The following is a 57,671-nucleotide window of genomic DNA, read 5'->3' as shown; positions in this document are numbered from 1 at the left end:
TTCTTCATCGCTTTCAGTAAATTTAAACTTAAGTCCTAATTCTTCAGCAATTTCAAAAGAACGAGGCAATCTCTCGTCATCAGGATCAAATCCCAATATCCCTGCAAGTAACGCCCTGTCTGTGCCATGGCCTTTATAGGTTCTGGCAAAAGATTCGTATAAAATAAATTCCACCTCTTTTATCTCATCGTCCGCAATCTTTCTAGCAATTTTAGCAAGCCTGGCTGCCCCCGCAGTATGGGAGCTGCTCGGGCCAATCATTATAGGCCCCATAATATCAAAAACAGAAAATTCCCTCATATCAATCCCCTTTACTCTTTCCCTATTTTCCTTACCCTAATCTTTTTTACTTTGCTTTCCTCTATCAATACCTCTTTAAAAGCCTGGTCAATAGAAAGGCCCTGTTGATGTTTTAAATACACCTTTTTGAAAAAATCTTCTCCGTACTTTTCAAATAATAGGCTTATGTATTCATTTTCACTTTCTTTATCATGCAGTACTTCGCCAAAAATGAAATTTTTAAAACGAGATAATCTTAATCTCATAGTCATTCTTCCTTTATTAAAACCGCTCTGGTAGGAGCTGCTTCTGCTCCTTTTATTTTGAGAGGAGCAGCAAATAAGAAGTACTCCCCCTCTTCGACTTCTTTTAGCCTCAACCCTTCTAAAATTACTACTCCAGCCCCCAAAAGGATTTTATGGGTTTCATGTTCCGGCTGATCCCTTTCAATCCCGAGAGCATCAATTCCTACTCCAACTACGCCTTTTTCTTTTAAAAACTCGGCACCGCTTTTTTCAAGGTAGACAAATTGAAAATCAAAATCTTCCCTGAAAGAATTTCGAGTTTTAAAAATCACAAAATCGCCCTTTTCAATATTTTTGTCCTTTAAGTCTTCTCTTGTTATTTTATCAGATATATGTGTGAAATCAAACACTTTGCATCTCGTTATAACCTTACTAAGGTCCAAATTTTCTATGGTATCTCCGCCATTAATCATGTGCAAAGGGGCATCAATATGAGCCCCTGTGTGCATGTCCATGCATATACGTGATTCTGTTACATCCCCTTTTTGGACTGTAATAGTATGCTGAGGCCTTTTTTCCTCCTTGTTTTTGTAGACAGTCATATTTTCATGAATTTCCATAGAAATATCGTATATCTTCACTTTCCATCCCCCTATCCTATACATTCCACCACATTCTTCCATCTCTTCTCAAAAGCTCTTCTGCCTCACTAGGACCCCAGGTCCCTGGATAGTAATTAGGAAAATCGGGTGTTTTTTCTGCCCATGCTTTAGCAATAGCATCTACAAACCTCCAAGAATATTCTACCTCATCCCAGCGAGTAAATAAAGTAGAATCTCCTCTCATCACATCAAAAAGAAGTCTTTCATATGCCTCTGGAGAATTATTGGATATCTGGCAGTTCTGACAAAAATCCATATTTACAGGCTCTATAGTTATATCTCCTGCTCCCGGCACTTTGGCATTAAACTGAAGTTTTACTCCTTCCTCCGGCTGAATTTTTATTACAAGCAAATTGGGAAGCAAATTTTTATACTCTTTGAAATACAAAATACCTGGCAGAGGCTTAAATTGGATGACAATCTGTGTGGATTTTTCCGGCATCCTTTTTCCAGTCCTGATGTAAAAAGGAACTCCTGCCCATCTGAAATTTTCTATGTGCACTTTTAATGCCACAAAAGTCTCTGTATTGGAAGTTGGAGATACTTTTTCCTCCTGCCTATATCCCACATACTGCCCTCTCACCACATTTTTCTCTACAAGCTCAGGAGTCATAATCTCTAAGGATTTTAAAACCTTCACCTTCTCATCCCTTATAGATTCTGTATCCAAATTTACAGGTGGTTCCATCGCCGTCAAGGTCAGAAGCTGCATCATGTGGTTTTGAACCATGTCCCTCAAAGCTCCTGCTTTCTCGTAGTATCCTCCTCTATTTTCTATCCCTACCGTCTCATTAGAAGAAATTTGCACATTGTCTATATATCTTCTGTTCCAAACTGGCTCAAAAAACACATTGGCAAATCTGATGACCATTATATTCTGTAGCATCTCTTTTCCTAAATAGTGATCAATTCTATAAGTATTTCTTTCTGTAAAGACATCTGTTATCATTTTATTTAGTTTCCGGGCAGATTCTAAATTTTCTCCAAAAGGCTTTTCTATAACTACTCTCTGCCATGAAGTTTCATTACTTACCATTCCGTGTCTGTATAACTTTTCCACAATGATGCCAAAATATTCCGGTGCAACTGCAAGATAATATACCCTGTTGCCCTGTGTATTGTATTTCCTATCCAGTTCATCTAAAAAGTAACTAAGTTCCATATATCCGTTGTCATAGTTAAAATCAAATCTTTTGTAGAATATCCTGCTACTTAAATCTTGCCAGATTTTTTCGTCAATGTCAAATCTAGAATAAGTTTTAACAGACTCCAGCATCTCATTTCTATATTCCTCTTCAGTCTTGTCTCTTCTCCCTATAGCAACTACAGCAAAATTTTCAGGCAGGATATTTTGATATCTTAAGTTGTAAAGGGCCGGCATCAATTTTTTATGGGTTAAATCTCCTGTTCCACCGAATATGACCATCACGTTTGAAAGGTCTTTATCTTTCATGTTGATCACCTCACGAAAATGTTGTTAAACGATTCCGTGCAACTATTTATTGTCAATTAATACTTTTTATCTTGAGTAGTTATATTATTATACCACATATTTTAAAATTTTAAAGCAGGGTTAATCCCTGCTAAATCGCTTCAATATTATTTTATCCCCATTTTTATATACTATATAATCCCTAGTAATTTCTATAATTTTTCCTTTAGCTTCAGAGATTACATTTCCCCGCAAATCCTCAAGCCTATTATTTCCAGTTATAATCCCAACACTTTTTTCATTAAATAATACAACCAGATCCTTTAAAACTTGTCCTCTTTTTAGTGAAATTTTATGCCACATGCCTATAGGCTTATCTACACTGTCATAATATATCTCCTCTATTCCTTCTGTACCCATCTTTCCAATATAGACATTATCATCTCTATCTATTCCCAAAAGAGCGTATTTATTCTTAGCACTGAGCAAAACCTGCTTTCTTCCATCTTTTAGTAAATACAGTCTTCCATCATCAGACTGATAAATTAAATTGTCCTTTCTTTGGGTTTCTACCATTTTCTCTATCCTCTTTACAGGAAGGTAAATTCGCCTTACCTCTCCCATTATATTCACCTGATAGAGCCTGTCTCCATACGGAGTAGTAGCTTTCAAATAGATCACGTTTGTGAGAGGAGATAAAGTTACATAACTAATGGCGCTCTTAGAGGGCAAATATATCTTTATATACACAGTATTGTATAAGTCATTGTCTACATCGTAGGACTTCAGTTCCACTTTTGTACCAGTTAGAGAGTCCATTCGAGAAAAATACAAAATTCTATTTCTGTCTGGAAGCCATGTATAATAATCTCCTTCTTTTGTAGCCTTCTCAATTACCTTTACAGTCTTTCCTGTTTTGGCATCAGCTATAATTAAATTACCTCCTTCGTCATATGAGATGTATTTCCCATCATAAGAGACATGAACATCTTTAGCATAAGATGGAATTTTTATCTCTATGAGAGGAGGCAGAGAAATACTTCCAAAAACTTCTTCACTTTTTATAAAAGTTGAATCTACTAAAAATACATTGTTTAAATAGTAAAGAAATGCCAGTTCTAATGCCAGAGTAGCAAATGCCCATTTTAAGACCTTCTTAATCTTCACCTCAAAAATCCTCCTCATCTTACAAAGAATATGGTAGGAACGGCTCTTTCTCCCAGAGCATCAGAAGGGTGATTTATCACTTTCCCCTTAAAGTACATCGTTGTAGAAGAACCCCCATCGAGGTTAGCTGCATTATAAGCTCCGTATTTGAGCATTATATCTTGCACATCCTTTAAAGTAGCACCTATGCTCTTTAAAGTTCTGCCATCTATCACCAAAAAAATCACTGTTCCATCTTTCCTCTGACCTATGGCAGTTCGAGGAGCTATCCCCCAACCTCCATCTCCTTTTTTTATCATGGCTTGTCCGTTAATGACAAGGGCTGGCCCAAAGCTTACCGCCTCTTTTATGCCCATATTGAGTACTTCTTTGTACCTGTACTTTCCAACCATCAACTTACCATCATTTGTAAAACCAATTAAATCCACTTTTTCATCCGGATTTTTAATCTCTGTATACAGTAGTTTCCCTCTGTGTATCACAAACCCCTGAGGAGCCCCACCTATACCTTTCATACTGCTGTCTCCAAAGCCTCCAGCATTTATAGCCGCTAGAGCATTATAGTGTTTCGCAATTACACTTGTGGTCTCCCCTTCATATGGGAATTTACTAGATGTCCCTACTTCTACTCTAGTAGGGTCATGAATCAAAATCACTTTTCCTTCAAAATGCTTGCCGTACACATTATAAAGTTCAATCCTTCTATCCTTTCCCCCGTTCACATGTATTAAATTTTTATCAGTTCTACCACTTTCTATTTTGCTTTCAGACATTATTTTATCTATCACCTTTTTGGGCAAAAACAGAGTAGCCAGGTATTGGTGGGTAAAAGTAGTCATGGCAGTAGCGACAAAAGTATCTCTCACCCTTGTAAAAGGACCGTAAAACATCAAAACGGGCATGGTAATAGAAACAAAAAGTACCTCAAAAATTATAAAAGCAATCGCTCTTTTTAGCATGTTCCACCCCATTCACATATGATTTGCCACAAATATTATAACTTTATTAGATTAAAAATTTGTTAAAAATGTGTAAAAAATTTAGAAAGGGACTGCATCGTCCCTTTTATCGAATCCTCAGGTACACTTTTAAATAGTCTACCATATCCTTTTCCCTTTCATCGTAAGTCTCAATGTAAATATTTTTCCCTTCCACCGTATAACTAAAATCAGTAAATCCCTGATTCAAAAGATAATCTTTTACCGCTTTTTCCCCCAAATCTCCCTGCGCTACGAGAATTTTTTCTCCTACATATCTTCCGTTTACGTATATACTAAAAGAGTCTGTCGGAACTTTAAGATTGTTCCTATCTGCCTCTGAAGGTAAAACTATGCCTGGAGCTATCGAATTTTGCCCGTAAGGATAATTTATCATTTTGCATCACCTCTTTATTCTATTTTACTCAAAACGCTTTAACATATTCTTAACAAAAAAATACATTGTTTTTCGATTGACAAGCTTTTATAATATAGCTAAGCAGGAATATGAGGAGGAGGAGTTACGATGGCAAAGAAGATTTTGTACTTTATATGCACTGGAAATTCCTGTAGAAGTCAGATGGCAGAAGGATTTGGCAAATTTTACGGTGGAGATGATTTTGAAGTATATAGTGGCGGTGTAGAAGCTCACGGATTAAACTCTAAAGCCGTCGAAGTCATGAAAGAAATAGGTATCGACATAAGCAACCAAACTTCAGACTTAATAGACGAAAATATCCTCTTTAAAGCAGATTATGTTATAACGCTGTGCGGAGATGCTAGAGACAAATGTCCTGCTCTGCCTCCTTCTGTAAAAAGCCTCCACTGGGAATTAGAAGACCCTGCAAGAGCGGAAGGCACAGAAGAAGAGATAATGAACAAGTTTAGAGAAGTAAGGGACATAATAAAAGAAAAAGTCAAAGCCTTAATAGAGGAGATAAGAGAAAAATCCCTGGCATAAAAAGCCAGGGATTTTTTACATAATTCCTGCTTCTTTGTGCCTTTTTACAATTTCCTCAGCAAGTGCATCAAGAGCTTTAAAGTCTTCTTCTTTTGGATAGCCTTTTATATATACTGAAGGAATAAATTCTACTTTTAAGTTACCAAACATCTGAGTAATCTGGTCTACAGCCTTGCTCCCCCAGTTGTAGGAGCCAATCACTGAAATGAATTTAACTTTAGGTTTCAAAGCATTTGTGAGATAAGCGGCGTAAACAGCCATTGGGTGTGGCCCTACCAGCACAGTAGGAGTGGCCATGACGACTGTGGCAGCATCCACTAAAGCCATTGCAAATTCTCCTATATCAGTTACAGAGAGGTCAAAAGGCTTTACAATAACTCCCCTCTCTACTAAAGCAGCCTCTAGATATTCTACCATTTTCTTTACACTGCCGTGCATTGTCACATAAGGGATTAACACAATGTTTTTAGGCTTGTCTAAAACCCATTCTCTGTACGCATTTAATATAAACTCGGGGTTGTTATAAACAGGCCCATGGCTTGGAGCTATTATTTCTATATCTAAATCCTTTATTTTCTCAAGGTGCTTTTCTATAAAGTTCCTAAAAGGCATCATTATTTCTGCATAGTACCTTTTAGCTGAATCATATACTTTACATTCATCTGTAGCATAAAGCTCAGAAGTCGCAAGGTGTGAACCTAAAAAGTCGCATGTAAAAAGTATCTTGTCTTCCACCAAGTAAGTGAACATCGTCTCAGGCCAGTGAACCCATGGGGCATGTATGAACTTGAGGGTTTTACCTCCAAGGTCTAAAGTATCTCCATCTTCCACAGTGATAAATTTGTCTTCAGGTATGGGAAGGAGATCTATTAGGAAAGTCTTAGCCTTTGGAGTGCACACCACCTTCGCCTCTTTATACTTTTCCAAAACTGCAGGGATACTGCCTGAATGGTCCTGCTCTGCGTGATGAGCTATTATATAATCAATCTTTTTCACATCTTTCAGTTGTTCCATCAAAATATATTCTGTCATCGGGTCAACAGTGTCCAAAAGCGCAACTTTCTCCTTGCCTTCTACCAGATAAGCGTTATAGCTAGTACCATCTGGCAGGGGAATTAACGAGTCAAACAACCTTCTCTCCCAGTGAACTGCTCCTATCTTGCTTACTCCCGGTTTTATGACCATTGCTTTCATACTATCCTCTCCTGTTTTTTATTCTCAAGTATATTATAACAAATGACAAAAAATAAATAAACACTTTTTCTTGAAAATTTTTATTATGTGCTTTATATTGCCATAATTTCAATTTAAAACCTAAATACTCCAGTATAAAAATGCAGAAAATTAGCTACCATATAAACTGTAAAAAAGAAAGGGAGTGAAAAAGTGTGGAGCTTACAGCATCTCAAATAGCTTACTTTATTGCAATTTTAGTTATACTTATACTTCTTTTAATGAGAAAAGATATAATCCTGCCTGTTATCATAGCAATTTTTGCAATTGGGCTTTTGGCTACAAAGGATGTGATAAAAGCAATACAAATAATTTACACTGCCATATTGGTTTCAGGAATACGCCTGTGGCACATAATAGTGATAATTTCCCTCATAATAGCTATGTCAAAAGCTCTGGACGACATAGGAGCAGACGTAATATTGACAAAACCTTTTATAAGGCATCTAAAAAGCCCCACGTATTCTTTCTGGATAATAGGTCTGTTTATGATGCTACTTTCTTTTTTCATGTGGCCTGCCCCTGCTGTAGGCCTCATAGGTACAGTATTGATAATTCCTTCATTAAAATCAGGCATTGACAAAGTTTCTTTAGCTTCCATAGTGTCCGTTTTTGGATTTGGCATAGCGCTTTCAGGAGATTTCTTTATACAGGGTGCTCCTTCAATAACAGCAAAAGCAGCGGGAATAAATACGCATCAGCTGGTTCAGAATATTCTGCCAATTTGGGCAGTATCTTCTGTCGTAGCTAGTGTATCTTTATATTTTTGTGTTCTTTATACATCAAAACACCATCCACCTTCAGAATACGTAGAGACAAAACCGATCCACGGGAGACCAGTTTCATTTAAAAGTTATACAGTATCAGTAATAGCAGTAGTGCTCTTTTTGATAGACGTTCTCATAATGATACTTTTTAAAATCCATTCCAGCGGAGCCACTGCCTTAATAGGTGGAACAGCCATAATTGTTTTAATAGCTTCTGCAGCAATTCAAGAAAATTTTCTGGATAAAACAAGAGATTACTTAAGAGAAGGTTTTTTAAACGGCATGAGGACCTTTGCCCCCGTTATAATAATAAGTGCATTCTTTCTGTTGGGAGAAACCAGTATGGCAAAGCAAGTAATAGGTCCTCATGCAAGAGGATATCTTGTAGACCTTGGAACTTACCTATCTCATCATATACCTCTTAATAAATACACTGCTTCCCTTTTGGAACTGGCAATGGGAATTCTCACGGGAATGTCTGGCTCGGGATTTTCAGGCCTTCCTTTAATAGGCGCTTTAGCAAAGACTTTTTCCTCAGCAGCTTTCCTCAACCCAGCTTTATTAGCTTCTATAGGACAGTTAGCTGCAGTCTGGACAGGAGGGGGTACATTAATACCCTGGAGCACAGCCGTAGTGTCAGCTGTAATAGATGTTGACTCCAGAAAAATATCTAAGAGAAATTTTATACCTGCAGTACTGGGGCTTATCTCAGCTTACATTGTAACAGTCATACTTTTATAAAAACTAGCCTGTTGATGAAGTATCAACAAATTAAGCCGAGGTAAAAAATACCTCGGCTTTCAAGATATCCCCCTCATTATCAGGTTCATCATGCTGTCCTTCTCCTCTTCAGTCATTTTCTCCCATGCAGCTTCAAATATCACCCCCAGTCCGGGAATTGCATTTTCATTTTTGCTGTCCACCACCTCCTGAATAAAACCTTTTATTTCTTCTTTTGACCTTCTCTTTAAATTTTCCAATACAGCTCTTTTTATGTCCATACACTACCTCCATATCCAAGGGTTTCAGTTATATAATTCCCAAAATAGAAAATAATAAACAAAAACTAAGAAGGGACTTTCATATCACGTGAAACATGTATTTTAATATCAGCAAAATTGCTATTCCTGCTATTCCAAAAACTCCTGTTATAAATGAAGTCACTATATTTACAGGCAGTTCCACATTAAAAAGTGCGCCAAAAAAATTAAAAAATAAAAGCATTATAAATCCTACAAGAGAGTTTAAGGCAAATTTTAAAAGCAATCTCAGTGATTTCCCCAAAACCCAAAGTATGAACACCAATATCAAGACTGCTATTATAAAAGAAAGAGTCCCTTCAACCATGAGTTTTCCCCCTCTACCTTTTTCTTAACTTAGTTCCAATTATAACACAGAAAACAGATTAAATTTAGATTAAATTTACATTTTCTTGATTGATTCCTCCATCATTATCATATAAAATAGATAGAGGTGACAAAAATTCTATATAAAGGGGTATGAAAATGGAGCTACTGATCAAAGCCTTTATAATGGGCATCGTAGAGGGATTAACTGAGTTTCTTCCAATCTCATCCACTGGCCACCTCATAATCGTCGGAAGTTTTATCAAATTTACAGGAAAGTTTGCTACAATGTTCGAAATTGTAATTCAGCTGGGAGCAATTTTAGCGGTAGTGTATTATTTTAAAGACAAAATTCTCTCCTCCCTTAAGGCTTTAAAGCCAGGAGAATGGGGATTTAATCTGTGGTATAAAACGTTCATAGCCTTTTTGCCTGCTGCGATAATTGGTATACTGACCCATCACTACATTGAAGAACATCTATTTTCTCCATTTACCGTAGCAATAGCCCTGATAGTAGGTGCAATAATGATGATAGTGATAGAAGATATATTCGGCAAAAAGTATAAAATTGATAACATGGACAAAGTAAGCACTTCTAAAGCTTTCTGGATTGGAGTAGCCCAAGTGATGTCTTTATTCCCAGGAATGTCAAGGTCTGCTTCCACTATAATGGGAGGAATGCTGGTAGGCCTATCAGTTAGAGCAGCTGCTGAATTTTCCTTTTTCTTGGCTATTCCCACAATGCTTGCTGCTACAGGCTTTGAACTTGTGAAAAACATTACCTCCATGTCATTACTAGAATGGGAAGCGCTGGCAGTAGGATTTATAATGTCCTTTATAACTGCTTTGATCGTAGTCGATAAATTTTTGGCCTACCTCAAAAGGCATGTTTTAAAACCTTTTGCGTATTATAGACTCCTAGTTGGAGTGCTAATGTTATTCTTAATCGCCCAAAAAATAGTAAAATAAAAAGGATAGGTCAAACCGCCTATCCTTTTTATTTATCCAGCTCTTCATAAGCTTTTGAATACACTTCATAATCTCTATCGCTGAAGAGAACAAATCTCACTTCTTTTATGCTACTTCCCTCAAGATAGTCAGAAACTACCCTTAAAGCTATTCTCGCTGCCCTTTCCACAGGAAAACCATAGGCTCCTGTGCTTATTGAGGGAAAAGCAATAGTTTTTACATTATATTCATCCGCCAATTTTAAGCTCTCTATGTAGGCACTTGCTAATAAATTATCTTCGTTATGATTGCCGCCTTTCCAGATAGGCCCTACAGCGTGAATGACATACTTGGCTTTCAAATTGCCTGCACCCGTTATAACCGCATGACCAGTCGGGCACCCTCCCTGCTTTTCCCTTATAACTTTAAGCTCCTCTGCAATAGCAGGACCTCCTGCTTTATGGATTGCTCCGTCTACCCCACCACCTCCAATCAAAGAAGAATTAGCTGCATTTACAATGGCATCTACTTCCTGGTCTACGATGTTCCCCTTTATCAATTTAATCTTCTCTTTCATCAGATCACCCTGATTTATAAATTTATTTTTGTGTACAGTTAAAATTATATCACAAAATCTCTGGCTTTTCACCTCTTTTACCAATAAGCCACAAAAACACAAAGGAAATAAAAACAGAAATTGAAGCTGCTAGAAAGAGTTTATTCACACCGATATAATCCATAATTGCGCCAAACGTAGAAGGAGTAACTATAGCCGCCAGTGAAGAAAAAAAGTAATAAAGTCCCGTGTAAGTTCCTATTTTTTCAGAAGAAGTATAACTTACGACAAGCGGATAAGAATTTATTGTAAAAAGAGCATTGAAAATTCCCGCAAAAGGCATTAAGATTTGAATAATCCTGAAATCCTTAACCACCATGAAAATCAAAAATAGTATCGCTTGCCCAAATGCGCCTATCATCATGGTTTTTCTCTTACCTATCTTCGAAGCAATAAATCCCGCTGGCAGTGCGAAAATCAAAAAAGCCAAAGCGTAAAACCCCATCGTAAAAGATGATACACTTTCATCAATTCCCAAAGCTATCTTACAGTACCTTGTAAAGAAAGTCTCAACTGCAGCAAAACCTGCTATCATCATAAAAATTGACAAAAGCGTGTAAAAGGGAGCTCTGTCCTCGTCCCTTACAACAGTTATAAGGGCTTTTATTATACTTTGCTTTTCTTTTCTTTCTTCAATAACAAAAGACTTAGGTTCCTTTATTGTCAAAAATAAAATTACAGGCACAATTATTGAAAGAATTCCTGAAAGAAAAAAGGGATAGGCTTTATTTAATTTATAAAGCTGGGAACCTATAAAAAATATTATTAAAGCCCCCAATCCTCCCATGAAATTTATTACCCCATTGGCCTTACTTCTGTGCTGCTCCTCAACAATATCTGGCATCAAGGCCACCAGCGGAGTCCTATAACTTGCAACGACAATATTAAACATGAGGTCAACGATAAGAAGAGCCCATAGCTTTGTCTGTAAGGGAAGCATTGCATACAAAATGCCAGCAACTGGCATACCAATTAGTATATAGGGCATTCGCCTGCCTATGGAAGTCCTCGTATTGTCACTTAAAGCTCCGAAAACAGGAAGTATAAAGAGATTAGCTATATTATCCCAGCTCATCACAAAACCGATCAATGTATTGCTTTTAGTAAAATTCCCGAGAAAAATGGGCATATAAGCATTATAAGCAGCCCATATCATAGAGACCACCATAAAACCAAGTCCTAAATTGAATATCTTAAAATAGTTTAGCGGTAGTTGATTGTTTTCATCAAAAACCATATTATCCCCCTTTCCTCACAAGATTTATCAAGGTCTCTGGGTCATCTGTGATAATCCCGTCTACACCAGCCTTTATCATTCTTTCCATGTCTTCCTTTCTGTCAACTGTCCAAGGAAATAATTTAACACCGTTTTTCTTGCAACCCTCAACAAGCTCGGGTATTATGTTGAAATAAAAAGGATGCAGCGAATAAGCTTCCATGCGAAGTGCCATGTGCCAAGGCTCTACAAGCCCACATTGGTATAAAAGACCTATCTTAAGATGGGGCGCCATTTTCTTTACATCTCTTAAGCTATAATGATTAAAAGAGGATATAATGACTCTCTCCTCAAAATTGTATTCTTTTATTGCTTTTATCAATTTTTCTTCAATTCCCGGATAAAGCACAATTCCACTTTTTATCTCTATATTTACAAGAAAGTCTTTATCTCCAATCAGTTCAAAAACCTCATACAAAGTAGGTATTCTCTCTCCCGCAAATTTCTCACCAAACTTTATACCTGCATCCAACTTCTTAATTTCTTCTAGCGTAAAATCTTTCACAAAGCCCTCTCCATTTGTCGTTCTGTCTACTGTTTCATCGTGGATCACCACAAGATGCCCATCCTTTGTAAGCTGTACATCCAGCTCAATACCATCCGCCCCCAATTCCATAGCCCTTTTAAAAGCAGCGATGGTGTTTTCAGGTACATTTTTAGAATCTCCCCTGTGCGCAATTACCAAAGTTTTCATAAAAATACCTCCCCAAGATTTACTTTACAGAAAAATTCTATCACACTTTTCTAAAAAAGCGAAATTTTATAATTCTATTTTTGCTAAATAGGTCTTCTTTTCACTGTGAAGAAAAATTATTATCAAATCTTTTTTCATCAAATTTTCCGTCACATCGTACTCAAAAAAAGCGTAAGAAACTCTTTTTGATAATTCAAGACTGGAAAGCCCTACGGCCTGCGGAAGGTTTTGTTTTAGCCATTCTTCATTTTTTAAGTAATCCCTAAACAGGTCAGGTATCTTTTTATCTTTTTCCTTTACACAGTCAGGCAAGTCCTTGGCATTAGTGGAGTATAAAAAGTCAAACTTCAACAAGTCCTTTATTATATTTTCTTCTAATCCAATGTTTTTAACACTAAAATCGTAAAGAACATTATAAAGAGCCTTTAACGAATGATTCTTATAAAAAAGCTTATTTTCTTTCCAGTACCTATAAAACTCAAAATACAAGTCAAAAGGCCTTTTAAAATACTTTTCTAAGTACTCGAGGGTTTTTAAAAATTTACCTGAGTTATAGTATTTGTCTATAAGAAACGCTATCCCTTTTAATATTACTAGCTCCTCATAGCTTATATCCTTTGTATACAAAACCTCATAAGGAGGTTTACTGTCATAAACTATCCCAAACTCCCCCACTTTTTTAGCCAGAGGAGTACCTTTTAAAATTTTTAAAAATCCCAACTGTATTTCTTCCGGTTTCAAATTGTACACATCGTCAAAAGCTTTGCTGAAAGTCTTTAAACTATCCTCAGGAAGTCCCGCTATTAAATCCACATGAAGCTTTATACCCGCTTTTTTTAAAAGCTCTATCCCCTTTAAAGCCATTTCAACAGCGGTAGTACGGGATATTTTTCTAAGTGTAACTTTATTAGTAGTCTGCACTCCCACTTCAAACTGAATCCTTCCCTTTAAATCTTCAAGCTCAGAGATAAACTCTTCGTTTACAAGTTCTGGATTCACTTCACAGTGAAATACCATCTCTCCTTCTATCCTTTTCATAATAGATAAAATCTCTCTGGCTCTTTTTCTGTTGGCATTAAAGGACCTGTCTACAAGCTTTAAAATCTTAACATTTTTGTTTGCAAACCATTTCAAATCTTTTTCTACCTTCTCTAAGCTCTCATATCTTAGCACATTGTCGATAGAGGAAAGACAGTACGCACATTTAAAAGGGCATCCCCTTGAAGTCTCATAATACACAAGCTTGTCAGATAAATCTTCTTCTTCATCGTACCCAATGGGAACCTCATCTAAGTTTACATAATATTTTTGCGGTTGAATTACTATTTCTTCCTCTACTTTATAGCCAATACCTGGAACTTCTTTTAAATCTTTTTTTCCTTCCAGCGCCTCCAATAACTCTTTAAAAGCAATCTCTCCCTCTCCAATGACTACATAGTCTACAAAGCCTTTTGATAATAGGTTTTCTACATCATAAGACGCTTCCGGGCCTCCCAATACCATCACTACGTTGGGAAGTATTTTCTTCATATTTTCAGCTAAATTAAGGGCAATTTCAATGTTCCAAATATAACATGAAATACCTACCACGTCTGGTTTCTTTTCAATTACGCTTTCCAGCATATAATCTGTACTGTCATTTATAGTAGCTTCAAAAATCTCTATATCATATGGCTGGCAAAATTTTTTTATATTTCTTATAGCCAAATTAGTGTGATAGTACTTGGCATTTATCCCAACTAGAAGAACTTTCATCTTCATCCCTCTCACTTACTTTCACTTACAACTATATGATATATACATTTTTTCAAAAAAGCAAACTGCTGGTACTACTTTCCTCTTTAATGATATATAATAATGTCAGATATCTTTTTTGAAAGGACTGAAGAAAATGGAATTTGTAAAATTCAACAAGTTATGGTTTTTGCTCATTTTAATTGCAGGAATATTCTCTTTTTTGTACCTTTATTATACATTATTTCCTGGAAATATACCCCATGATGTCTACAAATACTTTTCCCCTGCTGAAATCGCAAAAGCTCAAAAATATCACAAAATAAACCGCTTAATCTATATAAGTTCTTTCATGGCGAAGGCATTATTTTTAATATGGTTTACCTTTGGAAGAGGATCCCTTTTGTTTTCAAGATATACAGAAAAAGTTTCTTGTGGAAAATATTATTTGAATGTCTTTTTATACTTCATGGCTTTATGGTTAATCTTAAGATTAATTTCTCTCCCCTTCAGTTTAATAAACCATTTCGTCCAGGTGGAATGGGGATTTTCCGTTCAGACAATGGCCTCTTGGTGGAGTGACTATTTTAAAAGCAGTCTTTTAGATTTTATTTTTTCCTCCATTGGGGTACTGTTACTCTTTATATTTTTAAACAAATGGCCCATTACGTGGTGGATAGCCGCCTTTTTCTTCCTCACCGTCGTAATGTTTGCTCAAATTTACATATATCCAAACTTCATAGCTCCAATGTTTAATAAATTCACCCCAATCAAAGACCTTAAGATAATAAATATGGTACAAGAAATCTCTCGAAATGCAGGAATAAAAATAGATAAAATTCAAGAAATGGACGCAAGTAAACGCACAACGCTGGCAAACGCTTATTTTTATGGTTTTGGCAGCACAAGTAAAATTGTGCTTTACGATACGCTACTAAAAAATTATCCAGATGATGAAATAAAAGCGGTCATAGCCCATGAAGCAGGTCACTGGAAAGAAAATCATGTGCTAAAAAGCTTACTTATAGGTACAATCGGACTTTTCATAGGACTTTACTTACTTAATATTTTTATTCACTCAAGTATTACAATTCATCCCAATATTAAAATAACTCCAGCTGTGTTATCGGTAATATACTTGTTTATTTTGCTTATCAATTTTGACACAAATCCTATACAAAATTACATTTCAAGGCAGATGGAAAAACAGGCTGATTTACTATCCGTTGAATTCCTTCACAGCAAAGAACCTGTTATAAAACTTCAAATTGACCTCGCAAAAAGAAGTTTGTTGGACGTATCTCCTCCCCCTTTTATAGAATGGTTCTCTTACTCCCATCCCTCTACTATGCACAGGATTGAATTAGTAGAAAAAGCCAAATAAAAAGGAAGGCAGAATAGCCTCCCTTTTTACGAAGCCTTTTCTTTTTCTATAAGCTTGATTGCTCCAGGTCCACAATACCTCACGCATACACCGCAACCTGTACATTTTTCTTCATCAATACTTATGTTGACTCTAAAAGAAGTCCCCAGGATCACTCTAAAAGCTTTAAACCTACAACTTGCTGCAGCTGGACAAAAAGGTGATTTATCACATATCTTTTCATCAATTCTTGCTACTCTCATTTTTCTACCTCCAACAAAATACTCCCCTACTGTTGTGGGATGTTCTGTATACATTATACAGTATTTTTCGCATTTGTCAACTATAAAAAAAGAGATACCTTTAACGGTATCCCTTTATTCTCTAAAAAAATCTCCCAACACCTTAGAAAATTTCTTTGCATTGTCAAAATAACAAGTATGACCTGAATCTTCAAATACATATAGAGAACTTCCAGGAATATTTTCTTTTAACATCTCTGCAAACTCATAAGGAGCAATATTATCTTGCTTTCCCCACACAATCAAAGTTTTTACTTTTATGTCTTTTAATCTCTCCTTGTAGAGGTCCACGTTTATACTATCTACTACCGTCAGACTTTTCAGCATATTACTGTGTTTGAGTGCAAATCGCAATGATATTTCACCACTAAAAGAAGGACCTACCAAATGAAAGGGGGCTAAATTTAATTTACTTGCGAATTCAAACAGCACTTCTTCTTTTTCAAGTTCGCTCTCTTCTGAAGCCCCATACCCGGGCAATTCTAAGCATATGACTTTAAATCCTTTATTAGCCAAATTCTCAGCTATTCCTGAATTCACCCAATCGTAAGCAGTATATCTTTTGCCGTGGAGTAGCATTACAAGGTCTTGTGTGTCATCTCTTCCTAATTCTAAATAATGAATCTTACTGCCTTTTATATCAACATATTCTCCTTTTATCAACACTAGTCTCACCTCTCATATAAAAAGTGAAACTTCTGCCCCTTCCCTTATAGCCTCTACCGCAGATGCTACTTCTTTACAATCCCCAATGAAATAAATTCTCTCATCGCCTTTTAGTTCTGAAAATTCTTCATCTGAAACATTGCCAACCGCCAATACTACCGCCTCTACCTCAATTACATCAAATCTATCCTTTACCTTGTACATAAGTTTTCCTTTTGATATATCCTTCACTTCGGCATCAGTCACTATATTGACTTTCAAATTTTCCAGTCTTTGAAGAAGTAGCTTTTTCACCATCGGATATATTCCTTCGCCCACTTCACTTCTAATCTCAAAAACTGTCACCTTTTTCCCTTTCTCTGCCAAATATTCAGCCGTTTCAAGCCCTGTAAGTCCCCCTCCAATTATTGCTATATTTTTACCCTCTGGAATGTTGCCTTCTAGTACTTCAATGGCTGTAAGAGGTGCAATATCTGTATCTAAATTCATTTTTGCTGGTTTTGAACCAGTAGCTATAATAATTTTATCGTACTGCATTTCTTTAATATCTCGTAAAGATATTTTTGTATTTAAATTTATTTTCACATTGTACTTTTCTAAATCCCTTTTCAAATATTCAATAACTCTCCCAATCTCTTGCTTGTGAGGAGGAATTTGAGCAACATTTAACTGTCCTCCTAACCTATTCTCTTTTTCAAAAAGTGTAACATTGTGGCCTTTTCTTGCCAGATATTTAGCTGCAGACATTCCAGCAGGACCTCCGCCAATTACTGCTATATTTAGCGGTTTATCAGTTTTTACCTCAAACTCTCTTTCTCTTCCTACCTCTGGATTAATCATGCAAGAAACCGAAAGCCCTTTCTGTATATAAGCAATACAAGCTTGATTGCAGTGAATGCAATACCTTATATCTGTTTCTTCTCCCTTAATCAATTTCTCAGCCAAATCGGGATCTCCAATCAAACCTCTGGCAATACCTATAAAATCGGCTATTCTTTCCTCTAAAATCCTTTCCCAGTCGTAAACATCCCCTAACTTATTAGCAGCAATTACAGGAATACTAATACTTTCCTTTATCTTTTTAGTAAAAGGTAATAATGGTCTATCTTCTATCCCCATTGGAGAAATATGATACTCAGAAGTTGAAGACACTCCTGAAGATACATCTATAGCAGAAGCTCCATTTTTCTCCAGTATTTTGGCAAATTCAATACTTTCTTTTATATTGAATCCCCCATCCGTGAAATCATCTCCATTAATCCTGCAAATCACCGTAAAATCTGGTAGAGCATCTTTTATCTCTTTTAAGATTTCAACGGCAAATCTTACCCTTCCTTCTAAACTTCCCCCATACTCATCTTCTCTTTTATTTGTATTTGGTGACAAAAACTGACTTACAAACCATCCATGGGCAAAGTGCAGTTCTACTGCATCAAAATCCGCTTTCTTTGCTCTTATCGCTCCTCTGACAAAATCCTTCACAAAGTTTTTTATTTTTTCTTTTGGAAAATCTGTTGGTTTGTACTTTGGATTGTGCATTGCCAGTTGAATTGCTGCTTTAGCACCATTTTGATGTATTGCCTCTGCCAATTTGCTAAGACCTTCTATTTTATCATCTGCATCTATTCCTATTTGATTGGGAAAGAACTTGCCTAATGGATTTACGAAACTTGCTCCTACGATCACTAAAGCAACTGACCTTGACCTTCTTCTGTAGTACTCTATCTCTTTTTCTGTGACGTAGCCATCCTTTGACAAATTTGTAACGGTCGGAAGCATCACAATTCTATTTTTTAAATGTAACCCGCCTATTTTCCCTTCTTTTAAGAGCATTTTAAATCACCTCACCACATTTTATATTGTAGCGATTGAACAACTATAAGTAAAATAGTATAATTTTATTAAATACATAAGCATATACTTATGAGGTGATTTTATGAATTTACGCCAGCTAAAAATTTTTCTAACTGTATGCCAAGAAGGAAGCATGTCAAAGGCAGCCAAAAAACTGTACATGACTCAACCTTCCATAAGCCAGACTATAGGTGAATTAGAACAAGAGCTAAATATAAAATTGTTTGAAAGGATTAACAAACATCTCTACCTCACTTATCCAGGCGAAATTTTAAGAGAATATTCAAAAAGAATAATCTCTTTACTTGAAGAAGCTGAAAATACCCTCTTAGACATTTCAAATTTAAAAACTGGAAAACTTCGCGTAGGTGCAAGTACAACTATAGGAACTTATTTAATTCCAAAAATACTCAGTGAGTTCCGCAAAAAATACGAAAATACCTCTATATTTTTTAATATTGACAACACAGCAGTAATAGAAAAGCAAATTTTAGAAAATTCTATAGATATAGGAATTGTAGAAGGTCCCATTCATTCACAAGATATCATTATAGAACCTTTTATAGAAGATGAATTATACCTTGTATGTTCCAAAGGCCACAGATGGGCTTTAAAAAAAGTAATAGAGCCGTGGGAAATTGAGGAGGAAGAATTAATTATTCGTGAAAAGGGAAGTGGCACAAGAGAAGTTTTTGAAACAATAATGTCCGCCAACAACTTAAAATACCATATAAAACATGTACTTAACAATACAGAAGCCATAAAAAAAGCCGTTGAATTAAATATGGGCGTATCAGTTCTTTCAAAACTTGCCGTATCAGAAGAGCTCAAAAAAGGCACCCTTGTAAAAATAGAAATAGAGGGTATAAAGTTCAAGAGAATGTTCAATATAATCTATCACAAGGATAAATACTTCTCCCCTACGTTTAAAGCTTTTATGGAGTATTTAAAGAGCGGTAGGAGATAAAATTAAAACAACCATCTTTGAAGGCCAAGAAATAGATTTAGATGTATTTAGCCATTAATGGGATTGACATAAGTATCCAATAAGGCTAAAATAAAGACAAACCATGAACAAACGAGGTGGTTTAAATGAAAAGAGTAGCCATTTTAATTGAAAACCTCTATGAAGAGCCCGAGCTTTTATATCCATACTACAGATTGAAAGAAGAAGGGTATGAAGTTCACCTAGTGGGGACAGAAAAAGATAAAGTGTACACAGGCAAATATGGTTATCCTATGAAAAGCACTCACGCATCAAAAGAAGTAAAAGCCGATGATTATGATGCTGTGGTAATACCAGGAGGTTATTCTCCGGACCACATGAGAAGGTGCCAGGATACTGTAAATTTCGTTAAAGAGATGTGCCAACAGCAAAAAATAATTGCTGCGATATGCCATGGACCCTGGATGATGGCTTCAAGCTGCGACTTAAAAGGTAAAAGAGTCACAAGCTTTTTCTCAATAAAGGATGACTTAATAAATGCAGGAGCTCAGTACGTAGACGAAGAAGTAGTAATAGATGGAAATCTAATAACCTCTAGAACTCCCAATGATTTAGTAGCTTTTGTAAAAGCTATAATTGAAAAACTGAAATAAGAATACCAAAAAAGGGTTCTGGTACTTTATATGTACCGAGAACCCTTGATTTTTCTGGTGGAGCTGATGGGACTTGAACCCACGGCCTCCACAATGCCATTGTGGCGCTCTCCCAACTGAGCTACAGCCCCAAGTCTATGTGAAATTGCCACTGCGATTAATATTATAGCACAAACTCAATCGTTTGTCTATAATAGAGAAAATCGAACGCCTCTATTAGTTTTGCATATACTACAAGTATGAACTATTACACTTCAAAGAAGGTGATAGCAAAATGCATTTTTGCTCGAAGAAGATAATGAAAAAAGATAAACTGATTCACTTTGCGGTTATACCGTAAAGTGGATCAGTTTATCTTTTATGGTGGAGGTGCGGGGATTCGAACCCCGGTCCGAAGGCGTCCCGGTAAAAGCTTCTCCGAGCGCAGTCGCTGTTTTAGCTTTCCCTCAGCGGTTCTCCCAGCGACAGGATAACCGCTTCGGTAGCCTCATTATTCCGGTTTTGCCCCGAGGCGCAGGCAAAACCAGTTCCCCACTCTTTTGACGCCCAGTCCTGAAACGTGGGCATTTCAGGCTGGACGGCCGCCTTTAATTAGGCAGCGTAAGCGAGTTCTCTGTCTGCGTTTATTTTTTTCCACCTTTTTTACGAGCTGGTGGAGAACTCGGCTCGCTACTTTTACCTCGACCGCCCCCGTCGAAACCAACACACCCCCACGTTAAATGCCAAGCTGTTTTTCCTTAAACTGCTTCTCTAATTCTCTTTTTGCATCTCTTCTTGCAATGTCTTCTCTTTTGTCAAAGAGCTTCTTACCTTTTGCAACAGCCAATTCCACCTTCACAAGGCCTCTTTTGAGGTACACTTTAGTAGGAATTAGAGTGTATCCCTTTCTTGACACATATCCTGAAAGTTTATTTATCTCGTGCCTGTGGAGCAAAAGCTTTCTTGGCCTTAAAGGATCTTTATTGAAGATGTTACCTTTTTCATAAGGGCTTATGTGCATGTTATAAAGTATAACTTCATTGTTCTCTACTCTTGCAAAGCTGTCTTTTAAATTTACCTTACCCTGCCTTACAGATTTAACTTCTGTCCCCACAAGTTCTATACCCGCTTCATAGGTTTCTTCGATGAAGTAGTCATGAAAGGCTTTCCTGTTCTGGGCAATTATTTTTATCTCTTCCTTTTCTTTTGACAAAGTCCCAACACCCTCTTTAGGAGAAAATTGCCCTATTTGTGTGTCACAAATAGGGCCCTTTGCTGTCGCTATTATATTATAGCACATTTTTAATCCCTGTCAAGTGCAATTATTTTTCACTCAAAGCTTTTCCCACTTTGACTATGCCTAAATCATCTATGTGAAGAATATGCACTCTAGTATCATGCCCACACATCCTGCATCCGTCAATCCTTATAGTCCTCACCACTTCTCCTGGCGAAACTCCATATGAAGAAGCAGTAGTTCTGCTGGCTACAATTTTTGCTAATACTATATTACAGTCCAGTATATGGGATACGGCGTATCCGCCTGCAGCTTCTGAAGATAACTCTTCATGGCTGCTTCTTTTCTGAGATATAAATATAGCTGTCTGATAATTATCTTTCATTACCTCATAAAGCCTTCTCACCAATTTTCTCGCAACCATTTCCTGCCCTTCATAAAGCCCGGTGATGGAGTCTATCACGCAAGCTTTTATATTTTTTTCTCTTATTATATCCCCAAGCTTGGTGGTAAGCTCATCTACACTGCTTTTAAGCTCAGTTTGATGTGAAAGGTCAAGGAGGTAAATCGAATTTTCAATTTTTCCCCATTCAATTCCCAAGCCCTTACAGCGCTGTTTCAAACCTTGCACAGTAAAAACCGCCGGGACTTCTACTGTAACAAAAAGCACATTATATCCTCTCGCCGCCTGCGTTATGGCAAACTGCTGCCCCATGAGAGTTTTCCCTGTGTCGGGCACTCCTGCTAAATGAATCACAGAAGCTGAGGGAAGCCCTTGAAGGGGTACCCTGACTATCTCCCCTTCTTCAATTTCCGCCGTATAAAAGAGCTCATCAAGTCCGGGAATTCCAGAAGGTATGCCAAAAAGTTTAGGGGTCTTAGCAGCAACATCTCGCAAGAGTATCACTTGCACCGTTGCCACCTCCCCCATTTCCATATATTATCTCTCCATATATTATTTTATATTTATTTCAAAAAATTTGTCAACTATCTTCTTCTACCAGTACAAAATCTATCTCCCTATTATCCACATCTACATGGGCTACTTTAACGTAAACTTCTTTCCCTATAGAGTACACCTTTTTTGTCCTTTCCCCTACCAGAACATATCTTTCAGGGTCAAATACATAGTAATCATCTTCCAATGACGCTACATCCACCAATCCCTCAACGGTGTTATCGAGTTCTACAAAAAAGCCGTAACTGGTGACATTGGAAATTATGCCTTTGTACACATTTCCTACTTTATCTGCCATGTATTCCACTTTTTTGAGCTCCTCTATCTCTCTTTCTGCGGCTTCCGCAGCTCTTTCCCTTTCTGAGGCTCTTGCTGCAATATCCTCAAGGATCCTATTGTAATGTCTCTGCCTTTTTTCTGTAAGTTTTCCATTTATGTATTCTTTTATTATCCTGTGAATCACAAGGTCTGGATATCTCCTTATAGGAGAGGTAAAATGAGTGTAATACTTTGCTGCCAAAGCGTAATGCCCTATGTCTTCAGGACTGTACCTTGCTCTTTTCAAAGAGCGCAAGAGAAGAGTCTCTACTACTTTTTGTTCACTTTTCCCTCTGACCTGCCTTATGAGGTCCTGCAAAGCTTTGGGATGAATTTCTCCGCCTTCTACTCCCTTTATATGATATCCCAGGTTGTGGATGAATTTATTAAAAGCTAGTAGTTTCTCTATATCAGGATGCTCGTGAATCCTGTAGACAAAAGGAACGTTTAACCAATGCATGTGTTCAGCTACCGTCTCATTGGCTGCCAGCATGAATTCTTCAATTATTTTGTGGGCAATATTTCTCTCTACCTTTACAATATCTACAGGTCTTCCCTTTTCATCCACAATCACTTTAGCTTCCGGGAAGTCAAAGTCCACACTCCCCCTTCTCTTTCTTTTTTCTAAAAGCACAAGTGCCAGTTCTTTCATTAGCTTAAAGTCTTCTACAAGATGGGAATACCTTTTTATCAGCTCTTCGTCATTTTCTTCAAGAATTTTATAAACGCTGGTGTAAGTCATTCTCTCTTTGCTCTCTATTATGCTCTCAAAAATATCGTGGTCTACTATCTCTCCCCTTGTATTTATTTCCATTTTAACCGTGAGGCTCAACCTTTCTTCTCCCGGATTCAAACTGCATATGCCATTTGAAAGCTTTGGAGGAAGCATAGGTATCACTCTGTCGAGAAAGTAAACGCTACAACCCCTTCTAAGAGCTTCTTTGTCAAGATTTGTACCTTCTTTAACGTAATGGCTGACATCTGCTATACTGACATACAAGAGATAATTGCCGTTTGGAAGTCTTTCCACATAAACAGCGTCGTCCAAGTCTTTCGCATCTTCTCCATCAATAGTGACAAATTTTAATTTTGTGAGGTCAACCCGCCTCTTTTTTTCTTTTTCCGGTATCTCCTCTGGAAGTTCTTCCGCTTCTTTTAGAACCTCTTTAGGAAATGTCTCCGGAATGTCATAAGACCTCAAAATTGACTTTACGTCTATCCCCGGATCTCCTTTGTACCCTAAAACTTCTATTATTTCTCCTTCAGGACTTCTTCTTCCCTCAGGCCATTTAGTAATTCTTACTACTACTTTCATTCCAGTTTTAGCGCCTTTATCTTCCCCTTTTGGAATGAATACATCTTGATGTATCTTTTTATTATCCGGTATCACAAAGCCAAAATTTTTATTTTTTTCGTAAGTTCCGACAATTGTCGTATTAGCTCTTTTTAAAATTTTTACTACTTCGCCTTCTTGGCTTTTCCCTTCAGCACCTTCTATGACCCTTACAAGAACTAGATCTCCATCCATTGCTCCGTTCATCCCGCTAATAGGTATAAATATGTCTTTAATTCCCTGCTCTTCAGGAATTAAAAACCCATACCCTCTAGGATGTCCATCTATTCTCCCTCTTACAAGGCCAAGCCTTTCTGGAAGGGCATATTTACCTCTTTTAGTTTTAAATACCAGTCCTTCTTTCTCCATTTCTTTCAAAGTAGCTTCTAATATTTTTCTCTGGTTGTAGTCTATGTGCAGCATGTCCATTATTTCCTCAATTTTGGAAGGTTTGTAATCTTCTTCTCTTAAAAGTTGCAATAACCGTTCCTTTATCTTCATTACACCTCATACCTCACAGTCCTATTTGTTCTGCAATTTCTTTCATGGAATTTAGACCTATCTCCAAGAATTCATCTAAAGAAATCCCCAATTCTTCGCAGGTCTTTATCTGATCTCTGTTGGCACCTTTTGCGAAAGTCTTATCCTTAAATTTTTTCTTTAAAGAGCTTACCTTTACCTCTTCTAATTTTCTTGAAGGCATAACATAAGCGGTAGCTACAATAAGCCCTGAGAGAGGATCTGCTGCAAAAAGCGCCTTATCCAGTAACGTCTTTCTCTCAACACCGTGAATTTCGTTGTGAGCGATTACCGCTTGAACAATTTCTTCATCAAATCCCAGCTCTTTTAGGATTTCTCCTCCTCTTATGCTGTGTAGCTCTGGATTGTCCTTTGTCTCTTCATAGTCGATGTCATGGACTATTCCTGTAACCACCCATTTTTCCACGTCCTGTCCAAGCCTTTTAGCAAGTCCTCCCATTATAGCACCTGTAGCTATCATATGGTTGATAAGGGTTTCGTCCGACACATACTCCTTGACTAAAGCTAATGCTTTTTCTCTGTCCAATTTTAATCCCTCCATTATTAAATTGCCATTTTTACTTAATATTATAACATGTTCTCTGAAAAAACAATACAAAGGCAGCGCAAAAGCTGCCTTTGTAAGTTAATTTCCGTATTTTATAGCTGCCTGTGCAGCTGCCAATCTTGCAATAGGCACTCTGTAAGGTGAAGCAGATACATAGTCTAATCCCACTCTGTGGCAGAACTCTATGGAAGATGGGTCTCCACCGTGCTCTCCGCATATTCCTACTTCGAGGTCTGGTCTCGTCTGCTTGCCAAGCTTTGTGCCCATCTCTACAAGTTTGCCTACACCTTCCTGATCTAACTTTTCAAATGGGTCAAATTCGTATATCTTTTTCTCATAGTAAGTCTCCAAGAATTTACCAGCGTCATCCCTTGAGAATCCGAAGGTCATCTGAGTTAAGTCGTTTGTACCAAAGGAGAAGAATTCAGCTTCTTTAGCGATCTTATCTGCAGTTAATGCTGCTCTTGGCACTTCTACCATTGTACCTACAAGGTATTTTAGTTCAATACCACTTTGTTTTATTATTTCATCTGCTACTTTTACAATTATGTCTTTCAAGTACTTGAACTCTTTCAATTCGCCCACAAGTGGTATCATTATCTGGGGTTTGACGTCTTTGCCGGTTCTCTTCTTCACATTTATTGCAGCCTCTATTATAGCTCTAGTCTGCATTTCAGCTATCTCAGGATATGTTACGGCCAATCTACATCCTCTGTGTCCAAGCATTGGATTGAACTCTTTCAGGCTCTCTACTGTAGCCTTTAATTCTTCGAATGGAACGCCCATGTCTTCAGCAAGTTCCCTTATTTCCTCGTCAAGGTGTGGCAAGAATTCGTGAAGTGGTGGGTCCAAAAGCCTTATAGTAACAGGATATTCGCCCATTATCTCAAACAGCTGTTCAAAATCTGACCTCTGCATAGGCAGTATCTTCTCTAATGCCTTTCTCCTCTGCTCCTCTGTCTTGGCTATAATCATCTCTCTCATAGCAGGAATTCTTTCTTCATCAAAGAACATGTGCTCTGTCCTAGCAAGTCCAATTCCCTCTGCGCCAAATTCAAGAGCAATCTTTGCATCTCTTGGCGTGTCCGCATTTGCTTTGACTCTCAGTCTTCTGTACTTGTCTGCCCAGCCCATCAGTATAGCAAAGTCTCCGCTTATTTCAGGTGTCACTGTCTTTATTTCTCCGATGTACACATTGCCAGTGCTACCATCTATTGATATGTAGTCTCCTTCGCGCACAACTATATCGCCAATTCTCATTACCTTCGCCTGCTCGTCTATTCTCGCATCTCCACATCCAACTACGCAGGGAGTACCCATTCCTCTTGCTACAACAGCAGCGTGAGATGTCATTCCACCGCGAGTTGTGAGTATTCCTTCTGCGGAGGCCATACCTTCAATATCGTCAGGAGAGGTCTCTGTCCTTACAAGTATTACCTTTTCTCCCGATTTTGCAGCAGCAACTGCTTCATCAGCTGTAAAGTACACCTTTCCTGAAGCAGCACCAGGAGATGCAGGCAATCCTTTGGCAACAGGTTTGGCAGCCTTTAACGCTTCTGGCTCAAAAGTAGGATGCAAGAGCTGGTCTAGCTGTTTTGGATCTACTCTTAATACAGCTGTCTTTTCGTCAATTAGGCCTTCTCTTACAAGGTCAACAGCTATCTTTATAGCGGCCTGAGCAGTTCTCTTACCATTTCTTGTCTGTAGCATGTAGAGTTTTCCTCTTTCAATGGTAAACTCTATATCCTGCATGTCTTTGTAGTGTTTCTCCAGCTTCTCAGCAATTTCTACAAACTGGTTATAAACTTCTGGCATTGTCTCTTTCAAGGTAGAAATTGGTTGAGGCGTTCTTATACCTGCAACCACGTCTTCGCCCTGAGCGTTCATCAAGAATTCACCAAATAGAGCTTTTTCACCAGTTGCGGGATTTCTTGTGAATGCAACGCCAGTACCAGAATCGTTACCCATGTTGCCAAATACCATTGATTGCACGTTTACTGCTGTTCCCCAGTCGCTCGGTATATCATTTAACCTTCTGTAGACTATAGCTCTCGGGTTGTTCCAGGACCTGAAAACAGCCTTCACAGCTTCCAAAAGCTGCTCTTGAGGGTCCTGTGGGAAGTCTACTCCCTTTTCCTGTTTATATAATTCTTTGAATCTCTTTACAACTTCTTTTAAATCCTCTGCTGTAAGGTCTGTGTCAAACTTAGCACCTCTTTTTTCCTTGATCTCATCTAAAATAGCTTCAAATTTGTTCTTGTCAATCCCCATAACTACGTCGGAGAACATCTGGATGAACCTTCTGTAGCTGTCATAAGCAAATCTCTCGTTGTTAGTTGCTCTTGCAAGGCCCTCTACGGTCTCGTCGTTCAAGCCAAGGTTTAAAATGGTATCCATCATTCCAGGCATTGAAACCCTTGCGCCGGACCTGACAGATACGAGAAGCGGGTTATTTGGGTCTCCAAATTTTTTCCCAGTAACCTCTTCTAACTTCTTCATGTACTCATGAATCTGCTCAACTATCTCTGGTGCAATTGTCTCCCCATCTTCATAGTATCTTGTACAAGCCTCTGTGGTAACTGTAAACCCTGGCGGAACAGGTAATCCCAATCTCGTCATTTCGGCTAAATTTGCACCTTTTCCTCCCAAGAGGTCTCTCATTGAGGCGTCGCCTTCATTGAAAAAATACACATATTTTTTAGTCATGTACTCTCTCCTCCTCTTAACACGTTTAATATTATGTTAGCTGTCTCCTCTACAGCCTTATTGGTGACATCTATCACTGTGCAGCCTAACTTTTGCATCACCTCCTCAGCATACTGTATCTCCTTTTTAACCCTTTCTTCTGTAGCGTAAAGAGCATTGTCATTAAGGCCTAGAGATTTAAGCCTTTCTTTTCTTATTTTCACCAAAACTTCAGGGTCTATAGTAAGTCCAAAGATCTTCTTGGGATTTATTTCAAAAAGCTCCCTCGGCGGGTCAATCTCAGGAACCAGAGGCAAATTGGCAGCCTTTATATATTTGTGAGCCAAGTACATGCAAAGGGGAGTTTTAGAAGTCCTTGATACTCCTATCACAACCACATCTGCTAATAGTATTCCCATCGGGTCTTTTCCATCATCATATTTTACTGCAAATTCTATCACTTCTATTTTCTTTAGATAGTCCTCTTTGCTGTCCCTCAAAAGCTCTGTATGGGGTGATATGCCAGTGCTGTCCTCTATAGCATCTATAACTGGTCCCATTACATCAACTATCTTTATTCCAAATTTCTGGGCCTTCTTTTGGAGATATTCTTTTAGCTCTTTTACTACCATTGTGTGTATTATTATGCTGTTTGAATCATTAGCTGCTTCCATTACAATATCTTCAATTTGGTTAATATCCCCGACATAGGAATACTTCTTTATTTTTTCAATAAAAGTATCAAAATGAGCAGCAGCAATGCTTGCGATGTTCTCCGCAGTGTCTACATTGGAATCAGACACTAAGTATATCGATACTCCTTCTTGCATCCACAGTCCCCCTAACCTTCCCCTAGCTTCACAAAAAGTCTGGTTATATTGGTCTTTGACAGTCTACCTGTCACCTTGTACCCCTGTTTTCCATCTTTCCCCACTACAGGTTCCACAACAGGGAGGCTGTCCACTTCATGCTCAATAATCTTCACAGCAGCGTTATACACAGGCTCATCGTCGTAAGTTGTGATGATGTTCGGCATCCGGGTCATAATTATTCCCACCGGGACCTTATAAATATCGGTATTGCCTATAGCAATTTTTAAAAAATCCTTCCTGGATACAGCGCCGGTTAAAAATCCGCCATCCTGTACGAAAATTGTCCCAACATCCTTTAAAAAAAGAGTTACAATCGCATCATACACGGGAGTACTTTCTTCTACCACTACAGGCACCGACTTTACATCTTTTACCTTTATGCTTTTTATATAATCCTGTATCAGACTAAGGGGTGATTTTCCAGTGTAAAAATAGCCGACTTTAGGTCTCGCTTCCAAGATCCCGGACATAGTCAAGATCGCCAGATCCGGTCTTAATGTGGCTCGAGTTACATTCAGTTTTTCAGCAATCTGTTCTCCTGTAATGGGTTGATATTTCTTTACAATATCGATAATGATCTGCTGTCTAGGCGTCAGTTGAATCTTTATCACCCCTTCAAAAGTTTTCATAAACGTTTTCTGGTCTTCTGTTTAACACTTTACTATAATTATACCACAAAATAAAGGCATAACCAACTTGTTTTTTAATTTTTAAGAAAGGGAAATCAGCGAAAACTGATTCCCCTTAAAACTTGAGTTTCTCCTCCAGGTATTTATCCACTTGGTCTATGTCTATCCTTATTTGCTCCATAGTATCTCTGTCTCTTATTGTAACTTTGTGGTCATTTTCTGAGTCAAAATCGTAAGTTACGCAGAAAGGCGTTCCAATCTCATCCTGTCTTCTATACCTTCTTCCTATGCTACCTGATTCGTCATACTCTGCAGGAAACTTCTTTTTAAGGTCTAAGTAGATTTTATAAGCTGCTTCATTAAGCTTCTTGGAAAGAGGGAAAACCGCCACTTTAACAGGTGCGATAGCTGGGTGAAGCCTTAAAACTACTCTTGTTTCTCCTTCCACTTCCTCTTCATCGTAAGCATCAACCAAAAAAGCAAGCATTAGTCTATCCACTCCCACTGAAGGCTCAATACAATAGGGTATGTACTTTTCTCCTGTGACAGGGTCAGTGTAAGTCATGTCTTCTCCCGAATGTTCCATATGCTGTCTTAAATCATAGTCAGTTCTATTAGCAATTCCCCACAGTTCTCCCCATCCAAAGGGAAAATTGTACTCTATGTCGGTTGTGGCAGTGCTGTAATGAGACAGCTCTTCTTTTTTGTGGTCTCTGAACCTTAAATTCTCCCTCTTTAAGCCAAATTCTACAAGCCAATCCATGCAAAATTGTCTCCAGTAATTGAACCACTCCATGTCTTCCCCTGGCTTACAGAAAAATTCCAGCTCCATCTGTTCAAATTCCCTCGTTCTAAATATGAAATTGCCAGGCGTAATTTCATTTCTAAAAGATTTGCCAATCTGCCCGATACCAAAAGGAATTTTCTTGCGGCTTGTCCTCTGGACATTTTTAAAATTCACAAATATTCCCTGAGCTGTCTCAGGCCTCAAAAAAACTTCAGATTTTGAATCCTCTGTAACCCCTACATAAGTTTTAAACATCAGGTTAAACTTCCTTATCTCTGTAAAATTGTGGGCTCCACACTTGGGACATGGAACTTTGTGCTCTTTTATAAATTCCATCATCTGCTCATTTGTCCATCCTTCAATCGAAATATCAAGTCCCTTTTCTTTTATGTAATCTTCAATTAGCTGGTCAGCTCTGAAGCGAGACTTGCATTCCTTGCAGTCCATCAGAGGATCGCTAAAACTAGCCACGTGACCTGAAGCAACCCACACTTCTCTGTTCATCAAAATAGCAGAATCAATTCCCACATTATAAGGGCTTTCCTGTATAAATTTCTTCCACCATATCCTTTTTATATTGTTTTTCATCTCCACTCCCAAAGGCCCATAGTCCCATGTGTTCGCAAGCCCGCCGTATATCTCAGACCCAGGAAACACAAAACCCCTGTTTTTTGCAAGAGCCACTATTTTATCCATTGTAACTTTGACAGGCATCAATAACACTCCTTTTCCCAATTATACAAAAACCCTTCATCCCCTTTCGGGGAGAAAGGTTTTAGCATTACTTATTTTAGAATATCAAATTGAGTAATATATGTCAATCATTTTTCTTCTCTTCTTTTAAAACTATAACACTTTTATCGTATTTTTCTACCTCTATGGTACAGTTAGCCAGAAAAGCCACCGCCGCTCCCAAAAGTGTAAGCTGCGGTATTACTACTGTTGAAATGGCTCCTGCAGTGACAGGGATCTCTACAAGGACTTTATCATCCTTTTTGATTCTTATCTTTGTGACATTCCCTTTCTTAATGAGGTCTTTTATCTTATCCATTACCTCTGTGCCTGCTACTGTAAAAGACTCTGTCCAACTTTTTCTGTTCTCTTCAATGTATATTAAGGCGTCCACCACATTTCCATTGGCTTTTTCCAGAGCCTCTTTTGCCTCTTTGTAACTTACCCCCGTTCTCTCCACAATCATGTCTATTTTTTCCAGTTGTTCGTCCACCATTCTTCTCCCTCCCTTCTTTAATCGCTCAATTTCATGGCAAAGTCTTTGGATTTAAAGTCCATTTCAAGGTGAGTTCTCACATACTCTGTTATTATTTTATCCGCTTCCTCTTTTATAACTCCTGGCACAGAAATTCTTTCAAGCTTTTCATACTTAGCTTTTAAAAGATACAGCAAAAACTTTAAGACTTTTTTATTTAAAAATTTTGCATCTTTACAAGTTTCGTTACAATCTTTACAAACAGCCCCACCGCAAGAAGAAGAAAAATAACTTAAATTTTCTTTTTTCCCACAAACAGCACAGCTGTCCAAAACAGGCATGTAGCCCAAAAGGGATATCAATTTTAAAGTGTAAGAAAAGAGAAAAATAGATGTCTCTACGTTTAAACTCTCTACAGCTTCCAGCGAATGTTTTGTAAAAAAGTATAGTTTTGTGTTTTTCTGCTTTTCCTCTAGTACTCTTGAAATGGTCTCACTTATATAGGAAGCCAAAGCAAACTTTTTGAGGTCTTTTTCTATGTTTTCAAAGTTTTTTACAAGCTCCCACTGGTCAATGTAGTAATAGTTCTGACCTTCAAAAATCACGTAATTAGCCACAATAAAAGGCCTTACAGCATTTACAAACCGGCTTTTCGAGCGCCTAGCTCCTTTAGCGACCGCCTGCAGTTTCCCGTAATCTCTGGTGAAAAGAGTAGCAATTTTATCCTTCTCGCTTATCAAATTGCTCTTTAAAACTATTGCCTCTGTTTTTAAAAAGCGCATTTTTATCAACCTAAACCTTGTTTTTTCCACTCCTCTACTATTTTAACACCCGCACTAGCTCCAATCCTGTTAGCCCCTGCTTCTATCATCGCTTTTGCATCTTCATAGCTTCTTATTCCGCCGGAAGCTTTTACTCCAAAATTCTCTCCAACCACTTTTCTCATGAGCTTCACATCTTCTACTGTAGCACCTCCCGGCCCAAAGCCTGTAGAAGTTTTTACAAAATCAGCGCCTGCTTCCTTTGAAATCTCACAGGCTTTGATTTTCTCCTCATCAGATAAATAGCAAGTCTCCAGTATCACTTTCACAACTATGTCCCCGTGGGATTTCACAGCCTTTACTACTTCCCCTATTTCTTTCTTCACATAGTCATATTCGCCACTTTTCAGCATGCTTATATTAAGCACCATATCTATCTCAGTAGCTCCCTTTTTAACCGCTTCCACTGCCTCAACCACTTTTGTCTCAATTGTATTAGCTCCCAGAGGGAAACCTACAACCGTGCATACCTTCACATCAGTATCCTTTAGCATCTCATAGGCCAAATCAACAAAACATGGATTTATGCACACTGAAGCAAATCCGTATTCCCTCGCCTCTTCGCAGACCTTTTTTATCTCTTCTTTTGTGGCATTTGGCTTTAAAAGAGTGTGGTCTATCATCTTAGCTATGTTCATTAAAGATTCCTCCTTTTTCAACATCTTTCTCCTATAATTTACTACTCTAAAAGCTTACTTGTCAATGGCATAGCCCAATTTCCTGAGAAGCTTCTCATTGTCCCTCCAGCCTTTCCTCACTTTAACCCACAGCTGCAAAAATACCTGCTTTCCATAAAATTCTTCCAAGTCCTGCCTTGCCGCCTGCCCTATCTTCTTTAACATCTGCCCATTCTTTCCTATGATTATTCCTTTGTGGGACTCTTTCTCACAGTAAATATAAGCGTCAATGTCTACTATCTCTTTGTCCTCCCTCTCTTTTATGGATTCCACTTCTACATAGACTCCATGAGGAACTTCCTCCTCCAGAAAATAAAGCATTTTTTCTCTGATTATCTCCGCAACTATCAACTTCTCGGGCTGGTCAGTTATATAGTCATCAAGATAGTACCTAGGTCCTTCTGGCAAGAAAGAAACTATCTTCTCTTTCAAAACCTCCACATTAGTGCCCAAAGAAGCAGAAATGGCCACCACATCCTTAAAATTGTACTCGCTTTTAAAAACCTTAATAGCCTCTTCTACTCTCTCAGCAGGCACCAAGTCAATTTTATTGACCACCAAAATAACTGGAGTATCCACCTCTTTTAGATTATCCAAAATATACCTATCTCCAGGGCCTATCGAAGTATCGGGCTCCACCATGTACAAAATTAAATCTACATCTTTTAGAGTCCTTTTTGCTACTTCAATCATGAATTCACTCAGTTTAGATTTAGGTTTATGAATTCCAGGAGTGTCCACAAAAATAATCTGGTAATCTTCTGTAGTCAATATACCCCTTATGGTATTGCGGGTGGTCTGGGGCTTTGGAGAAGTAATAGCAACTTTTTCTTTCAATATGGCGTTTAAAAGGGTTGATTTTCCTACATTTGTCCTTCCAATCAACGCTACAAAGCCAGCTCTGTAGGCCATTTTTTCACCTTCCCTTCACCTTATAATCTGAAAAATTAACACTGTAAACAAAATCCCTAAAATTGCCCCGACAAAAACCTGAGAAAAAGTGTGAATCTTGCCCTCCACTCTGCTCTCTGCTACCATAAGAGCTAATAAAAAACTCAAAGTGGAAATAAAGGCATTGGCTGTCATGAAAGTGATAGCAGTGGCCACTGAAAAGGCAATTGCACTGTGAGCGCTGGGCATTCCGCCTCTCATCGGAGTCCCTTTTTTAAAGTATACCTTTAAAATCAAAGTCAAAAAAACTACCACTAAAATACTTATTACTGTAACGTGAATTGGTGACTCCCTGATTTTTACAAGTACTATCTTCGTCCAGGGGTTTACCCTGTCAAAAAATATCAAATAGGCGACGAGCACAGAATTCACTGCAGCTATCAATACTGCCCCAGCAGCTACATTCTTAGCAATCTTTGCCATTGGGTTGTAATTCCTCACTAACATATCAATGGTAGTTTCAATGGCAGTGTTTATCATCTCCGCAATCAATACCAGAGAAATTGTAAACAATATTATTACAAATTCTACTCTAGTAAGGTCCAAAAAAAGGCAAAAAAACAGCACAGCTATTGCTATTGCAAAGTGAATTTTCATGTTCCTCTGCGTTTTAAAAACGTGTAGAATCCCCTCTATGGCATAGTTAAAACTATCTATTAAATTTCTTGACTTCACAAAATCACCGCCTAAGGCCTAACCTTTCCATTACTTTTTCCTCTTTCTCCCTCATCAATTTTCTCTCTTCTTCCGTCTCGTGGTCATAGCCTAAAAGGTGAAGCATGCTGTGAACAGTCAAATAAGCTACTTCCCTTTCAAAAGAATGCCCGTATTCTTCTGCCTGTTCCTTGGCCTTTTCTAAAGATATTACTATATCTCCTATCGGATATATTTCCTCAGCATCTTTTTCATCTTCTTCTCCCTCTTCAATTTCCTCAAATTCCATAAGAGGAAAAGAAAGCACATCTGTAGAGCTGTCAATCCCTCTGTAGTATTTATTCAATTTCCTTATCTCCTCATTGTCCACAAAAGAGACGCTAACTTCAACTTCATCTACAACTTCTTCCTCTTCTAAAGTAGCTTTAATTGCCCTCACAACAAGGGCTTCCAAACCTGAGGCATCCACTTTAGTTTGCCTGTTATCAATCAAGACGTTCATTCTAACACCTCTTTGTTTTGATTTGTCTCAATATCAGGATACTCAATTCTCTTGTGAAACATACCTGCCAGCGAATTTAGAAAAGAAGCCTTAATCGTCTCAATATCTTTTAAAGTGAGGTCGCTATTTGAAAGTTGTCCGTCGTTTAACCTATCTGTCACAATTTTCTCTATCATGTTTCTTACATTTTCCTCTGTCGGGTCAGACAAAGACCTCACAGCCGCCTCAACAGAATCAGCCAGCATCAGAATGGCCGACTCTTTAGTAGAAGGCTTGGGGCCTGGATATCTGAAGGATTCTTCCTCACAGACACCCTCTTCTTTTTGAAGAGCTTTATTGTAAAAGTATTTTACAAGCGTAGTGCCATGGTGCTCTTTTATCATGTCAATTATCTGTGGAGGAAGTTTATATTTCTTAGCCAGTTCCACTCCGTCCTTTACATGAGAAATTATTACCAATGTACTTAAGTCTGGAGAAATTTTGTCGTGCAAATTTTCGTCTGACAATTGGTTTTCTTTGAAAAAATAAGGCCTTTTTATCTTCCCTATGTCGTGGTAGTAAGCTCCTACCCTGACAAGAAGGCTGTTTGCTCCAACAGCGTCAGAAGCTGCCTCTGCCAGATTCGCCACTATCATACTGTGATGATAGGTGCCAGGAGCATCCATCATCAACTTCTTAAGAAGCGGATTGTTAGGATTTGAAAGCTCTAAAAGCTTCAAAGGAGTCAAAATGTCAAAAGCAGCTTCCCAAAAAGGCAAAGTCCCAATCACTAAAATTATGCTAAAAACTCCATTTATTATCCCCCACAAGCCGCTTTTTAAAACAGATACTATGTCATTGCTGTTTAAAAGCCCTACTCCAACTATGCTCACCAAGTTAACAGCGCTAACATAAAGTCCAGCCTTTACAAAGTCCATCCTCTGCTTTGCGCTAGAAAGCTTAATAGCCCCAATTAAGCCTCCTAGTAAAGACATGAAGATGAAGGCTTGGTTAAAGCTTACCATCAACCCAACTAAAAGAGAGTATATGATGTCTACCATGATGGCGATATAAGGGTCTATGAGGATGGAGACAAGCATTGGAAGCATGGCAGCAGGTATTAAAAGAGGCTCTATGCCTTTAAAAGCCACCGCCAACACAAGGTACAAAATCCCAGTAAGGCACAAAAGCTCAATGTACATCTTCTTTGTCGCTATTTTTTTGTCAAGCCTTATTATATAGTAAACTGAAAGAAACAAAGAAAGAGACAAAATCAAAAATAACCCTACTATCAAAGCATAATCTATTTTGTCAGTGCCTTTCAAAAGCCCTAATGACTTTAAAACTTCTATCTGTTCGGGCGTAACTATTTCTCCGCTCACAACGATGTTTTGACCTTTTTTGTACATTACCGGCTGGACTTTTTCTTCTGCCTCTTTTTTTGCAAGATTCGTTTCATACGCATTGTAAATCATGTTAGGCACTATGACAGAAGACAAAATTTCTACAGCTACAGGCTTTGCATCAACCGGAATATCAGAACTTTCCACTACACTTTTTGCGTCATTCAAAGCGCTCTGCAAAGCATCTTCTGTAATCTGCCTCGCCATAATAGCTTTTTCTGCAGAAAGTATCACAGTCTCCATTTTTATAAGAGTGCTGTCATCTATTTTGAGCAAAAAAGCTATATCCTTATCTTCCAGGTTGATAGGAGTGATGTTTTTAAAGTCCTGCAGTTTTTGCTCTTCACTCTCTGAAGATTTTCTAACTTCCCTCAGCTTATTAAAAAAGTCTGCCAGTTTTAGATAAGATTCTTTAGCAATGTTTTCATTGTAGTCGTATTTGGGATTGACTGCATTTACTGCCTCCTGAATTTTCTTTTGGGTTGCGATGACATCTATCACGTCTTTAGGTGCTTTTATATCTTGAGGTGCCACATCTCCTGCCTTTAAATCGAATTTCGGAGGAGTTATACTGGTATATATCAGCATGTAACTTGAAACAAAATAAAAAACGACAAAAAAAATGATTATGAGCGGGTCTTTATTTAAAAAATTTTTAAGTTTGTCCAACTTGCTCATAAAATTATTCCCCTCGCTCTTTTTCCAAATCGCTCTCCTCTTTCCTCTTTTCGTACTCCTCATAGGCTTTTATAATCTTTGCAACAAGGGGATGCCTTATTACGTCCTGTTCCGAAAGCATCACAAATTCTATGCCTTCAATTCCTCTCAATATCTCCATTACTTCCTTAAGCCCTGATTTTTTCCCCTTTGGAAGGTCAATCTGAGTCACATCTCCTGTTATCACAGCCTTAGACCCAAATCCGATTCTTGTCAAAAACATCTTCATCTGCTCAGGAGTGGTGTTTTGAGCCTCATCCAGTATTATAAAAGAGTCATCCAAAGTTCTCCCCCTCATATAAGCCAAAGGAGCCACTTCAATCAAACTTTTTTCCATGTATTTTTGAAACACTTCAGCTCCCAAAATGTCATAAAGAGCATCGTAAAGAGGCCTCAAATAAGGGTCCACTTTCTCCTGCAGGTCTCCCGGCAAAAATCCTAGTTTTTCTCCTGCCTCTACAGCCGGCCTCGTAAGAATTATTCGCCCCACTTCTTTGTTTTTAAGGGCAGTGATTGCCATAGCCATTGCCAAATACGTTTTCCCCGTCCCTGCCGGTCCTATTCCAAAAACTATCTGATTCTTCCTTATGGCCTCTACATATCTTAGCTGTCCGTAAGTCTTGCACCTTATCTGTTTTCCCCTGGCAGTTATGCACACTATGTCTGACATTAGCTCTTTTAGCTTTTCCTCTTCCCCTTCATCAATTAAGTTCATAGTATAAAGCACATTTTGAGTAGTGATGACATCTCCTCTTTTTATCATATCCATAAGCTTAGTAAAAAGCTTATTAGCAGAATCCACATTTTTCTCCTCTCCAGTTATTTTTATAGTTCCACCTCTTACGACTATTTTGACATCCAGCCCCTTCTCTATCAACTTTATATTCTCATCAAAATTGCCAAACAAATTGGCAGTCTCTTCCACATTGTCAATATTGATAGCAAGCTCCTTAATCAATCTTTTTTCCTTCCCCTCCTGTATAAGAAATTTTTTCTTTCACCCCAATATCCTCTAAAACCTCTGCCATAACAGTTACCCTTAATATCCTTCCATCTATCACTTCATATTTTTCTTTTTTGTTCACCACTTTACCTCCAGGACTTATCACTTTTTCAAGCTCTTCTAAAGCCTTTTTGCGCCCTTTCTCTTTTGCCTCTTTAATAGGCACAGTTTCCACTTCTGGCTTCACTTCATAGTAGACCTCTTTAACTATCTTAAAAGGCGCCTCATAGGGAATTAAGTTTTTCTCCTCTTTTTTAAACTTTTCAAATTCGATTTTCCTCGAGGTAAAAGTGATGGTATTGCTCCCTATAATAATTTTTGTCGCTACTATTTTTTCCCCTGTTTTTACCCATCTTGTCCTTTTTAACTCCTCTTCTACAGAAATCTCATACCAGGTTCTGGCCAAAACTTCTCCATCCGCATGGACAAACATTGTGTCAAGCCCAGGTTTTTCAATTATACCGCTTATGAGTATGTCACCTGTTTTTACTGTGTCTCCTACTTTTTTAACAGCTTCTCCTTCCAAAACCGTCATTTTATAAATTATGCCGTCTCTTTTAGCTATTATATTGCAAGGTTCTTCTTTTGACAATACTTTTTGCGGTTTAGTCTTTCCCACTACCTTTACAAAAGCCTTAGTACCCCTTACATTTATCCCTATCCAAGCAACCTCTTCATTATTCAACAAAAATTCCTTTTCCAGTTTATTTATATCTATTTTAAACTTTGAAACCCCTGATTTTAAGCCCATCTCTGACAATTTCTTGGCAACTTCCTCTTCTTTTAAGCCATTTACAGTCTTTACATCAATTTCCCATATAAAAGTAGAAAAAAGGTACACAAGCAACACAGAGAGAAGAAACCCTAAGACAATACCCTTTCTCTTCCTTAACCTAAAAATTACGAAAGGCAATCCATTTTTTGAAACTATAAAGACGCTGCATCCAGTTTTCTTGGCGTACTGAAGAACTTCTTTAAAAGCTTTTGTGCTGACTTTCGCTGTAAGGGTGGTGTAATTTTTTCTTTCAACATCCCATATATAAACCTCATTCACCATCACAAGGTTTAGAAATTTTTCAATTGCCAGTCCTTCAACTTTTATAATAACATATCCTCTTAAAAAATTCCATAATTTTATTGAAACCAAGCCTATCCCCCTCATACCACTATTTCAACACTCTTTATCTCACCTGTGATCGTGATAACCTCAGTCATTATGGAATTTATAACCATATTCTCCCCTATAACCCTTATAATTCCCACTGTCGAATTGATTCTTACTCTTTCAGGGAGGTACTCCACAATGCCCCTATGGTTTTCAACAGTCAAGTGGTTTTTGCCAATCAGCGTAATTTTAGGAAGATTAAGTAGCGCATCTTTTGGGAAATCTATCGCGTTTATGAGCTCATCTTTTAAGCTCTGCTTCATGGAAGTCCCCCCTTCTTTTAAATTTTATGTATAAGAAAAACAAAAAATTCTCTTATGCTTTTAAGACAAGTTTCGCGTATTTGTGCAAAAGCAAAAAATATACTATAATGGAGATAGAAAAAAACTGGGGGGATGAAATTTGGGTAAAGTGGCTGTGATTTTTACAGGTGGAACCATAGCGATGAAGCAAGACCCCAATCTGAAAGGGGCAGTCCCTTCCCTCACGGGAAAAGACCTGCTTGAAATTATTCCTCACAGAGAAAACGTTTTAGAAATTGAAACTATAGAATTTGGAAACTACCCTAGTCCTCATCTCACAGTAGAACTTTTGGAAGAATTAAGAGAAGTCGTAGAGAAGACCCTTAAAAGAGATGAAATAAAAGGAGTTGTGATAACCCACGGCACTGATACATTAGAAGAAACAGCTTATTTTTTAGAGCTCACCACAAATTTTGACAAACCTATTGTCTTAACTGGCGCAATGAAAAATTCCTCTGAAGCAGGTTATGATGGGCCTTCCAATTTAATTGACTCTCTCACCACAGCCTCTTCAGAAAAATCCAAAAAAAGAGGCGTGTTAGTAGTGCTAAACGGTGAAATTCATTCTGCAAAAGATGTAACGAAAACCCATACTTCAAGTCTTGACACTTTTAAAAGCCCTGAAACAGGTCCTCTGGGGTATGTGGACAGTGGCAATGTGTATTTTTATAGAAACGTAGAAAAAAGGCAGTACATTCCCACAAAAAAACTGGAACGTCGCGTAAGCCTTTTAAAAGTAGTGTTTGGAATGGATGACAAACTGATAAGATTTTTAGTAGAAAATGGAGAAAGAGGCATTGTCATTGAAGGGACGGGCAGAGGAAATGTGCCTCCAAAAGTAGCAGAAGGAATAAAATACGCTATATCTAAAGGAACAGTTGTAGTTCTCGTATCAAGGTGCCCGATGGGAAGAGTACATCCTTCCTATGCTTATGAAGGAGGAGGAAAACACCTCGAATCTCTGGGGGTAATTTTTGGAGGAAATCTATCAGGTCAAAAGGCAAGAGTAAAATTAATGGCAGCACTGGCATACACATCAGATTACAGAAAAATTAGAGAGATTTTTGAGGAAGAGTAAAAAACAAAAAGGAGAGGTGCTCTCTCCTTTCAGACTGTTGACAAAGTTTAAAAGTGGCATTTTGTGTGTAAATGCGACTTGTTGTCAAAGCGGTAACTAAACTTGGCGAACTTGAGGGGCGAAGGCGGGGCGAGCGAAGCGAGCGACCACCTGAGCCCGAAGGGCGAATTGGTCGGGACCCCGCCGGAGCCCGAAAAGTGAGCCTTAGTTTAGTCGCTTTGCAACTCCGGAGCATTAACACAAAATGCCACTTAAATTAATATGGGTTTTGTCAACAAACTGAAAGGAGAGGTGCTCTCTCCTTTTTTATCCTTCTAAATGCCTTGTGACTATTTCTCTTACCAGATTGCCATCTGCTCTTCCCTTTACCATCGGCATGATTTTGCCCATCACTTTTCCAATGTCACTTTTGCTCTTTGCCCCAGTCTCTTCAATGACCTTTTTCACCATCTCTTCTATCTCTTCTTCTGAAAGCTGCTCTGGCAAATAAGATTCCATAATTTCTATTTCTTTTTTTGCTTTATCTACTAGATCCTGTCTTCCACTTTTTTCATATTCAGGCAAAACTTCTTTTCTCTGTTTTATCTCCTTTGAAATTACACTGATGACCCCTTCATCGTCCAACTCTTTCTGCGTGTCCTTTTCCACCTGAAGTATGGCAGCTCTGACCATGCTTAGAATGTTTTTCTTAAAAGCGTCTTTGCTCTTCATGGCTTCTACCATGTCCTTGTATATGCGCTCTTTCAGGGTCATTTATACCACATCCTTTTATCTGCCATATTTATATTTTCTCTTTCTTGCAGCTTCGGCTTTCTTTTTGCGCTTTACACTAGGACTCTCATAGTGTTCTCTCTTGCGAAGCTCTGACAAAACTCCTGCTTTGGAGCATTGACGTCTGAACCTTCTTAAAGCGCTATCCAAAGACTCGTTTTCGCCGACTCTTACTTCAGCCACTACTCTCCCTCCCTCCAAATAAACTGCTCGAGGCAAGCTGCAATTGTTGCTGTGACTAAGAGCTTGAAAATTCTCACTTTATTATACTCCTAAATCCACGAAGTGTCAATAATTTTACCCTGGAGGCCAAGTCATAAACCTTCCACCTAAAAGGTGAAAATGAAGGTGATAGACTGTCTGTCCGCCATCTTTACCACAATTTGTCACAATTCTATAGCCTTTTTCGTCAATACCCTCTTTTTTTGCTATTTCCTTTGCTACCATGTAAGCACGAGATATCAGGTGCTTGTTCTCCTCAGTAACATCTAAAAGGGTTGGTATATGTTCTTTTGGCACGATTAGAATATGTACAGGAGCTTGGGGATTTATATCGCGGAAAGCTACAACTAAATCATCCTCATACACTATATTAGAAGGAACTTCTTTGTTTACTATTTTGCAGAAAATGCATTCCGACACCTTTTTCACCTCCTCTTTTTATATTCTACACATCTTAATAAATTCCTTCAATTTCTCCTATCAATAAATCATTTTTTATTTCCTTTACTCTAACAGGCAAGATGCGGTTTCTCAAATTTTCTAATTCTCCTTTAACTGCCACACTAAGGTAATTGTCTGTAAGCCCTTCCACATATCCATCTAAATCTTTTACCTTCTGCTCAAACAGAACTTCTACTGTCCTATTTAAAAATCTTTCCTTAAACTTTCTCTCACAAACTTTAGAGAGCTGTAAAAGCTTTTTGCTCCTTTCTTCTTTTACTTTATTTGGGACCTGATTCGGAAAATTATACGCTCTTGTGCCCTTCCTCCGAGAATACTTGAATACGTGCATTTTAGCAAAGCATATCTCCTCAGCAAATTTATAGCTCTTTTCAAACTCCTCCTCTGTCTCCCCAGGAAATCCCACCATTATGTCTGTAGTTATCGCAACATCAGGAATGTACCTTCTTAGCCTCTCCACCACTTCTTTATACTCAGAAGCTGTGTATTTTCTTCCCATTCTTTTCAACGTTTCATCACATCCGCTCTGAAGAGACACGTGATAATGCCTGCACATTTTAGGAAGATTTGCTAATTCTTTTACCACATCTTCTGTCAAAAAGGTGGGTTCAATAGAACTTATCCTTATCCTTTCTATTCCTTCTACTTCGTGAACCATTTTTATTACATCCAAAAGCCCTATATTTTTAAGGTCCCTGCCGTAAGAAGCAATGTGTATACCTGTGAGAACTATTTCTTTATACCCATGTTCTGCGTACTTCTTGACCTCTTTTATTATGTTTTCTGGCTTTCTGCTCCTAACTGGCCCTCTGGCATAAGGAATGATGCAGTACGTGCAGTATTGGTTGCAGCCATCCTCAATTTTTATATAAGCCCTTGTCCTCTCTGTGTACCCAGTAATACCAAACTCTTCATAATCTCTCTGTTTCATTATATTTTCTATTAGCTTAGTTTTCTTTTTCTCATTTTCAAAATCTTTCACCAAATCAACTATTTTATCTTTATCCTTTGTGCCTATTACTATATCCACTTCAGGCATTGAAAAAACTTCATCAGGGCTTACTTGAACATAACAACCCACTGCCACCACTATTGCATCTGGATTCTTATTCCTCGTCTTTCTTATCATCTGCCTCGACTTCATATCACTTCTCGCAGTAACACTGCAGGTGTTTATTACATACACATCTGCTATTTCATCAAAATCTACAATTTCATATCCGGCTTTTCTAAAAAGCTCTGCCATGACTTCTGTCTCATATTGATTCACTTTGCATCCCAAAGTGTAAAATGCAACTTTTGCCACTTTCCCAATACTCCTCCCTTTGAAGTCTTTTTATATTATACCACATATTAAGAAAGCTATCGCTGTTAAAATTAACAAAACTGTACTTTTATTTTAAAGAAAATTATGATATAATGAAAAAAAGTTTCAACTAATAATTATTTAAGGAGAGGTGAAAAATGGATTACACAATTTTAATTGGAGGAGAAGCAGGGCAAGGCATTGACACAACTGCAAATCTTCTAGCAAAGATCTTGAAAAGACACGGTTTTTATGTCTTTTCCAATAGTGATTACATGTCTAGAATTAGAGGTGGACATAATTTTATACAAGTAAGATTTTCAGATAAGCCTTTACATTCTCACATTTCAAAAAATGACATAATATTTGCATTAAATAAAGAAACAATTGAAATCCACAGTAAAAATCTAACTAAAACTGGTGTTATAATATGTGACAAAGATATCCCTTTAGAGGGTATAAAAGGAAAAGCATTGGCACTTCCTCTTTTAGAAACTGCAAAAGAACTAAAAAATCAAAAAGTATTTACAACAGTTGGATTAGGTGTTATTCTTAAATATTTCTCTTTGGATTTTTCTATAGGAGAAAAAGCAATAAAAGAAGAATTTAATAAAGATATAGCAGAACTAAATTTACAAGCCTTAAAAAAAGGCTATGACCTTATTGATACAGAAATTTCTTTAAAAACATCAGAAGATAAAAATATACTAATAAATGGAAATCAAGCTGTGGCCTTAGGTGCAATTGCTGCTGGATGTAAATTTTACTGTGGATATCCCATGACTCCTTCTACTGGAATACTCACCTTTATGTCCTATCACTCCAATGAAATGGGAATAGCAGTAGAGCAAGTGGAAGATGAAATAGCTGCTCTTAATATGGCATTAGGCGCCTCCTATGCTGGTGTTAGAGCTATGACAGGTTCTTCCGGCGGCGGCTTTGCGCTAATGGTAGAAGCACTTAGTCTAGCTGGAATGATTGAAGTCCCTGTGGTAGTTATTGACGTGCAAAGACCTGCCCCAGCAACGGGTTTCCCCACTAGGACTGAACAGGCTGATTTGCAATTTGTAATACATGCAGGACATGGTGAATTTACAAGAATGGTAATCGCTTTAAGAGATGTAGAAGATGCCTTTTACCAAACAGCAAGAGCTTTTAATATAGCCGAAAAATATCAGATTCCCGTTTTACTTTTAAGTGACCAGCATTTAGCAGATAGTTTAAAAACTGTAAACAGCTTTGATTTTGATAAAATTACCATAGAAAGATATATATCTGGAGAAGAAGCTATCACAGAGGAAGAATACAAGAGATACAAAATAACGCCAACAGGTATATCTCCCCGCATATTGCCTGGAAAAATACCTGGACAAGTCGTTTTAGTAGATAGCGATGAACACGACGAATGGGGGCACATAACAGAAAGCGCTGAAATAAGAAAAGCTATGGTAGACAAAAGACTAAGAAAATTTGAATATCTAAAAGAAGAAATACAGGAGCCGTGGTTTATAGGGAAAGAAAATCCTAAAAACTTAATAATAGGTTGGGGTTCAACTTATGGCGCAATAAAAGAAGCAGTTGAGAATCTGGTTGATGAAGGATTGTCAGTAGGAGCCTTAATATTTGGCGATATATGGCCTTTACCGACACAAAGACTTTTAGAGCTGAGTAAAAACGCTAAAAAAATAATAGATATAGAACAAAATGCCACTGGACAATTAGAAAAACTTATAAGGCAAGAAGTTTTAATAAAAGCTACCCATAAAATTTTAAAATACGATGGAAGACCTTTTAGCAGTGATGAAATATATGATAAGCTGAAGGAGGTTTTAGTATGAAGTACGAATACAAGCTTTATGAGCCTTCATGGTGCCCTGGCTGTGGTAATTACATGATAAGAACAGCTCTAAAACAGGCATTAGAAGAATTAAACCTAAATCCTCATGAAGTAGTTTTAGTAACGGGTATAGGGCAAGGTGCAAAGATGCCCCATTACATAAAAATAAATGGTTTTAATGGCTTGCATGGGCGTGCTGTCCCTCCTGCTATTGGTATAAAATTAGCTAATAAAAATTTAAAAGTAATTGTAGAATCAGGTGATGGAGATACATATGGGGAAGGTGGCAATCACTTCATACATGCGATAAGAAGAAATATAGATATTGCTCACTTTGTACACGACAACCAAATATATGGCTTGACAAAAGGACAAGCTTCGCCAACAACTGCCAAGGGTCAGAAAACTTCACTGCAATTTGATGGTGTAAAATTAGAACCTTTAAATCCCATAGCTTTAGCTTTAACAATGGGAGCCGGCTTTGTAGCAAGGGGGTTCTCTGGGGATATACCGCATCTTGTAAATTTGATGAAGGAAGCTATAACCTATAAAGGCTATGCTCTACTGGATATTCTTCAGCCTTGTGTTGTCTGGAACAGAGTCAACACTTTTGCTTGGTATAAAGAAAGAGTTTATCACTTGCCAGAAGATTATGACTATACAAATAAAGAAGAAGCTTTCAAAAAAGCACAGGAATTTGGCGATAAAATCCCTATAGGAATAATCTACAAAGTAGAAAAAGAAACTTATGAAGACCAATTTGATTTTATAAAAAATGGGCCTCCTCTAGTAGATGCAGAATTAAATCCTAAAAATGCCGAAAAATTACTCAAACTTTTTCAGTAAAATTTTTTAAGGAAATAGGGTATGCCATTTATTATAGCATACCCTATATTATTCTATTTATTACTCACTTTTTGCCAAAGGAGCAGGTAATACAAAAGTCCTCTTAGCTAATTCTGAATCTAACATGAATATAGGCTGCATGCTGTCACCTATCAATTCTAGCTTGTTTATTATTTTCTGAAAACTCTCCTCTTCTTCTACTTGCTCATTCACAAACCACTGCAAAAAAGCATTAGTTGCGTGGTCTCTTTCTTCAATCGCTAAATCAACGAGCTTATGGATTCTCTGTGTCACAGTTTTTTCATGCTCCAAAGCTTTCTTAAAAACATCTAAAATGCTTTCAAAATTCTCCTCTGGCTTTTCAATTGGATATAACGTGACTTTCCCTCCCATGCGGTATATGTATTCGTAAAAAATTCTCGCATGGGAAAGTTCTTCTTCCATTTGCACTTTAAAGAAATTTGCAAAACCCTCTAAATTTTTCTCTTGAAAATAATTCTCCATAGCCACATAAAGGTAGGCAGAGTAAATTTCGTAATTCAACTGTTTATTAAGTTCTTCCAACATTCTTTCACTCAACATAGTTTTAACTCCTTTCTTTTATTCTAGTCACTACTTTCCTCAAATCTCATATTTCTCCTTTTATTTTACCACAAAAAATCAAAATTTACTACCCTTATCCTTCAGGTTTACCCCATGTCTCCAAGCTGGTACATAACTATAGCAGAAACTGCAATGGCTGCCGTTTCTGCCCTCAAAATCCTAGGCCCTAGAGTAACGGGTACAATTCCATTATTTATAGCCTTCTCAATTTCCTTCTGTGAAAAACCTCCTTCAGGACCTATGAATATCCCTATTTTCTTTGCATCTTCGACATCTTTTAGCACTTCTTTTAATCTTTTCTTTTCTTCTTTTTCATAAGGGATTATCGCAAGGTCGCACTCCATTGCTTTCTCTATCGCTTCTTTAAAAGATACAGGTGCAGAAATTTCAGGAATAATATTTCTTCCTGATTGCTTGCAAGCCTCTTCGCTAATTTTTTTCCACCTTTCAACTTTTTTATCTATGTTAGCTCTCTTTATATCCACAACAGAAAATTCACTTACAAAAGGTATAATCCTTTTTACCCCTATTTCCGTACATTTTTGAACTATAAGGTCCATCTTGTCAGCTTTGAGTATCCCTTGAAATAAAAAAACTTCTAGAGGACTTTCTGCATTGCCCTCCATTTTTTCTTCTAAAAATAAAATAGCCCTATCTTTTTCTATTTTTTCAATCCTTCCCAGATGCTCCTCTGCCATATCAGATACCACAATTTTATCTCCCACCTTATACCTTAATACATGAATGAGATGGTGAAAATCCTTCCCATCTACATAGGCAAATTTTCCCTTTATTTTGCCCTTTTCAACAAAGATCTTCCTCATTTCTATCCCTTTTTCTTCATCAATATGCTCAACCACTCTTTTTCTTCTTTCATATCAATTATTTCAAAAAATTCCTCTGCTCTTTCTTTCACTTCTTCAAACCTGTCTTTAATGATGCCGCTTGCTAAAAATAAACCTTCCTCTTTAAGATGAGGCAAAACATCAGGAATAAGCCTAATTATTGCATCTGCAATAATGTTAGCTACTATCACATCTGCCTTTCCTCTAAAATTTTTAAGGAGGTCGCTTTGAAAAATCTCCACATTTTCAAGACCATTTAATTTTACATTTTCTCTAGCTATTTTCACCGCCATTTCATCTACGTCCGCTCCGTACACATAAGATGCTCCCAATTTAGAAGCGGCGATAGAAAGTATACCTGAACCGCAACCGACGTCAAACACAATTGCTCCTGGCTTTACAATGTCTTCTAAAAATTGGAGGCACATCTTTGTAGTCTCATGAGTACCCGTGCCAAAAGCCATTCCAGGGTCAAGGTCTATAACTATTTCTCCCTCTTTAGGGCTGTATTCTTCCCATAAAGGCCTTACGACAATCCTTTTGCCAACTTTTAAAGGCTTGTAATACTTCTTCCAGCTGTCTGCCCAGTCTTCTTCGTCCACCTCAGAAACCTCTACCTTGACATTTCCCACATTTATCCCAAAAGACTTGAGTTCCCAAATCCTCTCTTTTAAAAAATTTACTTTGTCTGTTATATCAGTAGTGATTAGAAAATAGGCCGAAATCTTTACCTCTTCTCCTTCTTCTAGAAGGGAAGGGTCAAAATAATCCCACTCACTAGTCTGTGCCAGTTCTTTTACATCGTTAGGATTTTTTATAACCACTCCGCCTGCTCCTAAATCGTACAAAATGCCTGTGACAGCCTCTTCTGCTTCCTGTGAAGTTGTAACCTGTATTTCTAACCATTTCATTTCCTTCAACACCTTTTTCTAAATTTTAACTTCCTCCAAAAGCGTCCCTCATTCTCTGAAAAAAGGACTTGTGCTCTGCTGTATTCTCGCCTTCTAATCTTTTGAACTCTCTTAAAAGTTCTTTCTGCTTTTCTGACAATCTCTTTGGAACTTCTACATACACCTCGACAATCTGGTCTCCACGCCCTCTCCCACCTATATGGGGAATCCCTTTGCCTCTTAGCTTAAATTTGGTACCTGTCTGGGTCCCCTCTGGAATTGTAAAGCTCACCATTCCATCCAAGGTCGGTATCTTAATCTCTCCTCCTAAGGCTGCATCTGCAAAGCTTATAGGTATCTTTACATATACATCATAGCCTTCCCTCTTGAAAATTTCATGAGGTTTCACGTGGATGACAATATAAAGGTCTCCATTAGGACCTCCTCTTAAGCCTGGCTCTCCTTCGCCTCTTAAGGTAAGCATCTGCCCTTCATCTATACCAGCAGGAATGGTGACTTTAATCTTTCTCCTTTTTCTAATTTTACCAGTTCCCCCGCACTTTTGACAAGGGTCTGTGATAATTTTTCCTTCCCCATGGCATCTCGGGCAAGTCCTTATATTTACAATTCTGCCAAAAGGCGTGTTCTGGGTCTGCCGTATCTCTCCTGTGCCATGACATACAGGACAAGTCTCAGGACGGCTACCCGGCTTTACACCTGTACCGTGGCACACATCGCAAACTTCAAAGCGTTCTACTTCTATCTCTTTTTCCGTTCCAAAAGCTGCTTCCTCAAAGGTTAATGTCAAATCATACCTTATGTCAGCGCCCTTCTTAGGCCCTTTCTCCGCTTTTCTCCTCCCTGTGCCAAAGAAGTCGCTGAAAATATCCCCGAATATGTCTCCAAAACCACCAAAATCAAAGTCAAACCCGCCTTCACCAAAATCTCCAAATCCGCCTTGCTGGGAGCCTCCCTGTTCAAAAGCAGCATGGCCAAACTGGTCGTACTGGGCCCTTTTCTGAGGGTCAGAAAGTATTTCATAAGCTTCATTTATTTCCTTAAACTTCTGCTCGGCCTCTTTATCCCCAGGGTTTAGGTCTGGATGATATTTCTTTGCAAGTCGCCTGTATGCCTTTTTTATTTCTTCCTGACTTGCATTCCTATCTACACCCAGTATCTCATACAAATCCTTTTTAGGCACTCTCTCACCTGCCTTTCATTACGTAAATTAGAACCAGGCGAAAAACCTGGTTCTAATTTATTTATTATCGTCCTCCACTTTATAATCCGCTTCATAGACATTCCCTTGAGATGTGCCCTGGCTGCCACCAGGATTTGCACTGCCTGCCGCCTGCTGGTAAAGTCTTGTTGAGACTTTGTAGAAAGCCTCAGAAAGCTTTTCAGAAGCTGCCTTTATAGCCTCAACATCAGTGCCTTCAAGGGCTTTTCTTACATTTTCTATCTCCTTATTAATTTCATCCTTCTCTGCCTGAGTCATCTTATCTCCTAAATCTTTCATAGTTTTCTCTGCCTGATATATCAGAGAGTCAGCTCTGTTTCTTATTTCAATTTCTTCTCTTTTCTTTCTGTCCTGCTCTTCGTACTGCTTAGCTTCGTTTATCATCCTCTGTATCTCTTCTTCGGACAGGTTGGTGCTACCTGTTATGGTTATCTGCTGGGATTTTCCTGTGGCAAGGTCCTTTGCAGAAACATGTACAATTCCATTCGCATCTATGTCAAAAGTAACCTCAATCTGAGGCACTCCTCTCGGCGCCGGTGGAATACCAGAGAGTATGAAGCGACCTAAACTCTTGTTGTCCTTAGCTAAAGGCCTCTCTCCCTGTAGTACGTGAATTTCCACAGAAGTCTGGTTATCTGCGGCTGTAGTGAAAATCTGGCTCTTTCTTACAGGAATAGTAGTGTTTCTTTCTATAATTTTTGTGAAAACTCCTCCCAGAGTCTCTATTCCAAGGGAAAGCGGAGTAACATCGAGAAGCAGTATGTCCTTGATCTCACCTGCGAGCACAGCAGCCTGTATAGCAGCTCCTATTGCAACAGCTTCATCTGGGTTGATTCCTTTATGAGGTTCTTTGCCCATTATCTTCTTGACCGTTTCCTGAACAAGAGGTATTCTTGTAGAACCTCCCACCAAAAGGACCTTGTCTATATCTTCAGGCTTTAATCCTGCGTCGCTCAAAGCTTGCTTAACAGGCCCAACTGTAGACTCGACTAAATCTGAAATCAATTCTTCAAATTTTGCTCTCGTCAAGTTTACGTCTATATGCTTAGGTCCTGAAGCATCTGCTGTTATGAAAGGAAGGTTTATATTTGTCACCATAGCAGAAGAAAGTTCAATCTTAGCCCTTTCCGCAGCCTCTTTCAACCTCTGCAAAGCCATCCTGTCTTTTCTCAAGTCAATTCCATGCTCTTTTTGGAAATTATCTGCCAACCAGTCTATTATCCTCTGGTCAAAGTCATCTCCACCTAAGTGGTTGTTACCGCTTGTGGCCAAAACTTCAAAGACTCCGTCGCCAATCTCAAGTATGGAAACGTCAAAAGTACCGCCGCCCAAGTCGTATACCATTACTTTCTGGTTTCCTTCTTTGTCAAGACCATAAGCCAAAGCTGCTGCCGTAGGCTCATTTATTATTCTCAAAACTTCAAGCCCTGCTATCCTTCCAGCATCTTTTGTAGCCTGTCTTTGACTGTCATTAAAGTATGCAGGTACTGTTATGACCGCTTGAGTGACTTTTTCTCCGAGGTAAGCCTCAGCATCTGCCTTTAATTTCTGCAAAATCATTGCAGAAATTTCCTGCGGAGTGTATTCTTTGTCGTCTATTTTAACTTTATAGTCTGTACCCATATGCCTCTTTATGGACATTATGGTCCTCTCAGGGTTTATTATAGCCTGCCTTCTAGCCGGATGCCCTACAAGCCTTTCTCCTTCTTTAGTAAAAGCTACTACAGAAGGAGTGGTACGAGTTCCTTCAGAATTAGGTATTACTACGGGCTGACCGCCTTCCATCACAGCTACACATGAAAAAGTTGTTCCAAGGTCAATCCCAATCACTTTCCCCATCTCAATCAACCTCCTTTTTTATTTTGCTACCTTAACTAAGCTAGGTCTAATTACTTTATCTTTCAAATAATAACCCTTCTGGAACACCTCTATAATTTCATTCGGCTGTTTGCCTTCCACTTCCTCCTGCGCTAGGGCATGATGCTTGTAAGGGTCAAACATCTGCCCTTCAGCTTCAATTTCTCTCACTTCAAATTTATCCAAAACCTTTTTAAATTGTCTGTAGATTAATTCTAACCCTTCTCTTAAGGAATTATAATCTCCCTCATTTGCCAAAGCTCTTTCAAAATTATCAATAACAGGCAAAAGTTCTATTATCACCTGCTCCTGTCCATAACTTATCATTTCAGCTTTTTCCTTTTCTGTTCTTTTCCTATAATTATCAAATTCGGCTTTTATCCTCTGAGCTATGTCCAAATACTCTTTCGCTTCTTTTTCTTTTTCTTCTAATTTTTTCCTCAATTCCTCAACTATCTCCTCCAGAGAAGGTTCCTTTTTTTGTTCTACTTCTGTTTCTATCTTTTCTTCCACCACTTCTTCCGATTGCTCCAATTCAGAAGGAGGACCCTCTCCTTTTACCTCCTCGCTCATCTCTTCATTTCTTTCAATTTTGTCTTTTTCCAATTCTTCCACTTATATCACCCCGTCATACTTCATCATTGTATATCGAAGACAAGAGATTTGAAAGTTCTCTCGTCATAAGCGTAAGCTCGCTTATAAGCCTTCTGTAGTCCATTCGGGTAGGTCCTATTATTCCTATAGTTCCAACTACCCTATCATTTATTTTATAGGTGGTCTTTATAACACTGAGTTCTCTCATCTCTTCAAATCTGTTTTCTCTCCCAATTTTAACATCTACAAAGTCATCTACTGGTTCTAAAACTTCATTTAGTAAGGACTTATTGTCCAGAAGGCTTAAAAAATTCTTTGCTTTGTTCAAGTCCTTATATTCTGGAAAATCAAGAATGTGTAAAGTGCCATCAGTGTAAACATCTGTCTCCTGCAACTGCTTTAAACTCAAAAGTATGGTCTTTATAAGCTCATCCGCCATAAAAGCCATATCTCCTAGAGTGTCTTTTAGCTCCTTTTCAAGGAAGTTAAAAATCGCCTTTTCGCTTTTTCCTGCAATTTTGTCATTCAAGAGGTTGTTTAAAAACTCGAACACATTTCTATCTACACTCTGGCACAAATTCAGCAAATAATTTTTCACAATTCCTGTATCAGTAATCACTACCATTATCATCTTATTTGAAGCCACGGGGATAAGCTGCAACCTTTTGATCTTGTCAGGGTTTAGCTTTGGCATTTTTGCAACAGTGGTGTGGTGAGTTATATCCGCCAGAATTTTCGCATACTTTTTTACAATCTCATCGAACTCAGCTATGACCTCTTCTCTCACCCTCGGAGGAGGGCTTAAATCCTCCTTCATGAAATTCTGCAAAATAGTATCAACGTAAAATCTATAACCTTTGTCAGAAGGTATTCTACCAGCAGAAGTGTGAGGCTGCTCCAAATATCCCATTTCCTCCAAATCAGCCATTTCATTTCTTATTGTCGCAGAGCTTATGCCCATATTGTACTTTTTTGCAATAGTCCTTGACCCTATTGGTTCTGCCGTCATGATGTAATCAGTAACAACAGCAAAGAGAATCCTTTTCTTCCTATCATCTAACGGCATTTTCACCACCCCATGTATTATTAGCACTCTCACTCATTGAGTGCTAATCCATGTTTTTAAAATACCACTCTTATAATTTTTTGTCAATACTCATTTTAGGGTGCCTTAGGGCAAGAAATCTTCAAAAATCACATTTGAAACATCTATCCCTTTCTCTGTCAGCCTCACACAATCTTTATCTTTCTCGATAAGTCCCATCTTCTCATACTTAATGAAAATCTCCTCGTACCTTTCAAACATACTGATTCCAAACCTTTTTCTGAATTCCTCTTCGCACACCCCTTTTCTCATTCTTAAGCCCAAAAACATAAATTCTGACATTTTGTCTTCAAAGCTTAAGTTTATAATCTCTTCTCTAGCATCTTTTCTTTTCAAAATGGCTTCAATATATTTCTCTATTCTTTCTACATTGTTCCACCTTGTACCTTCAAAGTAAGAGTGAGCACCTGCTCCAAAGCCTAAATATTCTCTGCACTCCCAGTACAAAATGTTGTGTCTGCACTGGTATCCTAAAAGAGCAAAATTTGAAATCTCATAATGGCAGTATCCCTTGCTTTTTAAAAACTCTATTCCCCAGTGGTACATCTTAAGTTCCTCTTCTTCTCCCACCACAGGAAGCCTATTTTCCTTATAAAGTCTTCCAAAGAGGGTATTTTCTTCCAAAATGAGGCTGTAAGTAGAGATGTGTTCAGGTTTTAATTCTACAACTTTTGTCAAAGTTTCCTGCCACTCTTCAAAACTTTGCGTTGGCAGGGCGTAAATTAAATCAACATTCACATTGTCAAAATATTTTCTCACAAGAGCGTAGTTTTCAAGAAAGTCTTCTGCTGTGTGGATTCGACCGATATACTCAAGAAGGCGATTCTGAAAAGCCTGAAGTCCCATGCTTATTCGGTTTATGCCGTTTATCTTGTAAATTTTTAATTTATCCTCTGTCAAAAGCCCGGGATTTACTTCAATTGTAATCTCAGCATCCCTCGATACATTATAGTCTTTGTGAACTTCACTTAGCACTCTTTCTACATGGGAAGGAGGGAGGAAATTGGGAGTACCTCCTCCTATATACACAGAAATAACCCTAAAGCTTCTGTCGGAATATGTTTTAACCTCTTCAAGCAAAGCCTTTAAATAGTCCTCCATCAAGTGTTCATAGCCGGCGTAAGAATTAAAATCACAGTAATAGCATTTTTTCTTGCAAAAAGGAATGTGAATGTATATACCTATTTCCCTCATTTTTGGTCATCCAACTTTAAAATTGACATAAAAGCTTCCTGCGGTATTTCCACAGTCCCTATTTGTCTCATCCTCTTTTTACCTTCCTTCTGCTTCTCCAAAAGCTTTTTCTTTCGCGTGACGTCACCGCCATAGCACTTCGCCAGCACATTCTTCCTCAAAGCCTTTACCGTCTCTCTTGCTATGATTCTAGACCCAATTGCAGCCTGTATTGGAATTTCGAATAAATGTCTCGGAATGTTCTCCTTTAACTTTTCAACTATTTTCCTTCCTTTTTCGTACGCCTTGTCCTTGTGAACTATCATGGAAAGAGCATCTACAACCTCGCCATTTACCAAGATGTCCAGCTTCACAAGGTCCGACTTCTTATATCCTTTAAATTCATAATCCAAAGAAGCGTATCCTCTAGTCCTTGACTTTAAAGCATCAAAAAAATCATAGATTATCTCATTGAGAGGCATTTCATACTTTAAAAGCACTCTCGTTTTTTCAATGTACTCCATCCCGAGATAGACTCCCCTTCTTTCCTGACAAAGTTCCATGACTGGTCCTACGTAGTCTGTTGGCACCATTATTGTGGCCTCTACAATAGGCTCTTCAATGTGGTCAATCTGGGTTGGAGGAGGCATTTTCGTAGGGTTGTCAAGCTCCAGCACTTCTCCATTAGTCTTGTAGACCTTGTAAATTACGCTGGGAGCAGTCGTCACAAGGTTTAAATTGTACTCCCTCTCTAACCTCTCCTGAACGATTTCCATGTGAAGAAGTCCTAAAAAACCGCATCTGAATCCAAAACCCAAAGCAGCAGAAGTATCTGGCTCAAACACCAGTGAAGCATCATTTAATTGAAGTTTCTCTAAAGCCTCTTTTAGATTTTCATAGTCCTCCCCGTCAGCTGGATAAATTCCGCAAAACACCATTGGGACGACCTCTTTGTAACCCGGAAGAGGCGAATCCGCCGGATTATCAGCGTCAGTTATTGTGTCTCCAACGCGGGTATCCTTCACATTTTTTATATTGGCCGCAATGTATCCTACTTCTCCTGCTTTTAATTCCTCCACAGGATAAAGGTCGGGTCTGAAACTCCCAACTTCTGTCACTTCAAACACTTTTCCTGTAGAAAACATCTTTATCCTCATGCCCCGTTTAACTTTACCGTCAACTATTCTGACAAAGCTTATGGCTCCCTTGTAGTTGTCGTAGAAAGAATCAAAAATTAAAGCTTTTAAAGGCTTGTCCTCATCTCCCTGGGGAGGCGGTATTCTTTTCACAATCGCTTCTAAAACTTCCTCTATCCCAATTCCCTCTTTAGCAGAAGTTAAAAGCGCTTCACTCGCATCTATTCCTATGATATCTTCAATCTCTCTTTTCACCCTTTCGGGGTCGGCAGATGGAAGGTCAATTTTATTTATAACAGGTATTATCTCAAGGTCGTGCTCAAGAGCCAGGTAAACGTTAGCCAAAGTCTGGGCTTCAATGCCCTGGCTTGCATCCACTACAAGCAGCGCTCCTTCACAAGCGGCAATGCTTCGAGAAACCTCATAGGTAAAATCTACGTGTCCCGGCGTATCTATCAAATTTAGCTCGTATTCGTTGCCGTCTTTGGCCTTGTAAATCATCCTCACAGGCTTTAATTTTATTGTAATGCCCCTTTCTCTTTCAAGCTCTAAGTTGTCCAAAATTTGCTTGTCCATTTCCCTTTCAGACAAAAACCCTGTCTTTTCAATGAGCCTGTCCGCTAAAGTTGACTTCCCATGGTCAATATGGGCAATGATGCAGAAATTGCGAATGTACTTCATCCTTTCAGACATTTTATTCCCCCTCTAAAATAGCGCTATTTCCTGATTATAAACTCCTTTCCCAAGACTTTAAGGAATATTTTTTCGTCAAAAAGCTCTATTTTAAAAATTCCTATCTTCCCTTCTCCACTTAAGACCCTGTTAAAATTGTAGTCGGCAGTCAAAAGCCCTATTATCACAATAACAATGTACAACAAAAGCGCAAATATTACAAGTCTTTTTCTTCTAATTTGCCTTTTCCTTTCTTTTGTCCTGGTAAGCCTCATACTCCCTCAACCCTTTATTCTCTCATACAATTCTTCAACCCTTTTGACCATCTCTTCACAGCTAAATTTTTTCGCCGCCTCTTTGCCTTTAAGAGAAAGCGTCTCTTTAAGGTGAGCATCTTTAAGAAGGCTCTTTATAGCTTTAGAAAGTGATTCTATATTTCCTTTTTCTACCAAAATGCCATTTACGCCTTCTTGTATTATCTCAGGTATTCCGCCAACGGCTGTAGCCACAACCGGCACTCCTTCATTCATCGCTTCTATTACAGATATTCCAAATCCTTCCTCATGGGAAGGAAGTACAAAAACATCTAAATTTCTCAAAAATGAAGGTATGTCATCTCTAAAGCCGAGCAAAAAAAACCTGCTTTCAAGCCCTTTTTCCTTAATCTTTTCCTCCAAACTTTTTCTATAGGGGCCATCCCCCGCCACAAAAAAGAAAACATCTGCCTCCTTTATTAGATGAGCAGCTTCTATCAAATCCTGTACTCCTTTTGAGGGGATGAGTCTGGCAATACTTCCTACAATAAAGGAGTCTTCAGGTAAATTAAACTCCTTTCTTAAATCCAATTCTCCCATCTTATAAAGAGTCTCGTCAATACAGTTATAAATCACTTCTATTCTGTCTTCCTCTATCCTTTCGCTTGCCATCATCTCTTTTTTCAGGGCTTCAGATACAGCGATAAACTGATCAGTCCTTTTATTTAAAAACTTTATCAAAAAAAGAAGCGCTCTTCTTTTCATTTCGCTCATATTGTTGTAGCCAGGAAAATTGTGAAACGTCACAATGGTTTTTACAGGCAAATTAAAGCAGGCAATCCTGCCGACAAAAGATGCCTTAAAACCGTGCATGTGCACAATGTCAGCTTTAAACTCTTTTACTATATTCCTTATTTTCTTAATAATACTTAGGTCCTCTTTTACATTGAAGCCATCTCCAATTTCAAGTTCAAAAACCTCTATCCCCTGATTTTTGAGATAGTCAATAGTATCTTTTTCAAACGAGCATACAACACCTAAACAATACTTCTCTTTATCTAAAAAGCGAAGAAGGGAGAGCAAATGCCTCTTCATCCCTCCTTCAGACTTTCTCACAATGTATAACACTCTCCTTTTATCCATAAAAACCACCTATCCTCGTTTTAATTTATCAATCACAAGGTGAAGAAAAAGAGGTCCAAAAAACACCGACATAGTAGAAGCAGCTATCACCCCAGAATCATTAAAAGCCAAAGCCATGAGCACTCCTACTAGGGTCGATATGCCTCCTTTAAAAACATAAGGATGTTCTTTTAATACCTCTATAAAAACTTCCCTTACAGCAAAGAACAAGAAAATCAAAATAGCAGAAAGTGCAAGTAAAACCCTGGAC

Annotated in this window: 60 protein-coding genes, 1 tRNA gene and 1 other RNA gene (2 of these 62 running past the window's edge); 9 read left to right on the top strand and 53 right to left on the bottom strand. The window is 38.1% G+C overall.

Annotated features, from left to right (window positions below; all coding sequences use genetic code 11):
* From sdaAB to TTE_RS04835, 7 genes are all read right to left on the bottom strand, one after another.
* Positions 1–300, bottom strand: the 5' end (the start) of a protein-coding gene (gene sdaAB, locus TTE_RS04865) for an L-serine ammonia-lyase, iron-sulfur-dependent subunit beta (RefSeq protein WP_009611084.1). It extends 369 nt beyond the left edge of the window; the window shows 300 of its 669 coding nt (coding positions 1–300); the start codon lies at positions 298–300; the stop codon falls past the left edge of the window.
* A gap of 11 nt (positions 301–311) precedes the next feature.
* A complete protein-coding gene (locus TTE_RS04860) occupies positions 312–545 on the bottom strand; it encodes a hypothetical protein (RefSeq protein WP_031314074.1) in 234 nt (77 codons plus the stop codon).
* A 2-nt stretch (positions 546–547) separates the two neighbouring features.
* Positions 548–1,165 carry a cyclase family protein gene (locus tag TTE_RS04855; RefSeq protein WP_011025378.1) on the bottom strand — a complete coding sequence of 206 codons (618 nt, stop codon included), beginning with the start codon at positions 1,163–1,165 and terminating at the stop codon, positions 548–550.
* 16 nt (positions 1,166–1,181) lie between these two features.
* Positions 1,182–2,639: a glucose-6-phosphate dehydrogenase gene (gene zwf / locus TTE_RS04850; RefSeq protein ID WP_011025377.1), complete on the bottom strand. Its 1,458-nt coding sequence runs from the start codon at positions 2,637–2,639 to the stop codon at positions 1,182–1,184.
* A gap of 120 nt (positions 2,640–2,759) precedes the next feature.
* On the bottom strand, positions 2,760–3,785 hold the full coding sequence (locus TTE_RS04845; protein ID WP_041587134.1) for a hypothetical protein: 1,026 nt from the start codon (positions 3,783–3,785) through the stop codon (positions 2,760–2,762).
* Between the two features lie 14 nt (positions 3,786–3,799).
* The gene (locus TTE_RS04840; RefSeq protein ID WP_011025375.1) at positions 3,800–4,744 is read right to left on the bottom strand and encodes a phosphodiester glycosidase family protein; all 945 of its coding nucleotides are present in this window, start codon (positions 4,742–4,744) and stop codon (positions 3,800–3,802) included.
* A 106-nt stretch (positions 4,745–4,850) separates the two neighbouring features.
* The gene (locus tag TTE_RS04835; protein ID WP_011025374.1) at positions 4,851–5,159 is read right to left on the bottom strand and encodes a hypothetical protein; all 309 of its coding nucleotides are present in this window, start codon (positions 5,157–5,159) and stop codon (positions 4,851–4,853) included.
* 129 nt (positions 5,160–5,288) lie between these two features.
* Between TTE_RS04835 and arsC the strand changes: the two genes are divergently transcribed.
* The gene (gene arsC, locus TTE_RS04830; RefSeq protein ID WP_011025373.1) at positions 5,289–5,723 is read left to right on the top strand and encodes an arsenate reductase (thioredoxin); all 435 of its coding nucleotides are present in this window, start codon (positions 5,289–5,291) and stop codon (positions 5,721–5,723) included.
* Between the two features lie 15 nt (positions 5,724–5,738).
* On the opposite strand, the gene TTE_RS04825 is transcribed toward arsC, so the two are convergent.
* Positions 5,739–6,917 (bottom strand): FprA family A-type flavoprotein, encoded by a 1,179-nt coding sequence (locus TTE_RS04825; RefSeq protein ID WP_011025372.1) that lies wholly within the window; start codon positions 6,915–6,917, stop codon positions 5,739–5,741.
* 194 nt (positions 6,918–7,111) lie between these two features.
* Between TTE_RS04825 and TTE_RS04820 the strand changes: the two genes are divergently transcribed.
* A complete protein-coding gene (locus tag TTE_RS04820; protein WP_011025371.1) occupies positions 7,112–8,464 on the top strand; it encodes a hypothetical protein in 1,353 nt (450 codons plus the stop codon).
* 59 nt (positions 8,465–8,523) lie between these two features.
* Here the strand turns inward: TTE_RS04820 and sspI are convergent, their stop codons facing one another.
* A complete protein-coding gene (gene sspI, locus TTE_RS04815; protein ID WP_011025370.1) occupies positions 8,524–8,724 on the bottom strand; it encodes a small acid-soluble spore protein SspI in 201 nt (66 codons plus the stop codon).
* Positions 8,725–8,803: 79 nt separating this feature from the next.
* Complete coding sequence (locus tag TTE_RS04810) at positions 8,804–9,070, bottom strand: pro-sigmaK processing inhibitor BofA family protein (protein ID WP_011025369.1); 267 nt, start codon at positions 9,068–9,070, stop codon at positions 8,804–8,806.
* Positions 9,071–9,228: 158 nt separating this feature from the next.
* Here TTE_RS04810 and TTE_RS04805 point away from each other — a divergent pair, with 158 nt between their 5' ends.
* Complete coding sequence (locus TTE_RS04805) at positions 9,229–10,038, top strand: undecaprenyl-diphosphate phosphatase (RefSeq protein WP_031314072.1); 810 nt, start codon at positions 9,229–9,231, stop codon at positions 10,036–10,038.
* A 28-nt stretch (positions 10,039–10,066) separates the two neighbouring features.
* Here TTE_RS04805 and TTE_RS04800 read toward each other — a convergent pair whose 3' ends face one another.
* The 4 genes from TTE_RS04800 to TTE_RS04785 form a co-directional block, all read right to left on the bottom strand.
* Complete coding sequence (locus TTE_RS04800; protein ID WP_011025367.1) at positions 10,067–10,594, bottom strand: O-acetyl-ADP-ribose deacetylase; 528 nt, start codon at positions 10,592–10,594, stop codon at positions 10,067–10,069.
* 49 nt (positions 10,595–10,643) lie between these two features.
* On the bottom strand, positions 10,644–11,870 hold the full coding sequence (locus TTE_RS04795; RefSeq protein WP_009610980.1) for an MFS transporter: 1,227 nt from the start codon (positions 11,868–11,870) through the stop codon (positions 10,644–10,646).
* Between the two features lies 1 nt (position 11,871).
* Positions 11,872–12,603 carry a glycerophosphodiester phosphodiesterase gene (locus tag TTE_RS04790; RefSeq protein WP_009610981.1) on the bottom strand — a complete coding sequence of 244 codons (732 nt, stop codon included), beginning with the start codon at positions 12,601–12,603 and terminating at the stop codon, positions 11,872–11,874.
* A 66-nt stretch (positions 12,604–12,669) separates the two neighbouring features.
* Positions 12,670–14,358 carry a B12-binding domain-containing radical SAM protein gene (locus TTE_RS04785; protein WP_011025366.1) on the bottom strand — a complete coding sequence of 563 codons (1,689 nt, stop codon included), beginning with the start codon at positions 14,356–14,358 and terminating at the stop codon, positions 12,670–12,672.
* A 136-nt stretch (positions 14,359–14,494) separates the two neighbouring features.
* Between TTE_RS04785 and TTE_RS04780 the strand changes: the two genes are divergently transcribed.
* Positions 14,495–15,721 carry a M48 family metallopeptidase gene (locus TTE_RS04780; RefSeq protein WP_011025365.1) on the top strand — a complete coding sequence of 409 codons (1,227 nt, stop codon included), beginning with the start codon at positions 14,495–14,497 and terminating at the stop codon, positions 15,719–15,721.
* Positions 15,722–15,747: 26 nt separating this feature from the next.
* On the opposite strand, the gene TTE_RS04775 is transcribed toward TTE_RS04780, so the two are convergent.
* The 3 genes from TTE_RS04775 to TTE_RS04765 all read right to left on the bottom strand — a co-directional run bounded on the left by TTE_RS04775 (position 15,748) and on the right by TTE_RS04765 (position 18,501).
* Positions 15,748–15,963 (bottom strand): ATP-binding protein, encoded by a 216-nt coding sequence (locus TTE_RS04775; protein ID WP_031314071.1) that lies wholly within the window; start codon positions 15,961–15,963, stop codon positions 15,748–15,750.
* A 114-nt stretch (positions 15,964–16,077) separates the two neighbouring features.
* A complete protein-coding gene (locus tag TTE_RS04770; RefSeq protein ID WP_011025363.1) occupies positions 16,078–16,668 on the bottom strand; it encodes an alpha/beta fold hydrolase in 591 nt (196 codons plus the stop codon).
* 12 nt (positions 16,669–16,680) lie between these two features.
* Positions 16,681–18,501 (bottom strand): FAD-dependent oxidoreductase, encoded by a 1,821-nt coding sequence (locus TTE_RS04765; protein ID WP_011025362.1) that lies wholly within the window; start codon positions 18,499–18,501, stop codon positions 16,681–16,683.
* A 103-nt stretch (positions 18,502–18,604) separates the two neighbouring features.
* Between TTE_RS04765 and TTE_RS04760 the strand changes: the two genes are divergently transcribed.
* A complete protein-coding gene (locus tag TTE_RS04760; RefSeq protein ID WP_011025361.1) occupies positions 18,605–19,489 on the top strand; it encodes a selenium metabolism-associated LysR family transcriptional regulator in 885 nt (294 codons plus the stop codon).
* 125 nt (positions 19,490–19,614) lie between these two features.
* The gene (locus tag TTE_RS04755) at positions 19,615–20,121 is read left to right on the top strand and encodes a type 1 glutamine amidotransferase domain-containing protein (protein ID WP_011025360.1); all 507 of its coding nucleotides are present in this window, start codon (positions 19,615–19,617) and stop codon (positions 20,119–20,121) included.
* A 55-nt stretch (positions 20,122–20,176) separates the two neighbouring features.
* Here the strand turns inward: TTE_RS04755 and TTE_RS04750 are convergent.
* The 20 genes from TTE_RS04750 to yqfC all read right to left on the bottom strand — a co-directional run bounded on the left by TTE_RS04750 (position 20,177) and on the right by yqfC (position 39,348).
* A tRNA-Ala gene (locus TTE_RS04750) sits at positions 20,177–20,252 on the bottom strand.
* A gap of 230 nt (positions 20,253–20,482) precedes the next feature.
* Positions 20,483–20,833: a transfer-messenger RNA gene (ssrA, locus tag TTE_RS13370) on the bottom strand.
* 3 nt (positions 20,834–20,836) lie between these two features.
* On the bottom strand, positions 20,837–21,313 hold the full coding sequence (smpB, locus tag TTE_RS04745; protein ID WP_011025359.1) for an SsrA-binding protein SmpB: 477 nt from the start codon (positions 21,311–21,313) through the stop codon (positions 20,837–20,839).
* A gap of 109 nt (positions 21,314–21,422) precedes the next feature.
* Positions 21,423–22,274 carry a KaiC domain-containing protein gene (locus TTE_RS04740; RefSeq protein WP_011025358.1) on the bottom strand — a complete coding sequence of 284 codons (852 nt, stop codon included), beginning with the start codon at positions 22,272–22,274 and terminating at the stop codon, positions 21,423–21,425.
* 46 nt (positions 22,275–22,320) lie between these two features.
* The gene (gene rnr, locus TTE_RS04735; RefSeq protein WP_011025357.1) at positions 22,321–24,447 is read right to left on the bottom strand and encodes a ribonuclease R; all 2,127 of its coding nucleotides are present in this window, start codon (positions 24,445–24,447) and stop codon (positions 22,321–22,323) included.
* Positions 24,448–24,460: 13 nt separating this feature from the next.
* Positions 24,461–25,012: an HD domain-containing protein gene (locus TTE_RS04730; protein WP_011025356.1), complete on the bottom strand. Its 552-nt coding sequence runs from the start codon at positions 25,010–25,012 to the stop codon at positions 24,461–24,463.
* A gap of 99 nt (positions 25,013–25,111) precedes the next feature.
* Entirely contained in the window at positions 25,112–27,739 is a 2,628-nt protein-coding gene (gene ppdK, locus TTE_RS04725; protein WP_011025355.1) for a pyruvate, phosphate dikinase, read from the bottom strand.
* On the bottom strand, positions 27,736–28,548 hold the full coding sequence (locus TTE_RS04720; protein WP_011025354.1) for a pyruvate, water dikinase regulatory protein: 813 nt from the start codon (positions 28,546–28,548) through the stop codon (positions 27,736–27,738). Before TTE_RS04720 ends, ppdK begins: the two co-directional genes overlap by 4 nt.
* Positions 28,549–28,559: 11 nt before the next feature.
* Positions 28,560–29,201: a helix-turn-helix transcriptional regulator gene (locus TTE_RS04715; RefSeq protein WP_031314068.1), complete on the bottom strand. Its 642-nt coding sequence runs from the start codon at positions 29,199–29,201 to the stop codon at positions 28,560–28,562.
* Between the two features lie 133 nt (positions 29,202–29,334).
* Positions 29,335–30,720, bottom strand: coding sequence for a glycine--tRNA ligase (locus tag TTE_RS04710; RefSeq protein ID WP_011025352.1), 1,386 nt, complete (start codon positions 30,718–30,720; stop codon positions 29,335–29,337).
* Between the two features lie 103 nt (positions 30,721–30,823).
* Complete coding sequence (locus tag TTE_RS04705) at positions 30,824–31,234, bottom strand: DUF4342 domain-containing protein (protein WP_011025351.1); 411 nt, start codon at positions 31,232–31,234, stop codon at positions 30,824–30,826.
* 17 nt (positions 31,235–31,251) lie between these two features.
* On the bottom strand, positions 31,252–31,995 hold the full coding sequence (gene recO, locus TTE_RS04700) for a DNA repair protein RecO (RefSeq protein ID WP_031314067.1): 744 nt from the start codon (positions 31,993–31,995) through the stop codon (positions 31,252–31,254).
* Positions 31,996–32,000: 5 nt separating this feature from the next.
* On the bottom strand, positions 32,001–32,672 hold the full coding sequence (gene deoC / locus TTE_RS04695) for a deoxyribose-phosphate aldolase (RefSeq protein WP_041587132.1): 672 nt from the start codon (positions 32,670–32,672) through the stop codon (positions 32,001–32,003).
* A gap of 54 nt (positions 32,673–32,726) precedes the next feature.
* Positions 32,727–33,623 (bottom strand): GTPase Era, encoded by an 897-nt coding sequence (era, locus tag TTE_RS04690; RefSeq protein ID WP_011025348.1) that lies wholly within the window; start codon positions 33,621–33,623, stop codon positions 32,727–32,729.
* A gap of 15 nt (positions 33,624–33,638) precedes the next feature.
* A complete protein-coding gene (locus TTE_RS04685; RefSeq protein ID WP_011025347.1) occupies positions 33,639–34,337 on the bottom strand; it encodes a diacylglycerol kinase in 699 nt (232 codons plus the stop codon).
* A gap of 4 nt (positions 34,338–34,341) precedes the next feature.
* Positions 34,342–34,818: an rRNA maturation RNase YbeY gene (gene ybeY / locus TTE_RS04680; RefSeq protein ID WP_011025346.1), complete on the bottom strand. Its 477-nt coding sequence runs from the start codon at positions 34,816–34,818 to the stop codon at positions 34,342–34,344.
* Positions 34,815–36,878: an HD family phosphohydrolase gene (locus tag TTE_RS04675; RefSeq protein WP_011025345.1), complete on the bottom strand. Its 2,064-nt coding sequence runs from the start codon at positions 36,876–36,878 to the stop codon at positions 34,815–34,817. Before TTE_RS04675 ends, ybeY begins: the two co-directional genes overlap by 4 nt.
* 4 nt (positions 36,879–36,882) lie before the next feature.
* Complete coding sequence (locus TTE_RS04670) at positions 36,883–37,875, bottom strand: PhoH family protein (RefSeq protein ID WP_011025344.1); 993 nt, start codon at positions 37,873–37,875, stop codon at positions 36,883–36,885.
* The gene (yqfD, locus tag TTE_RS04665; protein ID WP_041587299.1) at positions 37,868–39,067 is read right to left on the bottom strand and encodes a sporulation protein YqfD; all 1,200 of its coding nucleotides are present in this window, start codon (positions 39,065–39,067) and stop codon (positions 37,868–37,870) included. Before yqfD ends, TTE_RS04670 begins: the two co-directional genes overlap by 8 nt.
* A gap of 11 nt (positions 39,068–39,078) precedes the next feature.
* The gene (yqfC, locus tag TTE_RS04660; RefSeq protein ID WP_011025342.1) at positions 39,079–39,348 is read right to left on the bottom strand and encodes a sporulation protein YqfC; all 270 of its coding nucleotides are present in this window, start codon (positions 39,346–39,348) and stop codon (positions 39,079–39,081) included.
* A gap of 139 nt (positions 39,349–39,487) precedes the next feature.
* Between yqfC and TTE_RS04655 the strand changes: the two genes are divergently transcribed.
* Positions 39,488–40,465, top strand: a complete 978-nt coding sequence (locus tag TTE_RS04655; RefSeq protein WP_011025341.1) for an asparaginase — start codon at positions 39,488–39,490, stop codon at positions 40,463–40,465.
* A 306-nt stretch (positions 40,466–40,771) separates the two neighbouring features.
* Here the strand turns inward: TTE_RS04655 and TTE_RS04650 are convergent, their stop codons facing one another.
* The 4 genes from TTE_RS04650 to mtaB form a co-directional block, all read right to left on the bottom strand.
* A complete protein-coding gene (locus tag TTE_RS04650) occupies positions 40,772–41,218 on the bottom strand; it encodes a GatB/YqeY domain-containing protein (protein WP_011025340.1) in 447 nt (148 codons plus the stop codon).
* 15 nt (positions 41,219–41,233) lie between these two features.
* The gene (gene rpsU / locus TTE_RS04645; RefSeq protein ID WP_011025339.1) at positions 41,234–41,419 is read right to left on the bottom strand and encodes a 30S ribosomal protein S21; all 186 of its coding nucleotides are present in this window, start codon (positions 41,417–41,419) and stop codon (positions 41,234–41,236) included.
* 114 nt (positions 41,420–41,533) lie between these two features.
* Positions 41,534–41,878 (bottom strand): histidine triad nucleotide-binding protein, encoded by a 345-nt coding sequence (locus TTE_RS04640; protein ID WP_011025338.1) that lies wholly within the window; start codon positions 41,876–41,878, stop codon positions 41,534–41,536.
* Positions 41,879–41,912: 34 nt separating this feature from the next.
* A complete protein-coding gene (gene mtaB, locus TTE_RS04635) occupies positions 41,913–43,226 on the bottom strand; it encodes a tRNA (N(6)-L-threonylcarbamoyladenosine(37)-C(2))-methylthiotransferase MtaB (protein ID WP_011025337.1) in 1,314 nt (437 codons plus the stop codon).
* 158 nt (positions 43,227–43,384) lie between these two features.
* On the opposite strand from mtaB, the gene TTE_RS04630 reads away from it, so the two are divergent.
* Complete coding sequence (locus tag TTE_RS04630) at positions 43,385–45,064, top strand: 2-oxoacid:acceptor oxidoreductase subunit alpha (protein ID WP_011025336.1); 1,680 nt, start codon at positions 43,385–43,387, stop codon at positions 45,062–45,064.
* On the top strand, positions 45,061–45,909 hold the full coding sequence (locus TTE_RS04625; protein WP_011025335.1) for a 2-oxoacid:ferredoxin oxidoreductase subunit beta: 849 nt from the start codon (positions 45,061–45,063) through the stop codon (positions 45,907–45,909). Before TTE_RS04630 ends, TTE_RS04625 begins: the two co-directional genes overlap by 4 nt.
* Before the next feature lie 60 nt (positions 45,910–45,969).
* On the opposite strand, the gene TTE_RS04620 is transcribed toward TTE_RS04625, so the two are convergent.
* The 12 genes from TTE_RS04620 to TTE_RS04565 form a co-directional block, all read right to left on the bottom strand.
* Positions 45,970–46,491, bottom strand: a complete 522-nt coding sequence (locus TTE_RS04620; protein ID WP_011025334.1) for a ferritin — start codon at positions 46,489–46,491, stop codon at positions 45,970–45,972.
* A gap of 107 nt (positions 46,492–46,598) precedes the next feature.
* Entirely contained in the window at positions 46,599–47,336 is a 738-nt protein-coding gene (locus TTE_RS04615) for a 16S rRNA (uracil(1498)-N(3))-methyltransferase (protein ID WP_011025333.1), read from the bottom strand.
* Positions 47,337–47,338: 2 nt separating this feature from the next.
* Complete coding sequence (gene prmA / locus TTE_RS04610; RefSeq protein ID WP_011025332.1) at positions 47,339–48,268, bottom strand: 50S ribosomal protein L11 methyltransferase; 930 nt, start codon at positions 48,266–48,268, stop codon at positions 47,339–47,341.
* Between the two features lie 25 nt (positions 48,269–48,293).
* Positions 48,294–49,448, bottom strand: a complete 1,155-nt coding sequence (gene dnaJ, locus TTE_RS04605) for a molecular chaperone DnaJ (RefSeq protein WP_011025331.1) — start codon at positions 49,446–49,448, stop codon at positions 48,294–48,296.
* A 57-nt stretch (positions 49,449–49,505) separates the two neighbouring features.
* Positions 49,506–51,326, bottom strand: a complete 1,821-nt coding sequence (gene dnaK, locus TTE_RS04600; RefSeq protein WP_011025330.1) for a molecular chaperone DnaK — start codon at positions 51,324–51,326, stop codon at positions 49,506–49,508.
* A gap of 18 nt (positions 51,327–51,344) precedes the next feature.
* Positions 51,345–51,959, bottom strand: coding sequence for a nucleotide exchange factor GrpE (grpE, locus tag TTE_RS04595; RefSeq protein WP_011025329.1), 615 nt, complete (start codon positions 51,957–51,959; stop codon positions 51,345–51,347).
* A 13-nt stretch (positions 51,960–51,972) separates the two neighbouring features.
* Complete coding sequence (gene hrcA, locus TTE_RS04590) at positions 51,973–53,004, bottom strand: heat-inducible transcriptional repressor HrcA (RefSeq protein WP_011025328.1); 1,032 nt, start codon at positions 53,002–53,004, stop codon at positions 51,973–51,975.
* Positions 53,005–53,109: 105 nt separating this feature from the next.
* Positions 53,110–54,237 (bottom strand): radical SAM family heme chaperone HemW, encoded by a 1,128-nt coding sequence (gene hemW / locus TTE_RS04585; RefSeq protein ID WP_011025327.1) that lies wholly within the window; start codon positions 54,235–54,237, stop codon positions 53,110–53,112.
* Complete coding sequence (lepA, locus tag TTE_RS04580; protein ID WP_011025326.1) at positions 54,234–56,045, bottom strand: translation elongation factor 4; 1,812 nt, start codon at positions 56,043–56,045, stop codon at positions 54,234–54,236. Before lepA ends, hemW begins: the two co-directional genes overlap by 4 nt.
* Positions 56,046–56,068: 23 nt before the next feature.
* Positions 56,069–56,299 carry a hypothetical protein gene (locus TTE_RS04575; protein ID WP_011025325.1) on the bottom strand — a complete coding sequence of 77 codons (231 nt, stop codon included), beginning with the start codon at positions 56,297–56,299 and terminating at the stop codon, positions 56,069–56,071.
* 6 nt (positions 56,300–56,305) lie between these two features.
* Positions 56,306–57,421, bottom strand: coding sequence for a glycosyltransferase family 4 protein (locus tag TTE_RS04570; RefSeq protein WP_041587130.1), 1,116 nt, complete (start codon positions 57,419–57,421; stop codon positions 56,306–56,308).
* A gap of 9 nt (positions 57,422–57,430) precedes the next feature.
* Positions 57,431–57,671 carry the end of a hypothetical protein gene (locus tag TTE_RS04565; RefSeq protein WP_011025323.1) on the bottom strand. 1,937 nt of this gene lie beyond the right edge of the window, so only the last 241 of its 2,178 coding nucleotides appear in the window; its start codon lies beyond the right edge, outside the window — the gene reads right to left on this strand; its stop codon occupies positions 57,431–57,433.

Source organism: Caldanaerobacter subterraneus subsp. tengcongensis MB4 (assembly GCF_000007085.1).
Taxonomy (GTDB): Bacteria; Bacillota; Thermoanaerobacteria; order Thermoanaerobacterales; family Thermoanaerobacteraceae; genus Thermoanaerobacter; species Thermoanaerobacter subterraneus.
This window is presented reverse-complemented; position numbering and strand designations above follow the sequence as displayed.

What these genes read in the sequence shown, in the direction of transcription:
- TTE_RS04860 (WP_031314074.1), bottom strand. Translation starts at nt 545, where the DNA reads ATGAGATTAAGATTATCTCGTTTTAAAAATTTCATTTTTGGCGAAGTA.
- zwf (WP_011025377.1), bottom strand. Translation starts at nt 2,639, where the DNA reads ATGAAAGATAAAGACCTTTCAAACGTGATGGTCATATTCGGTGGAACA.
- TTE_RS04840 (WP_011025375.1), bottom strand. Translation starts at nt 4,744, where the DNA reads ATGCTAAAAAGAGCGATTGCTTTTATAATTTTTGAGGTACTTTTTGTT.
- TTE_RS04835 (WP_011025374.1), bottom strand. Translation starts at nt 5,159, where the DNA reads ATGATAAATTATCCTTACGGGCAAAATTCGATAGCTCCAGGCATAGTT.
- arsC (WP_011025373.1), top strand. Translation starts at nt 5,289, where the DNA reads ATGGCAAAGAAGATTTTGTACTTTATATGCACTGGAAATTCCTGTAGA.
- TTE_RS04825 (WP_011025372.1), bottom strand. Translation starts at nt 6,917, where the DNA reads ATGAAAGCAATGGTCATAAAACCGGGAGTAAGCAAGATAGGAGCAGTT.
- sspI (WP_011025370.1), bottom strand. Translation starts at nt 8,724, where the DNA reads ATGGACATAAAAAGAGCTGTATTGGAAAATTTAAAGAGAAGGTCAAAA.
- TTE_RS04810 (WP_011025369.1), bottom strand. Translation starts at nt 9,070, where the DNA reads ATGGTTGAAGGGACTCTTTCTTTTATAATAGCAGTCTTGATATTGGTG.
- TTE_RS04805 (WP_031314072.1), top strand. Translation starts at nt 9,229, where the DNA reads ATGGAGCTACTGATCAAAGCCTTTATAATGGGCATCGTAGAGGGATTA.
- TTE_RS04800 (WP_011025367.1), bottom strand. Translation starts at nt 10,594, where the DNA reads ATGAAAGAGAAGATTAAATTGATAAAGGGGAACATCGTAGACCAGGAA.
- TTE_RS04795 (WP_009610980.1), bottom strand. Translation starts at nt 11,870, where the DNA reads ATGGTTTTTGATGAAAACAATCAACTACCGCTAAACTATTTTAAGATA.
- TTE_RS04790 (WP_009610981.1), bottom strand. Translation starts at nt 12,603, where the DNA reads ATGAAAACTTTGGTAATTGCGCACAGGGGAGATTCTAAAAATGTACCT.
- TTE_RS04785 (WP_011025366.1), bottom strand. Translation starts at nt 14,358, where the DNA reads ATGAAAGTTCTTCTAGTTGGGATAAATGCCAAGTACTATCACACTAAT.
- TTE_RS04780 (WP_011025365.1), top strand. Translation starts at nt 14,495, where the DNA reads ATGGAATTTGTAAAATTCAACAAGTTATGGTTTTTGCTCATTTTAATT.
- TTE_RS04775 (WP_031314071.1), bottom strand. Translation starts at nt 15,963, where the DNA reads ATGAGAGTAGCAAGAATTGATGAAAAGATATGTGATAAATCACCTTTT.
- TTE_RS04765 (WP_011025362.1), bottom strand. Translation starts at nt 18,501, where the DNA reads ATGCTCTTAAAAGAAGGGAAAATAGGCGGGTTACATTTAAAAAATAGA.
- TTE_RS04760 (WP_011025361.1), top strand. Translation starts at nt 18,605, where the DNA reads ATGAATTTACGCCAGCTAAAAATTTTTCTAACTGTATGCCAAGAAGGA.
- TTE_RS04755 (WP_011025360.1), top strand. Translation starts at nt 19,615, where the DNA reads ATGAAAAGAGTAGCCATTTTAATTGAAAACCTCTATGAAGAGCCCGAG.
- TTE_RS04740 (WP_011025358.1), bottom strand. Translation starts at nt 22,274, where the DNA reads ATGGAAATGGGGGAGGTGGCAACGGTGCAAGTGATACTCTTGCGAGAT.
- rnr (WP_011025357.1), bottom strand. Translation starts at nt 24,447, where the DNA reads ATGAAGATAAAGGAACGGTTATTGCAACTTTTAAGAGAAGAAGATTAC.
- ppdK (WP_011025355.1), bottom strand. Translation starts at nt 27,739, where the DNA reads ATGACTAAAAAATATGTGTATTTTTTCAATGAAGGCGACGCCTCAATG.
- TTE_RS04720 (WP_011025354.1), bottom strand. Translation starts at nt 28,548, where the DNA reads ATGCAAGAAGGAGTATCGATATACTTAGTGTCTGATTCCAATGTAGAC.
- TTE_RS04710 (WP_011025352.1), bottom strand. Translation starts at nt 30,720, where the DNA reads ATGCCTGTCAAAGTTACAATGGATAAAATAGTGGCTCTTGCAAAAAAC.
- TTE_RS04705 (WP_011025351.1), bottom strand. Translation starts at nt 31,234, where the DNA reads ATGGTGGACGAACAACTGGAAAAAATAGACATGATTGTGGAGAGAACG.
- recO (WP_031314067.1), bottom strand. Translation starts at nt 31,995, where the DNA reads ATGCGCTTTTTAAAAACAGAGGCAATAGTTTTAAAGAGCAATTTGATA.
- deoC (WP_041587132.1), bottom strand. Translation starts at nt 32,672, where the DNA reads ATGAACATAGCTAAGATGATAGACCACACTCTTTTAAAGCCAAATGCC.
- era (WP_011025348.1), bottom strand. Translation starts at nt 33,623, where the DNA reads ATGGCCTACAGAGCTGGCTTTGTAGCGTTGATTGGAAGGACAAATGTA.
- ybeY (WP_011025346.1), bottom strand. Translation starts at nt 34,818, where the DNA reads ATGAACGTCTTGATTGATAACAGGCAAACTAAAGTGGATGCCTCAGGT.
- TTE_RS04675 (WP_011025345.1), bottom strand. Translation starts at nt 36,878, where the DNA reads ATGAGCAAGTTGGACAAACTTAAAAATTTTTTAAATAAAGACCCGCTC.
- yqfC (WP_011025342.1), bottom strand. Translation starts at nt 39,348, where the DNA reads ATGAAGCAGAGCTTAAAAGATGAGCTCATAAACGCGATAGATTTCCCA.
- TTE_RS04650 (WP_011025340.1), bottom strand. Translation starts at nt 41,218, where the DNA reads ATGACCCTGAAAGAGCGCATATACAAGGACATGGTAGAAGCCATGAAG.
- TTE_RS04630 (WP_011025336.1), top strand. Translation starts at nt 43,385, where the DNA reads ATGGATTACACAATTTTAATTGGAGGAGAAGCAGGGCAAGGCATTGAC.
- TTE_RS04625 (WP_011025335.1), top strand. Translation starts at nt 45,061, where the DNA reads ATGAAGTACGAATACAAGCTTTATGAGCCTTCATGGTGCCCTGGCTGT.
- TTE_RS04620 (WP_011025334.1), bottom strand. Translation starts at nt 46,491, where the DNA reads ATGTTGAGTGAAAGAATGTTGGAAGAACTTAATAAACAGTTGAATTAC.
- TTE_RS04615 (WP_011025333.1), bottom strand. Translation starts at nt 47,336, where the DNA reads ATGAGGAAGATCTTTGTTGAAAAGGGCAAAATAAAGGGAAAATTTGCC.
- prmA (WP_011025332.1), bottom strand. Translation starts at nt 48,268, where the DNA reads ATGAAATGGTTAGAAATACAGGTTACAACTTCACAGGAAGCAGAAGAG.
- dnaK (WP_011025330.1), bottom strand. Translation starts at nt 51,326, where the DNA reads ATGGGGAAAGTGATTGGGATTGACCTTGGAACAACTTTTTCATGTGTA.
- hrcA (WP_011025328.1), bottom strand. Translation starts at nt 53,004, where the DNA reads ATGCCGTTAGATGATAGGAAGAAAAGGATTCTCTTTGCTGTTGTTACT.
- hemW (WP_011025327.1), bottom strand. Translation starts at nt 54,237, where the DNA reads ATGAGGGAAATAGGTATATACATTCACATTCCTTTTTGCAAGAAAAAA.
- lepA (WP_011025326.1), bottom strand. Translation starts at nt 56,045, where the DNA reads ATGTCTGAAAGGATGAAGTACATTCGCAATTTCTGCATCATTGCCCAT.
- TTE_RS04575 (WP_011025325.1), bottom strand. Translation starts at nt 56,299, where the DNA reads ATGAGGCTTACCAGGACAAAAGAAAGGAAAAGGCAAATTAGAAGAAAA.
- TTE_RS04570 (WP_041587130.1), bottom strand. Translation starts at nt 57,421, where the DNA reads ATGGATAAAAGGAGAGTGTTATACATTGTGAGAAAGTCTGAAGGAGGG.